The sequence below is a fragment of the Brevibacillus soli genome (assembly GCF_044759095.2).
Taxonomy (GTDB): domain Bacteria; phylum Bacillota; class Bacilli; order Brevibacillales; family Brevibacillaceae; genus JBIYSM02.
Genome location: NZ_JBIYSM020000037.1, coordinates 1 through 47,035, shown reverse-complemented (window position 1 = coordinate 47,035; position 47,035 = coordinate 1). Strand labels below are relative to the sequence as shown.

At 48.4% G+C, this 47,035-nt stretch carries 72 protein-coding genes; 65 read left to right on the top strand and 7 right to left on the bottom strand.

The window, feature by feature from the left end; genetic code table 11:
- Positions 1 to 39: 39 nt before the first annotated feature.
- From ACE99V_RS15355 to ACE99V_RS15335, 5 genes are all read right to left on the bottom strand, one after another.
- Positions 40 to 1,602, bottom strand: coding sequence for a recombinase family protein (locus ACE99V_RS15355; RefSeq protein WP_420998574.1), 1,563 nt, complete (start codon positions 1,600 to 1,602; stop codon positions 40 to 42).
- 76 nt (positions 1,603 to 1,678) lie between these two features.
- Complete coding sequence (locus ACE99V_RS15350) at positions 1,679 to 2,035, bottom strand: hypothetical protein (protein ID WP_400489392.1); 357 nt, start codon at positions 2,033 to 2,035, stop codon at positions 1,679 to 1,681.
- On the bottom strand, positions 2,032 to 2,664 hold the full coding sequence (locus tag ACE99V_RS15345; RefSeq protein WP_400489391.1) for an ImmA/IrrE family metallo-endopeptidase: 633 nt from the start codon (positions 2,662 to 2,664) through the stop codon (positions 2,032 to 2,034). The genes ACE99V_RS15350 and ACE99V_RS15345 overlap by 4 nt, the downstream gene beginning before the upstream one ends.
- A 66-nt stretch (positions 2,665 to 2,730) precedes the next feature.
- On the bottom strand, positions 2,731 to 3,249 hold the full coding sequence (locus tag ACE99V_RS15340; protein WP_400489390.1) for a hypothetical protein: 519 nt from the start codon (positions 3,247 to 3,249) through the stop codon (positions 2,731 to 2,733).
- Positions 3,250 to 3,315: 66 nt separating this feature from the next.
- Positions 3,316 to 3,717 carry a helix-turn-helix domain-containing protein gene (locus ACE99V_RS15335; RefSeq protein ID WP_400489389.1) on the bottom strand — a complete coding sequence of 134 codons (402 nt, stop codon included), beginning with the start codon at positions 3,715 to 3,717 and terminating at the stop codon, positions 3,316 to 3,318.
- 127 nt (positions 3,718 to 3,844) lie between these two features.
- Between ACE99V_RS15335 and ACE99V_RS15330 the strand changes: the two genes are divergently transcribed.
- Positions 3,845 to 4,060 carry a helix-turn-helix transcriptional regulator gene (locus ACE99V_RS15330; RefSeq protein WP_400489388.1) on the top strand — a complete coding sequence of 72 codons (216 nt, stop codon included), beginning with the start codon at positions 3,845 to 3,847 and terminating at the stop codon, positions 4,058 to 4,060.
- A gap of 29 nt (positions 4,061 to 4,089) precedes the next feature.
- Entirely contained in the window at positions 4,090 to 4,299 is a 210-nt protein-coding gene (locus tag ACE99V_RS15325) for a hypothetical protein (RefSeq protein ID WP_400489387.1), read from the top strand.
- A gap of 3 nt (positions 4,300 to 4,302) precedes the next feature.
- Here the strand turns inward: ACE99V_RS15325 and ACE99V_RS15320 are convergent, their stop codons facing one another.
- Entirely contained in the window at positions 4,303 to 4,665 is a 363-nt protein-coding gene (locus tag ACE99V_RS15320; RefSeq protein ID WP_400489386.1) for a hypothetical protein, read from the bottom strand.
- 172 nt (positions 4,666 to 4,837) lie between these two features.
- On the opposite strand from ACE99V_RS15320, the gene ACE99V_RS15315 reads away from it, so the two are divergent.
- The 14 genes from ACE99V_RS15315 to ACE99V_RS15250 all read left to right on the top strand — a co-directional run bounded on the left by ACE99V_RS15315 (position 4,838) and on the right by ACE99V_RS15250 (position 10,826).
- Entirely contained in the window at positions 4,838 to 5,065 is a 228-nt protein-coding gene (locus tag ACE99V_RS15315; protein WP_400489385.1) for a hypothetical protein, read from the top strand.
- A 44-nt stretch (positions 5,066 to 5,109) separates the two neighbouring features.
- On the top strand, positions 5,110 to 5,292 hold the full coding sequence (locus ACE99V_RS15310) for a hypothetical protein (RefSeq protein WP_400489384.1): 183 nt from the start codon (positions 5,110 to 5,112) through the stop codon (positions 5,290 to 5,292).
- Positions 5,293 to 5,296: 4 nt separating this feature from the next.
- Positions 5,297 to 5,986 carry a Rha family transcriptional regulator gene (locus ACE99V_RS15305; protein ID WP_400489383.1) on the top strand — a complete coding sequence of 230 codons (690 nt, stop codon included), beginning with the start codon at positions 5,297 to 5,299 and terminating at the stop codon, positions 5,984 to 5,986.
- 17 nt (positions 5,987 to 6,003) lie between these two features.
- Positions 6,004 to 6,558 (top strand): hypothetical protein, encoded by a 555-nt coding sequence (locus ACE99V_RS15300; RefSeq protein ID WP_400489382.1) that lies wholly within the window; start codon positions 6,004 to 6,006, stop codon positions 6,556 to 6,558.
- 41 nt (positions 6,559 to 6,599) lie between these two features.
- Positions 6,600 to 7,112 (top strand): helix-turn-helix transcriptional regulator, encoded by a 513-nt coding sequence (locus ACE99V_RS15295; RefSeq protein ID WP_400489381.1) that lies wholly within the window; start codon positions 6,600 to 6,602, stop codon positions 7,110 to 7,112.
- 17 nt (positions 7,113 to 7,129) lie between these two features.
- Positions 7,130 to 7,387, top strand: a complete 258-nt coding sequence (locus ACE99V_RS15290; protein ID WP_400489380.1) for a hypothetical protein — start codon at positions 7,130 to 7,132, stop codon at positions 7,385 to 7,387.
- A gap of 90 nt (positions 7,388 to 7,477) precedes the next feature.
- Complete coding sequence (locus tag ACE99V_RS15285) at positions 7,478 to 7,633, top strand: hypothetical protein (RefSeq protein WP_400489379.1); 156 nt, start codon at positions 7,478 to 7,480, stop codon at positions 7,631 to 7,633.
- Between the two features lie 271 nt (positions 7,634 to 7,904).
- Entirely contained in the window at positions 7,905 to 8,117 is a 213-nt protein-coding gene (locus ACE99V_RS15280; protein WP_400489378.1) for a hypothetical protein, read from the top strand.
- Between the two features lie 84 nt (positions 8,118 to 8,201).
- Positions 8,202 to 9,071 carry a DnaD domain-containing protein gene (locus ACE99V_RS15275; RefSeq protein ID WP_400489377.1) on the top strand — a complete coding sequence of 290 codons (870 nt, stop codon included), beginning with the start codon at positions 8,202 to 8,204 and terminating at the stop codon, positions 9,069 to 9,071.
- Positions 8,971 to 9,762 carry an ATP-binding protein gene (locus ACE99V_RS15270; protein ID WP_400489376.1) on the top strand — a complete coding sequence of 264 codons (792 nt, stop codon included), beginning with the start codon at positions 8,971 to 8,973 and terminating at the stop codon, positions 9,760 to 9,762. Before ACE99V_RS15275 ends, ACE99V_RS15270 begins: the two co-directional genes overlap by 101 nt.
- Entirely contained in the window at positions 9,762 to 9,974 is a 213-nt protein-coding gene (locus ACE99V_RS15265; protein ID WP_400489375.1) for a DUF8096 family protein, read from the top strand. Before ACE99V_RS15270 ends, ACE99V_RS15265 begins: the two co-directional genes overlap by 1 nt.
- Positions 9,959 to 10,258 carry a hypothetical protein gene (locus ACE99V_RS15260; RefSeq protein ID WP_400489374.1) on the top strand — a complete coding sequence of 100 codons (300 nt, stop codon included), beginning with the start codon at positions 9,959 to 9,961 and terminating at the stop codon, positions 10,256 to 10,258. Before ACE99V_RS15265 ends, ACE99V_RS15260 begins: the two co-directional genes overlap by 16 nt.
- Before the next feature lie 37 nt (positions 10,259 to 10,295).
- Positions 10,296 to 10,457: a hypothetical protein gene (locus ACE99V_RS15255; protein WP_400489373.1), complete on the top strand. Its 162-nt coding sequence runs from the start codon at positions 10,296 to 10,298 to the stop codon at positions 10,455 to 10,457.
- Between the two features lie 3 nt (positions 10,458 to 10,460).
- On the top strand, positions 10,461 to 10,826 hold the full coding sequence (locus tag ACE99V_RS15250) for a hypothetical protein (RefSeq protein WP_400489372.1): 366 nt from the start codon (positions 10,461 to 10,463) through the stop codon (positions 10,824 to 10,826).
- A gap of 12 nt (positions 10,827 to 10,838) precedes the next feature.
- On the opposite strand, the gene ACE99V_RS15245 is transcribed toward ACE99V_RS15250, so the two are convergent.
- Positions 10,839 to 11,057 (bottom strand): hypothetical protein, encoded by a 219-nt coding sequence (locus ACE99V_RS15245; RefSeq protein WP_400489371.1) that lies wholly within the window; start codon positions 11,055 to 11,057, stop codon positions 10,839 to 10,841.
- Between the two features lie 62 nt (positions 11,058 to 11,119).
- Here ACE99V_RS15245 and ACE99V_RS15240 point away from each other — a divergent pair, with 62 nt between their 5' ends.
- The 49 genes from ACE99V_RS15240 (at position 11,120) to ACE99V_RS15000 (ending at position 46,840) form a co-directional block, all read left to right on the top strand.
- Positions 11,120 to 11,662, top strand: a complete 543-nt coding sequence (locus ACE99V_RS15240) for a site-specific integrase (protein WP_400489370.1) — start codon at positions 11,120 to 11,122, stop codon at positions 11,660 to 11,662.
- Positions 11,663 to 11,854: 192 nt separating this feature from the next.
- A complete protein-coding gene (locus ACE99V_RS15235; RefSeq protein WP_400489369.1) occupies positions 11,855 to 12,328 on the top strand; it encodes a hypothetical protein in 474 nt (157 codons plus the stop codon).
- Between the two features lie 380 nt (positions 12,329 to 12,708).
- The gene (locus ACE99V_RS15230; protein WP_400489368.1) at positions 12,709 to 12,888 is read left to right on the top strand and encodes a hypothetical protein; all 180 of its coding nucleotides are present in this window, start codon (positions 12,709 to 12,711) and stop codon (positions 12,886 to 12,888) included.
- Between the two features lie 396 nt (positions 12,889 to 13,284).
- Complete coding sequence (locus ACE99V_RS15225; RefSeq protein ID WP_400489367.1) at positions 13,285 to 13,551, top strand: hypothetical protein; 267 nt, start codon at positions 13,285 to 13,287, stop codon at positions 13,549 to 13,551.
- A 12-nt stretch (positions 13,552 to 13,563) separates the two neighbouring features.
- Positions 13,564 to 13,947 (top strand): hypothetical protein, encoded by a 384-nt coding sequence (locus ACE99V_RS15220; protein ID WP_400489366.1) that lies wholly within the window; start codon positions 13,564 to 13,566, stop codon positions 13,945 to 13,947.
- Positions 13,948 to 14,006: 59 nt separating this feature from the next.
- Complete coding sequence (locus ACE99V_RS15215; RefSeq protein ID WP_400489365.1) at positions 14,007 to 14,522, top strand: J domain-containing protein; 516 nt, start codon at positions 14,007 to 14,009, stop codon at positions 14,520 to 14,522.
- Between the two features lie 17 nt (positions 14,523 to 14,539).
- Positions 14,540 to 14,749, top strand: coding sequence for a hypothetical protein (locus ACE99V_RS15210; protein ID WP_400489364.1), 210 nt, complete (start codon positions 14,540 to 14,542; stop codon positions 14,747 to 14,749).
- 13 nt (positions 14,750 to 14,762) lie between these two features.
- Positions 14,763 to 15,134: a hypothetical protein gene (locus tag ACE99V_RS15205; RefSeq protein ID WP_400489363.1), complete on the top strand. Its 372-nt coding sequence runs from the start codon at positions 14,763 to 14,765 to the stop codon at positions 15,132 to 15,134.
- Positions 15,131 to 16,813 (top strand): SNF2-related protein, encoded by a 1,683-nt coding sequence (locus ACE99V_RS15200; protein WP_400489362.1) that lies wholly within the window; start codon positions 15,131 to 15,133, stop codon positions 16,811 to 16,813. Before ACE99V_RS15205 ends, ACE99V_RS15200 begins: the two co-directional genes overlap by 4 nt.
- A gap of 37 nt (positions 16,814 to 16,850) precedes the next feature.
- Positions 16,851 to 17,000, top strand: a complete 150-nt coding sequence (locus ACE99V_RS15195; RefSeq protein WP_400489361.1) for a hypothetical protein — start codon at positions 16,851 to 16,853, stop codon at positions 16,998 to 17,000.
- A 40-nt stretch (positions 17,001 to 17,040) separates the two neighbouring features.
- On the top strand, positions 17,041 to 17,499 hold the full coding sequence (locus tag ACE99V_RS15190; RefSeq protein ID WP_400489360.1) for an ASCH domain-containing protein: 459 nt from the start codon (positions 17,041 to 17,043) through the stop codon (positions 17,497 to 17,499).
- A 233-nt stretch (positions 17,500 to 17,732) separates the two neighbouring features.
- On the top strand, positions 17,733 to 18,188 hold the full coding sequence (locus tag ACE99V_RS15185; RefSeq protein WP_400489359.1) for an ArpU family phage packaging/lysis transcriptional regulator: 456 nt from the start codon (positions 17,733 to 17,735) through the stop codon (positions 18,186 to 18,188).
- Positions 18,189 to 18,324: 136 nt separating this feature from the next.
- Positions 18,325 to 18,456, top strand: a complete 132-nt coding sequence (locus tag ACE99V_RS15180) for a hypothetical protein (protein WP_400489358.1) — start codon at positions 18,325 to 18,327, stop codon at positions 18,454 to 18,456.
- Between the two features lie 244 nt (positions 18,457 to 18,700).
- Entirely contained in the window at positions 18,701 to 18,958 is a 258-nt protein-coding gene (locus ACE99V_RS15175; protein ID WP_400489357.1) for a hypothetical protein, read from the top strand.
- Between the two features lie 115 nt (positions 18,959 to 19,073).
- Positions 19,074 to 19,640, top strand: a complete 567-nt coding sequence (locus ACE99V_RS15170; RefSeq protein ID WP_400489356.1) for a tyrosine-type recombinase/integrase — start codon at positions 19,074 to 19,076, stop codon at positions 19,638 to 19,640.
- Between the two features lie 464 nt (positions 19,641 to 20,104).
- On the top strand, positions 20,105 to 20,641 hold the full coding sequence (locus ACE99V_RS15165) for a hypothetical protein (protein ID WP_400489355.1): 537 nt from the start codon (positions 20,105 to 20,107) through the stop codon (positions 20,639 to 20,641).
- Positions 20,622 to 22,463: a phage terminase large subunit family protein gene (locus ACE99V_RS15160; protein WP_400489354.1), complete on the top strand. Its 1,842-nt coding sequence runs from the start codon at positions 20,622 to 20,624 to the stop codon at positions 22,461 to 22,463. Before ACE99V_RS15165 ends, ACE99V_RS15160 begins: the two co-directional genes overlap by 20 nt.
- Before the next feature lie 17 nt (positions 22,464 to 22,480).
- Positions 22,481 to 22,717 carry a DUF6148 family protein gene (locus tag ACE99V_RS15155; protein ID WP_400489353.1) on the top strand — a complete coding sequence of 79 codons (237 nt, stop codon included), beginning with the start codon at positions 22,481 to 22,483 and terminating at the stop codon, positions 22,715 to 22,717.
- An 18-nt stretch (positions 22,718 to 22,735) separates the two neighbouring features.
- Positions 22,736 to 24,367, top strand: coding sequence for a phage portal protein (locus ACE99V_RS15150; RefSeq protein ID WP_400489352.1), 1,632 nt, complete (start codon positions 22,736 to 22,738; stop codon positions 24,365 to 24,367).
- 43 nt (positions 24,368 to 24,410) lie between these two features.
- Entirely contained in the window at positions 24,411 to 25,484 is a 1,074-nt protein-coding gene (locus ACE99V_RS15145; RefSeq protein ID WP_400489351.1) for a head maturation protease, ClpP-related, read from the top strand.
- A complete protein-coding gene (locus ACE99V_RS15140; protein ID WP_400489350.1) occupies positions 25,484 to 25,864 on the top strand; it encodes a head decoration protein in 381 nt (126 codons plus the stop codon). Before ACE99V_RS15145 ends, ACE99V_RS15140 begins: the two co-directional genes overlap by 1 nt.
- Positions 25,865 to 25,881: 17 nt before the next feature.
- Entirely contained in the window at positions 25,882 to 26,925 is a 1,044-nt protein-coding gene (locus tag ACE99V_RS15135; RefSeq protein ID WP_400489349.1) for a major capsid protein, read from the top strand.
- 14 nt (positions 26,926 to 26,939) lie between these two features.
- Entirely contained in the window at positions 26,940 to 27,308 is a 369-nt protein-coding gene (locus ACE99V_RS15130; RefSeq protein ID WP_400489348.1) for a hypothetical protein, read from the top strand.
- Positions 27,305 to 27,634, top strand: a complete 330-nt coding sequence (locus tag ACE99V_RS15125) for a hypothetical protein (RefSeq protein WP_400489347.1) — start codon at positions 27,305 to 27,307, stop codon at positions 27,632 to 27,634. The genes ACE99V_RS15130 and ACE99V_RS15125 overlap by 4 nt, the downstream gene beginning before the upstream one ends.
- The gene (locus tag ACE99V_RS15120) at positions 27,631 to 28,188 is read left to right on the top strand and encodes a phage tail protein (RefSeq protein ID WP_400489346.1); all 558 of its coding nucleotides are present in this window, start codon (positions 27,631 to 27,633) and stop codon (positions 28,186 to 28,188) included. The genes ACE99V_RS15125 and ACE99V_RS15120 overlap by 4 nt, the downstream gene beginning before the upstream one ends.
- Positions 28,185 to 28,664, top strand: coding sequence for a hypothetical protein (locus ACE99V_RS15115; protein ID WP_400489345.1), 480 nt, complete (start codon positions 28,185 to 28,187; stop codon positions 28,662 to 28,664). The genes ACE99V_RS15120 and ACE99V_RS15115 overlap by 4 nt, the downstream gene beginning before the upstream one ends.
- Positions 28,651 to 28,938 (top strand): hypothetical protein, encoded by a 288-nt coding sequence (locus ACE99V_RS15110; protein WP_400489344.1) that lies wholly within the window; start codon positions 28,651 to 28,653, stop codon positions 28,936 to 28,938. The genes ACE99V_RS15115 and ACE99V_RS15110 overlap by 14 nt, the downstream gene beginning before the upstream one ends.
- Complete coding sequence (locus ACE99V_RS15105; RefSeq protein WP_400489343.1) at positions 28,938 to 30,392, top strand: phage tail sheath family protein; 1,455 nt, start codon at positions 28,938 to 28,940, stop codon at positions 30,390 to 30,392. The genes ACE99V_RS15110 and ACE99V_RS15105 overlap by 1 nt, the downstream gene beginning before the upstream one ends.
- A gap of 19 nt (positions 30,393 to 30,411) precedes the next feature.
- Positions 30,412 to 30,933, top strand: coding sequence for a phage major tail tube protein (locus ACE99V_RS15100; RefSeq protein WP_400489342.1), 522 nt, complete (start codon positions 30,412 to 30,414; stop codon positions 30,931 to 30,933).
- Positions 30,934 to 30,943: 10 nt separating this feature from the next.
- Positions 30,944 to 31,267: a phage tail assembly protein gene (locus ACE99V_RS15095; protein WP_400489341.1), complete on the top strand. Its 324-nt coding sequence runs from the start codon at positions 30,944 to 30,946 to the stop codon at positions 31,265 to 31,267.
- A gap of 113 nt (positions 31,268 to 31,380) precedes the next feature.
- Positions 31,381 to 33,546: a phage tail tape measure protein gene (locus tag ACE99V_RS15090; RefSeq protein ID WP_400489340.1), complete on the top strand. Its 2,166-nt coding sequence runs from the start codon at positions 31,381 to 31,383 to the stop codon at positions 33,544 to 33,546.
- Entirely contained in the window at positions 33,539 to 33,754 is a 216-nt protein-coding gene (locus ACE99V_RS15085; RefSeq protein WP_400489339.1) for a tail protein X, read from the top strand. The genes ACE99V_RS15090 and ACE99V_RS15085 overlap by 8 nt, the downstream gene beginning before the upstream one ends.
- Positions 33,751 to 34,767, top strand: a complete 1,017-nt coding sequence (locus ACE99V_RS15080; RefSeq protein WP_400489338.1) for a phage late control D family protein — start codon at positions 33,751 to 33,753, stop codon at positions 34,765 to 34,767. Before ACE99V_RS15085 ends, ACE99V_RS15080 begins: the two co-directional genes overlap by 4 nt.
- Positions 34,749 to 35,021, top strand: a complete 273-nt coding sequence (locus ACE99V_RS15075) for a hypothetical protein (RefSeq protein WP_400489337.1) — start codon at positions 34,749 to 34,751, stop codon at positions 35,019 to 35,021. Before ACE99V_RS15080 ends, ACE99V_RS15075 begins: the two co-directional genes overlap by 19 nt.
- Positions 35,022 to 35,060: 39 nt before the next feature.
- Positions 35,061 to 35,438, top strand: coding sequence for a phage tail protein (locus tag ACE99V_RS15070; protein ID WP_400489336.1), 378 nt, complete (start codon positions 35,061 to 35,063; stop codon positions 35,436 to 35,438).
- Positions 35,435 to 35,758 (top strand): GPW/gp25 family protein, encoded by a 324-nt coding sequence (locus ACE99V_RS15065; protein ID WP_400489335.1) that lies wholly within the window; start codon positions 35,435 to 35,437, stop codon positions 35,756 to 35,758. The genes ACE99V_RS15070 and ACE99V_RS15065 overlap by 4 nt, the downstream gene beginning before the upstream one ends.
- Entirely contained in the window at positions 35,755 to 36,876 is a 1,122-nt protein-coding gene (locus ACE99V_RS15060) for a baseplate assembly protein (protein ID WP_400489334.1), read from the top strand. Before ACE99V_RS15065 ends, ACE99V_RS15060 begins: the two co-directional genes overlap by 4 nt.
- The gene (locus ACE99V_RS15055; RefSeq protein ID WP_400489333.1) at positions 36,869 to 37,432 is read left to right on the top strand and encodes a phage tail protein I; all 564 of its coding nucleotides are present in this window, start codon (positions 36,869 to 36,871) and stop codon (positions 37,430 to 37,432) included. The genes ACE99V_RS15060 and ACE99V_RS15055 overlap by 8 nt, the downstream gene beginning before the upstream one ends.
- 4 nt (positions 37,433 to 37,436) lie before the next feature.
- Entirely contained in the window at positions 37,437 to 38,801 is a 1,365-nt protein-coding gene (locus ACE99V_RS15050) for a phage tail-collar fiber domain-containing protein (RefSeq protein WP_400489332.1), read from the top strand.
- A 17-nt stretch (positions 38,802 to 38,818) separates the two neighbouring features.
- On the top strand, positions 38,819 to 39,856 hold the full coding sequence (locus ACE99V_RS15045) for a hypothetical protein (RefSeq protein WP_400489331.1): 1,038 nt from the start codon (positions 38,819 to 38,821) through the stop codon (positions 39,854 to 39,856).
- A gap of 13 nt (positions 39,857 to 39,869) precedes the next feature.
- A complete protein-coding gene (locus ACE99V_RS15040; RefSeq protein WP_400489330.1) occupies positions 39,870 to 40,226 on the top strand; it encodes a hypothetical protein in 357 nt (118 codons plus the stop codon).
- Positions 40,227 to 40,252: 26 nt separating this feature from the next.
- Positions 40,253 to 40,390 (top strand): hypothetical protein, encoded by a 138-nt coding sequence (locus ACE99V_RS15035; RefSeq protein WP_400489329.1) that lies wholly within the window; start codon positions 40,253 to 40,255, stop codon positions 40,388 to 40,390.
- An 86-nt stretch (positions 40,391 to 40,476) separates the two neighbouring features.
- Positions 40,477 to 40,923 carry a phage holin family protein gene (locus ACE99V_RS15030; RefSeq protein WP_400489328.1) on the top strand — a complete coding sequence of 149 codons (447 nt, stop codon included), beginning with the start codon at positions 40,477 to 40,479 and terminating at the stop codon, positions 40,921 to 40,923.
- 1 nt (position 40,924) lies between these two features.
- Complete coding sequence (locus ACE99V_RS15025) at positions 40,925 to 41,827, top strand: N-acetylmuramoyl-L-alanine amidase (protein WP_400489327.1); 903 nt, start codon at positions 40,925 to 40,927, stop codon at positions 41,825 to 41,827.
- Between the two features lies 1 nt (position 41,828).
- The gene (locus ACE99V_RS15020) at positions 41,829 to 42,137 is read left to right on the top strand and encodes a hypothetical protein (RefSeq protein WP_400489326.1); all 309 of its coding nucleotides are present in this window, start codon (positions 41,829 to 41,831) and stop codon (positions 42,135 to 42,137) included.
- 179 nt (positions 42,138 to 42,316) lie between these two features.
- Complete coding sequence (locus ACE99V_RS15015) at positions 42,317 to 43,429, top strand: AAA family ATPase (protein WP_400489325.1); 1,113 nt, start codon at positions 42,317 to 42,319, stop codon at positions 43,427 to 43,429.
- On the top strand, positions 43,429 to 45,729 hold the full coding sequence (locus ACE99V_RS15010; RefSeq protein ID WP_400489412.1) for a S8 family peptidase: 2,301 nt from the start codon (positions 43,429 to 43,431) through the stop codon (positions 45,727 to 45,729). The genes ACE99V_RS15015 and ACE99V_RS15010 overlap by 1 nt, the downstream gene beginning before the upstream one ends.
- A gap of 322 nt (positions 45,730 to 46,051) precedes the next feature.
- Complete coding sequence (locus ACE99V_RS15005; RefSeq protein WP_400489324.1) at positions 46,052 to 46,282, top strand: LexA family protein; 231 nt, start codon at positions 46,052 to 46,054, stop codon at positions 46,280 to 46,282.
- 216 nt (positions 46,283 to 46,498) lie between these two features.
- On the top strand, positions 46,499 to 46,840 hold the full coding sequence (locus tag ACE99V_RS15000) for a YolD-like family protein (RefSeq protein WP_400489323.1): 342 nt from the start codon (positions 46,499 to 46,501) through the stop codon (positions 46,838 to 46,840).
- The last annotated feature ends 195 nt before the right edge of the window (positions 46,841 to 47,035 follow it).

Genomic DNA, 47,035 nt, shown 5'->3' with positions numbered 1-47,035 from the left:
CAGTACACATCGCGACGATATATACATAAAGGCCCCGGGTTAAATCGGGAACCTCGGAATGACCTCAATTTCAAACTGGTCTTTTTTCGTCCACTCTTTTTTTCGGATGAACAGCGCCTTCTCGATGATCGACTTGAGAAGGCGATTTTTTTGTGTTGGATCCTGCAGGCTGTAGTAATTCTCCAAGACAGCTCGGACTTTTGGGACTATGGTTATTTGATGCATACGTCTATGAAGCTCGGCTTCGAGTTCTTGTTGTAGACGTTGGATAGATGATTCTGCCTCTTTAATCCTGTCTGAAATGCTTTTGTGCCGCTGGAGGAACAATTCTTCACTGTAAACTTTCTTCTCAAGCATCTCAAATGCCGTCTCCCTCATGGAATTAAGCTCAGCGATATCTTTGTTAAGGAGACTGACCTGCTTCTGCTTCGTTTCCACTACATCGTCCTTCTCGTTTTGTAACGATGCAGCCAATTCCTCCTCAGAGAGAGATGACTTCTGAGCCAAGATTTCAAGCGATTGTAGAATTCGCTGTTCAGCGAGAGGTAATAGTACGCCCTTCTGTAAGGATTGACAATGTGGGTTAATACAACGCAACTGAGGATTCGGTCTATCGGCTGTACGAGACAGATACAAGGCCCTCTCACATAGGCCACATTTGATGATTCCTGCCAGGGGATTGCTTAGACCTACCCCTTCTCTTGTGGGGGCTCTCCAGCGATCACGTAGAGCTGTGTTCGCTTCGTCGAAAAGGTCTTGGCTGACGATTGCCTCATGAGCATTTTCATGACGGATCCATAATTCGGGAGGAACTTTCTTTCGCACCCTTCTTCCGTTTCGCTTCAGGTGTTTCTCTTTTCCCCAGATGATATGGCCCAGGTAAACTTCATTCTTGATGATGTGCGAAACCGTTGACTGCTCCCATAAGTCTCCCTCGGGCGGCTTTACACCAAGCGAGTCCAAATGTTTCACGACCGCCTGACGGCCATGTCCACCGGCTACCAATTCAAAAATTTTCTGGACGATAGGTGCTTCTTCCGGATGAGGAATCAGTTTGAGATTCTCGTCACGCGAATAGCCATACGGAGGTTTACGTGTAATTGACTTCCCGTCTTTTGCTGATCGCCGCCGGCCACCCTGCAAGCGTTTATTAATCTGCTTTAGTTCCTCACGGGCAATGATCGATTTCACGCCGAAGAACAGCTCGGCACCTTCTGCATTACAGTCGATAACCTCCGAAGGAGTAATGATCAGGGTTTCAGAAAACTTGAATGCTCGAAAAATGGTACCGGCATCGATCATGTCTCCACGACCAAAGCGATCGAGGTCCATAACAATGACGCCCTCGACCAGACCTTCCTCAACCTGGCGAAGCATTTCCTGGGCTTCTGGCCGTTCAGATAGGTACTCACCAGATACTACTTCCTCAAAGATACCAATCACATTATGGCCTTCACGACGAATCAGCTCCATCAGTTCCCGACGGTGTTTGGCCAAAGTATCAAATGGAGTGTTGTTCTCCAGGGCTTTGCGTTCTTCTTCTACGTCCTTCCTACTTTTCCGTAGGTAGACAAAAACATCTAAGTGAGTAGGGCGGCTCATACAATCACCTCCTTATGATTATACCAACCAGGTAAGGCGAAGGGTGTAGAAAAATGGATTACTCATATTCCCCAGATCATCCATCCCCAAAATCCTGCATTTGCAATACTTCTTCAATATCCGCAACCTGGATGATTAGGTGTTCTGTATCCCAATAATCATAACCAGCCTCAACAGCTGAACGCCGAAGAGGTGGTAGATAGATGCCAAGCTTTCTGGGATTATCAACGTGTTGAGTCAGCTCTGCCATCGTAACCGATAACCCCTGTGCATCCGACAGAAAGTCTTCCATCCCTATTCGTTCAAACGGAGCATCGATGGATATGTAAACCTTCTCTCGGTCCCAGGGGAGTTCTCCTTTGCGGAAGGAGGTGACGTACCAAATGGGAGCAAGCTTGTCCTCAAAATAGTCGTAATACACACGAATCTTCATCGAAACACAACCCCTTGACCTTTCTCCATTTTGCGTTGAATCGCGGTCCTAAACATCTTCTTGGCTTCGTCGCACCAGTTTGCTGAGCTAGCCTTTCTGTACCGATTTCGTTCGCGCTCGATGCATGCCTGTTCCCATCTTCCAGCACTGATACGTCGCTTGATTTGATCCCATCGTTCTTTTGCAAGGTCGATAGGGACTCTAAATTCGGAGGAGAGAAGATAAGGAACGTCTCTCTCGTACTCAGGGAAATCCAGATTTTGAATCATTTGATAAGGCATCAGAGCATACTTGGCAAAATGATCGGCCTGTTCCTCTTGAAGGCCGCTGAACAAATCCGGCAACTCGGTCTGGTCTCCGGCATGGCCCCGCAGCAAGTGTCCTAGCTCATGGAAGAAGTCAAGTCGCTGTTGCATTGCGGTGAGGGACTTGTCCAACACGATGAATCGGACCCGGTCATTTTCGTATGCGAGTGGAAGGATATTGCGTTCGTACATTAGTTTGATGCCAAGGCAGGAGGCAATCAGCACCTCATCAATATCGACTGGTTTTTCAATGCCGATGGATTGATAAAGATTCATCACCTGCTTCTCAAGTTGGGTCGGTTGGTAATAGCTCCATTGCAACATGGTAATCCTCCTATTTTATAGGAATGTATGTTCGTATGTAGAGTTGAAAAGAAAAGCCCAAGTGGGCTAGTTAATGAGTTCTTTTGCTCTGTTTAGATTTTGGTAAATGCTATTCTTAAAAGTCTTCATATCACTATCGTCCTTCTTTCGGCCTGCTAACAGCGCATCGTATTCAGCCCATAACAGAAACAAGTCTGATGGTGTTACGGCCAGGAGAAAATCAGTACCGGTGAAAGTGTTTGAATCCAAACCAAATTCAGTTTGAAGTTTTTTGAGTCTATTGTTCCACTCGTCCGAAAACTTGTCCCATTGGTCTGAATTGTAAGACTTCTGGTGAAGCTGATAACTTTTAGATAATTCATCGTGAAGAGATGCCAGTCTGGTATAAAGTTGTTTTCGCTGTTCCTGTGTCAGTTCTTTTGCAGGTTTATTTTCCGGTTCCTGAATTGGTTGTGTTTCTTCAGTTGTCGGTGCTGCTGTTTGCTCTGTAAACGAATTAACGACTAAACCGACAACAAATATCAATGCAATACCTATTAAACCGTTTACGAAAGTGTTCTGCAACTTTTTTTCTTTCTGCGACAAAACACACACCTCTCATTTAAGCGAAATAAAAAACGCGCCTCATAATCTAAACTGCGCGTCATGATGTCAATTCTTGTTGTTCTCCTCATCAGCCATCTGATTCAGGAATTTCAGAAACTCCAACGTCCTCTTCCTTTTTTCTTCGTCAGCCTTATCCCACTCGCGGAAAAACACGTTTACAAGCTTGTCAGACGCTTCTGTCTTCCCGATAGGAGAGGGATCGTTAGTTTTTCCATGTAGATAGTCAGTGGATACATTAAATAGATCAGCTAGCTTGCTTACTGTTTCCATCGGAGGCTGCTTGGTTCCAGCTTCGTATGCAGTGTAAGTAGGGCGAGCAACACCAATTAGATCAGCTACATACCCCTGCGTCCACTTGGGATCTTTGGCTTTTCTTTTTTCCCTCTCGGCTTTTAGCCGTTTTGCAAACACCACAATACTCACCAGCCCATCTGTTTCTGAATCCATTATAAAGTTACCTAGAGAAACATGGAATAAATGTTACTAACAGTGTTAATTTAGTGTTGACATGTTACTTTAAGGAACATATAATAAAGTCATCAAGTTACTTTTAGGAACTTTTGGGGGTGATTAAGTGCGAAACTGGCTTAAAGAAACACGTGAAAATAAGGGGCTAACCCAAGAACAAGCCGCAGACCTATGTGGTATCTCAAGAAGCTATTACACTCATATCGAAAACAATACAAAGACACCAACAGTTAAGGTAGCAAAAACAATAGCTAAAGCATTGGGTTTTAACTGGACAATTTTTTTTAAAGATGAATGTTCCTCAAAGGAACAACCAGCCTAAAAGGGTGATCCGCAAAGGAGGTGATAACCATGCAACTAACCGATCAACGTATCCGCGAGATTGTGCGAGAAGAAGTAAGGGCTGCTCTGGAAGAGAGAGCCGCCGCGACAACGACGGCTGAAAATCGAGCAATTCAGTTTCATAGAGAACTTGGAAATTTGCTAAAAACATTTCATCCAACTAAAGAAGAATTCGATTCTTCTGTTGAGAGACATAAAAAATGGTTTAGCTTTCGCTAAAAGTTACATGTGAAAATAACTTTTTAATTCTTGGTATATTTCTTCAAGGCCATCGAGTAAATCAAGAGAATGCTGGAAGCTATGCGTTTCATTCAACGCTTCTAAGAATTCTTGGTTCAGGTTATTAAATTGATGGAAAAAGTCTTCAAAGTATTGAATTTCGCCACGGTCGCATATTTGCAAATAAAGAGATTGAGCGATTTTAATACATTGGAAAGCCTGATTCATGAATTGCAAAGCAACGTGAATGTTCTTTGTTTCAGAATAACAGTTTATAGCTTTCCGAGAATTTAGTAAGCATTCATGCGCAAACTGAAGAAAAAATTCTTTTTGTCTTACTATTGCCGAAATGTCCATTTTTTTCACCACCATCCGTCTCCGACATGCGGAAGAACGCCACTCGCCAAAGTTCACGTTCTTCTGACAAACAAATTCGGTGGAGGCAATGGAAAATCCTACAAGAAAGTAGGTGTTGAAAATGCCTAAGGTTGTCCCCCTTCATCACCCGCATACCCATAGAAGAAGGGGTGATGTGGGGATGGAACAAGACCGAGATCCGTTGAAACGCCCAACATACGTCATGCAGGTCGGTAACACCACCATCAAAATTCGTTCAGCTCTCCCGTTTATGACGCCTGAAGAACAAGAGCGTTGGTGGAAAGAAAACGACTCTCTTCCAGAGGTCAGGATGTTCAAACGTGCTTGGATCGAGTCGCTGGTTCACGTCGCTAAGGCCGAGGCGGCAAAGGAGCATGACAGTGCATAGCTGCCCTTATTGGGCAGATGGACAAGCCAAAGGAGATGACAAGCATGGAACAGGTGACATTCGCCACCGGCCAACCGATTACCCCGAAAGAGTTACAGGACATTTTGGGATCCTCTGAGGTAATCGATTTAACCAGTGTTAAAGATCTCGAATCACTTGCACAGCCGCTTAAACCGTGTAACGTTTCCGCGGAATCCGACCTAGATGAACACAATGAAAGGAGATGAAAGTGTGAATCAATTGGTCTTCATTGAAAACGGCCGTCCATTAACAGATAGTCTGATCGTGGCCGAAGTGTTTGGGAAAAATCATGCAGATGTGTTACGTGACATTCGCAATCTCGGATGCAGCGATGAGTTTCGACTCAGCAATTTTGCAGAGTCCTCTTATATCAATTTGCAAGGTAGACAAATGCCGAAAATGGACATCACGCGCGACGGATTTACCTTCCTTGTCATGGGATACACCGGTAAAGAAGCCGCACAATTCAAAGAAGATTACATCAAAGCTTTTAATCAAATGGAACAACATCTAAAACAGTTTGAACAAAACAAAGTTGTTCCGTTAAGCGAACGCCAAGCGTTGATCAAATCCCTTCAGTTGACAGTAGAACTGGCAGAGGAGATGGAGGAGGTAAAGTCGATCGCCCAATCCCACAGCCAGAAGCTAATCGAACTAGAGCAAAAGGTCGACGAGCAGATTACCCTCGACCACGGCGAGCAACGCGCTCTTCAAAAAGCAGTATCCCGCCGAGTATACGAAATTGAAGCTGACTCACAACGGCGCCGGGAGTTGTTCCAGCAGCTGCATCGAGAAATAAAAGACCGCTGGGCCGTTGCAAGTTACCGAGACGTCCGCCGGCAGGAACTTCAACAGGTGCTGCGCTACATAGATGCTTGGATGCCGCGGCGTGTGTCGTAGGAAGGCGGTGAACCCGGATGTTCACAAAAGACGAGTACTTCCACACTTTTGGAAGAATCTCCCGTAAGAGTGGATTCCGTAACGCCGGGCGTATTTTTGGCCTGACGTATCGTAACTTGCGCTTGTCGATGAACTGGGAGCCAGAGCGTAGGGAAAGCTACCGCGAGCGGCGGCATGCACTGCTGGCTGCCTGGAAAGAGTTCGTCGCCCAGCTTCGTAAGGAGGAAAAAACCGTGTCCCAACCAGCATTCCCTCAACTTGAGAAAAAGGTATCCGATTATGTCGCCGAACTGCAAGCCAGGGGAATCAGCTACGAAATCCTGAAGGACGAGGTTTTACCACCTACTTGCGGAATTTGCGTCCGAAAAGTGTTGATCGCGGATTGCAGGTACATGAAGGTCTTCGTGCAACTCTGGACGGATACTCGTGGCCCATTAAAAGACGTATCAGTAACCGAGATCCACGCAGATGATGCGTTAGCCTTCGCTGGGTACCTGGATAAAAAGAGATTCCCTCAGCAAGCCGAGGGAGGAATGATGAGCACACCTTTATCCTACGACATCCCAGAGTGACAGCATAGGCGGGGAAGGTCACAAAAAAGGGGGTGAAGGGGTTGAGTATCGGACAAGCATTGAAGGAAGCGCGTGCGCTGTACGGCGTGACACAAAAAGATTTTGCATCCGAACTGTATGTGTCACGCTCGACGGTCGCAATGGTCGAAACTGGCGAGCGAGAGCTTCCGGACGAAGCGGTGCCCGTAGCCGTCGGGAAACTCGATTGTGGTTTTCTCGCGATGGAGGTAGCGGCAGAATACACCGGCGGAGCATTCGTATCCAAACTTGACGGCGACGGGGTGGACTTACACAGGAGCAGCGTGAAGGCAAAGACAGCAGAAGAACTGACCGAAGCGTTAAGTGCCATCCAGGGAGTTTGCGTGGCCAACCGACCTGAAAAAATTAGCAGCCATGATCGTGAACAATTAGAGCATTCGCTGCTGCAGGTCATTGATGCGATTGTGGCACTTGCTCATTACGTTGCAGTGATCTGCCGGGAATACCGGTTCAGTTGGACAACATTATGGCGGCAACATCGGAAGAAGCTGAAAGCCAATGGATACCTGAAGTAGGGAAGGAGGAGTGGTCAATGACGCAAGACAACGTGAAGGAAATGCTGGATGGCGTAGATGAGGAGCAACTCTCAATGATCGTCTCAGCTCTGGAGGAAACGGCCAGACGTTACAACCAACAAGGCATGATCATAGTTGCACAAAAAATGCGCTTAACTGCAGACAAGGTTCTGAACATTAAGAGAGCTCGAGAAATGGAACAGGCGACGAGAATATTGGGAAGGTTCAACAACCTGGGAAATGAGAAAACCGCCCGCGGCGAACGGACGGCATAATTGATCAGTTAAATAAAGCATATCACAGACCTTTTGGTTGGGACAAGCAGTAATCGCTCGGTATTCGCACCTACGTGGGGAGGATGGGCAATGATAGAAGTTTCGATCACAGTTGGATGGGGATGGGAAGAAACGTTCCTGCTCCCACTGTCAACGGAAAAGCCGAGTCAGTACTCTCAGCTGAACAGTCGGAGGAACCGGCTTTTGACTCCGGGGCAACGAGTGCGCGGCGATGTAATCGTATAAAGCGGGCTTCGGCCCTGCGTGAGGGCATTGACTGGCCACCACCCCGGCTGGTTGGTGCTCTCACGGAGGGTCGAACCTCCCAGGGTGGTGAGGGACAGGGGGAGCTGCTCGTTCGATCCGGGCGCCCAAGAGCGCAGTGTCTGCACTGCTGCGCCATTCCACCCTATACAAAATGCGAGGTCAAAGCGTGGTGCGCCCGAGGAGGTGCAACGGCGGCCGTAGAGTGTGGGACGGCGGCGGCCTCGTGATCATCGAGAAAGGAGGTAAGCGTATGAAATCAACATTTGGACTTTTTGAAATCTATTACAGAAAGGAGAGCTCGTTTAACAAACTTGCCCGCATTCTTTCCAAAAATGCGGAAACAGCGATCTACGAGGCAAAGAACATATTCAAGGAAAGGCTTTCTGATTTGAGTGAGGATGATCTTTTCTGCAAGCCTGTACCCTTGGACATCGTTACTTTAAAAATAAAAAACCCCGCGTAGGGGCGTGGAGATATGAAAAAAACAATTCTTATGTTAAGGGTAACGCATTGAGAAGTAGGAATCAAGAGGGGGAGGGGGAGCCGCATGGGCACATTACTTTTCGATGAGCAGCCGCTTGTGATCCAGCCGTCATTGGCGAAGCTGATCGGACTGAACGAAGCCATATTCCTGCAGCAGGTTCATTACTGGCTCCAGAAAAGCACGCACAATCATGACGGGCGCAGATGGGTCTACAACACATATCAGGGCTGGCAGGAGCAGTTTCCCTTCTGGTCGGCTAACACAATTCGTCGAATCATCGAAAAACTGGAACAGGCAGGGGTGCTGCTCTGCGGTAACTACAACCAGAGCAAGATCGACAAAACTAAATGGTACTCTATCGACTATGCCAAATTGGAGGAACTGACGACTGTCCAATCTGGGCAAATAGACTGTAAAAAATCACAGTCGACTGCTCAAAATGGGCAGATGGACAGCCCAGAATGGGCAGATGGACAGCCCAGAATGGGCAGACCAATACCAGAGATTACTACAGAGACTACTACAGAGATAAAAGAGGAGGAGGAAGAAGCGCGCGTGGACAAGCCCAACCCATTTGTTAGCTACGAGGAGAACATCGGTGTGATTTCACCGGTGATCGCTCAAGACATTACCCACTGGCTGGACGGCAACTTTTTCGACGAGCCGGAACTAATCGTTATCGAAGCCATTAAGATCGCAGTTCGCAATGGCGCCCGAAAGTGGAACTATGCGAACAAGACCCTGATCGATTGGGCAGACCGCAAACTTCGGACATTGCGGCAAGTCCAAGCGTATACCCTGGAGTACGAGCAACAGAAAGGAGAAGGCCGGAATGCGAAAAGCCGTAAACTCGGCGGACGAACTGATCCAGATGTTTCAAGACCTTCAATCACGGGCGGTAAAGTCGGGTGGATCGGAAAAGAAGACGTATAGCTGCTTGAAGTGCCAGGACAAGGAAGGGTACATCACCCACGATGATAACGGGTACGAACGATGGACTTTCTGCGAGTGTCACCAGCAAAAGCGTGTGGATCGGTTATTCAAGTCGAGTCAGATCACGGGTAACTTCCAGAAGCTCGGCTTCCGAACCTTCAAACGCGAAGAGCGACCGGCCATCATCCAGTCAGCGTACAACTGCGCTTATACATACTACAAAGATTTCGACATCATCAAGGAAAAGCGGCAGAACAGTATTGCTTTGTTGGGAGAGCCGGGAGCGGGCAAAACCCATTTGCTTATGGCGATCGCCAATAACTTGCTGAAGCGGGGTGTGGGGGTAAGCTACTTCCCATGGGTCGAAGGTTTCAACGAGATGAAAGACAACCTCGACCACCTGGAGACACGTATTAATCGGCTGCAGCGAGTACCGGTCCTGTTCATCGACGACTTATACAAGGGGCGAAAAGAGCCGACCGACTTCCAGATTGAGCAACTATTCGCAATCGTCAATTACCGTTACCTTCACAACCTTCCGCTGATGATCTCCTCCGAATACGACATCGATCAGCTGTGTGGGTTTGACAAAGCAATTGGTTCCCGGATCTTTGAGATGGCTCGAGACTATACCGTGATTCTACGCGGGGACGGTTTAAACTACCGCATCAGCGGGGGAGCGGCCTCCTGATGGCAAGAAAAAAGCATCCGGAAGAAAAGCGGGAAACCCCGTTAAATGAGCTGCCTGGTCGCTGTAAAAACTGCGCAAATGGGACGTTCACTCTGCATCTGCACGAAAAGATTTTGTATCGGGAATGCATCTGCTGCGGTGAAGTCTTTGACGTCGATCATATGATTTTGAAGCGCAAAGGAGATGAGCAATTAGCATGGAAGCCAGCCTAATAAAGCCTCTGTCTCAGGAAGAAGTCGAGGCGATACAAGCATTGTTGGCACCGGACGTACATCCTCTTAAAAAAGCGTTTTTCCTGGCAAACAATTATGTTCCGCGCATGCTCATGGAGAGGGAATATCTGATCCAGGCACTGCTAAGCACGCAATGCGGCCAAAGGGCGATGAGTGAGTTTCTCTTGCACATGGAAGTTAACGAGTCGCTTCGGGAAGATAACCGGCAACTACGTGAGCAGCTGGCAGTATACAACCAACACCGAATCAGTGATGCGGTATGAATGACAGGATCAACTCATGCGAGGAGGGCATCAAGCTATGGAATTGATCAGACAAGTGCTGATGCAAAAACTTATTTCTCAAGGGATTCTGGAAGTCGGCGGGAAGCCGGTGGAAGATGTATCCGTAATGGAGCTGCAGGACGGATGGCACCGATTTGAACTGATGAAACAGGATGAACGCGTTGATCGGGGAGGGTAAAGCATGAGTAAGATGACGGCAAATGAGTACACCATCGGAGTAACAGGTATTACAAATCGGCACAACTTGAAAAGTAGCCCTCCCGGTGAGGTCATCACCTACTATCTCAGCGAAGAAGAGAGGCTGCAGTTAATAGAAAAGTACGGCCCGATCTTGCGGAAAAAAGCGCAGCGCACAATGCTGAAGAAAACGGTCGAGCCACAGATCACGAGAGAGCAATATCTTGCGTATAAGCGCCAGGGAATACGCGACGACGAGCTACTCAAGCTACGAATCCCCGGCTTGACATGTCAAAAGCTTGTAAGGTTGAAAACGCGCTGGGGGTTGCACGAGAAGAATGCTGTTCGTAAAGAATTAGCTGGTAAGTAACGTGGTCTGAAATCAATCAGGGTACTTGAGACCATGCCCGCCGAACAGCTCACGGACATGATTGTATACCCGAACATGCATGTCAGGGAATACGAAAGCAACTTCGCCGGGGGTCAACTGCAACCGATCGGAAGACTGCTCAATGACGAACGGTATCTCCATAGAGGCAAGGGCATCTTTCAGGTACCCGGCCTCCGACCATGGAACTGCGTAATAAAATGACTTTTCCATACGATCACGCTCCTTTGTGACCAGTATCCCACATGGTGTTAGGACAAAAAAAGGTGATCAGGATGAACTATGTTGAGCCCATACGTTACGAGCGAAAGCTTAATCAGATGAAAGCGTTGCTGATGAAACAGTCGCACAGTGACCACTTCCTCCTTGTGCTTGGCATCAACACCGGTCTACGTATTTCAGACCTATTACGCTTGAGAGTCGGAGACGTACGGGGGAAAAGTCACATCATGATCACAGAGAAGAAGACGGGTAAGCGTAAAAGGTTCAAGATCAACGACAAGCTTAGGAAGCAGATCGACAAATATACCGCAGGCATGAGGGAAGATGATTACCTATTTGCCTCAAAGAAGCGGCCGCAGCCAATCACCCGGGTCCGAGCTTACCAAATTATCAATGGAGCGGCGCGGAAGGTAGGACTGAGTGAGATAGGTACGCACACGCTTAGGAAGACGTTCGGATATCACTTTTACCAGCGGACAAAGGACGTTGCCACGCTGCAGATGATCTTTAACCACTCCCATCCAAGTATTACGCTACGGTACATCGGGATCAACCAAGATTTGATGGACGAAGCGGTGGACAACTTTAGCTTGTAGCGGGAGCGGGACTACACAATCACTCAATGGGGGAACTGATCAATGGGGATTCCGGTACCGAAGAGAAGTACAGAAATGGCTTCAATGGGATCTGGCCCACTTCACGTTACTACTCTCGATAGGCTGGATCCTCAGACACGGGAAGAACTGATTCGAAAATACAACCTGAAACCGAGAGAGGAGAATAAATACATGGAGCCAGCAGAAGTATTGCGAGAGAAAAACGTTACGTTGGAGTTGACCAGAGAACGGTACCTGGAACACAAACAAGCCGGCATGGCGGATTCGGAAATTCGCAAGAAATACGGATTCAAGTTTCCAAATGATCTGACGAACTGGAAGAAGAAAAACGGGTTGGAAGGCTATCGTGTTAATGTTCTCCCAGAGCAACGAATCCACATTCATGAACCGCAGCATACAAATGTCCAAAAAAACGATCAGCAGCAGGAATCTCTGCAGGAGCATCCTGCCCCCGAGGAGCAACCAGCGGAAACTCATCTGTCGCCATTACGAAAATCAATAATTGAGCTGCTGCAGGCCGGAAAAACGGTAGTGGAAGCGAAGGAAGAAGCGTTTCGGCTGGTTAATGTCCTTGAAGCGATGGAGTTCGGATGGCAGATCGGCGGGAAGGCCGGGAAGTATTGGGTTTCTCTGATCGAGGTGTAAGGGGCTTATAACATAATGTGCAATGTGGTAAGAGGGGGATAATCGCATGAACGATCCAGAAGTTTTTGCAGAACCATGTGCGATATGCCGGACAAAGAAAGCGACTCGACTATGTGACTACATTACGGAATATCATCGCAGTCCTGTATTCTTTCGAGACTATCAGATGTTCACCGAAAGTCAGCATCGCGGCAATGACCAGACCTGTGATTTGCCTTTGTGCGTGGAGTGTCGGCACGAAATTAACGGTGCCGATCTTTGCCCCTATCATTTCAAATTGCAACAACAAGCGGAATTACCCGAACACCTACGAAAGGCACAAATGAGAAGCAAAGCAAGGTTATATCGATTAAGTTCAACGGATGGAAGGGGATGACGGCATGCTGCAGGAGCACCAACGAAAAATTGATCGGTTTCTTGCGATGAATCGGGAAGTCATCCGGCAAAAGCATGTAGAAGCCCTGCTTGAGGGTTTGAAGAACGGACAGCTATCCGAGAAGGACATTATCCAGTACACAAGCATAACGCCGGAGCAGCTTGTGGAGTTGATGCAATCATGAGGCAGATGTCCATTGATGATTTTTTATCCAACTCATTCCCAGATCAAAAAGTGGTTAACCGAATGAACGCTCTCTTTAGCGGATGGGAAGTAGTCGGATACGTTCAAACCTATAGCTGGGGAGACAAAGAGGATTATTCGGTGATGATATGGAACGGCGAACGGTATCACCTTGTAACCGTAAAGCTCTGTAACGACGGTAAGGACTATATAAGTTACGTCGAGCGTGATGATTTCGAGCCGTCCTGGTTCGATCCCCGAAGAGGTCGGGAATGGATTTGGGGCTCTGCCGAACACATAAACGGGGTCATGGAGTCGGCGGTAAAGAACATCGGGAGATTTGAGCGGCTATTTTATCTCTTTCATTCCGGTGGCAATAAACGGAGGTTGGGTTAATATGCGAGATCGCCATAAAATCGGTTTACCGTCCGAACAGCAGGAAGAATATATCTTGCTCAAGACTGAGCCTTACAAGAGCTACTACGGCTGGAAGGAAGGAGACAGACTGAAACGAATCTCCATTTGGCTTTCAGGTAACGGCTGCGGGGTGCGACAAGCTTATTTTGAGTCAACTGATCAACCAGGGAGAGACGGAATTGCTTGGGAAGATCATGTAAAGCCGGTGCTCGGGCAGATGGAAATCGAACTTCAACAAACTGTGTAGGGAGGTAAGGGGATGAAAAAAGTAAAGGTAACCGATCCGAGAAGCCCATACTTTGGGCAAGAACTTGAAGGGTACTGCTGGTATTACGACTATTTGCACACAGGAGATAGTCCCGATTTGTACATCGTGAAAACCCCAGAAGGGAAAAAGCAATTGCTGTCTACCCAAATTGACGAGAAGCATTACGAAGCCCAGGAGCTTGCAGAAGAAATTGAACGGCTGGGCGCAAACGTGGGAGATACAGTCATGATTTTGCGGACCGGATCTGGCAGCTCAGTAGCAGGATTCAGCACCAAGGTGCCGCATGTGATCTCACACATTTCTTCCTCAGGTACGGTTACTTTTGACAATGGAGCCGCAACGATGTTCCGGCCGGATGTAGAGCGCGTGATTTAACACTGTAATTAGGAAGGAAAGACATGCCGATTTAGTTATTCAGATGAGGAGGGGGAGCAGTGGCGGGGAAAAAGCAGTACGGATCCGCGGAAACATACGAGGGTAAACTCGCCCGTGTCATGGAACGGTTTGGTGTAAAAGATTACAACTTCAACTGGGACCGATTCGGCTGCTGGATCGAGTTTCGATATAAAGGGCAACTGTATCGTTTTGAGCACAGCGTTGAGAAGGCCAAGTCAAAAGGGATTGAACTACGTTACGGCTCAGACGCTTTCGCGCAGCTCGTTTTAGCTCTGGAGGATCTGGCTCGGATGGTTGAACGCGGTATTTACGACCTCGGAACTTGGGTTGAGGGAATGAAGTTTTTACCACCGGTAGTAGAAGTGCCGTCATTCTTCAAGTTCTTAGGGTTTGAACGAATACCAAGCGATCTGGCTGAAGTGATGGACCGTTATCGAACGCTTGCGAAACAGCTGCACCCAGACACAGGTGGGAGCCAGGAGGATTTCATCCAGTTGCAAAAAGCGGTCGAACAGGCGAAGAAGTACTTGGCGGATCGGAATTTTACAAAATAGTTAGGGAGGGAATAACCGTGAGAACTGAAGCACTGAACGGCTTGAAAAAGGGTGACCGGGTTGCACACGTCAAACGCAATCGTAGTGCTTGGAAGCATTTGAACAACGGTCTCGTCACGGACGTATTTTTGAGCGGGAAATCCGTTTATGTGAAGTGGTTTGATGATAACGGAAAGTCATCTCACTGGGTACCGTACAACTGCGACGCAGTGGAGAAGATCGAATAGGGAGGAAAACCGCATGGAAGTCATGAAGTCGATGTACAACCTTGCGACCATGCTTCAACTGCAAAGATTCAGCACCGCGCAAGAAAAACTCACACAAATGGAGGTCGAGCGTTTCCTAACATCCGAAGGGATTCGCTTCGAACGAGAAAAGCACCTCTCCGATCGAGACATCCCGGATTTTCTGATTCAAACTCAATTTGGTAACGTTGTTCTGGAAGTTAAGACGCGATGCGCTCGCAAGGCGATATACCGCCAACTTGAAAGGTACGCTGGGCATCAAGTGGTCAACGGTTTGATTCTCCTGACAGGAACAAGCATGGGATTGCCGCCTGAGATCAACGGAAAGCCATCCATCGTGGCTTCGCTAGGAGCGGGGTGGCTATGACCAAAACATACGGAAAACTAGCATTGGTAAATAACAAGTGGGAAATGCGCGACATTCCGCCGCACATTGCCATAAGGCTCAAACAGTTATTCCCGCGTATACCGAAATGGCAAACGGGTACGTACACCTTCCCAAATGATAAGAGTCATTGCGCTGATCTGTCGTGGTTCACCATCCGATATCCGATGCAAATGTCTGATGAAGATCGAAAGGTAATGGAGGGCGGTCGAATCCAGTTTGAGCGTGACCAGGAGCAAATGGAAGCCATCATGCGGCCGAATTTTGTTCCTCCGTCCCGGGCAGGATTGCGACCGGGCCAGCAGATCAGACAGTATCAAGCACAGGCCATTGAACTATGCCTCACTCGACACTCTCTACTACTTGGGGATGATGTTGGGCTTGGCAAAACCTACACAGCAGCGGGCATGCTGCTGGAAGGCACGGCCCTCCCAGCGGCCGTGGTTATGCAAACTCACCTGCAGGGTCAATGGCAAGAAAAAATCGAGGGATTTACTACTTTGAAGGTCCACAAAATCAAGGGAACCAGGCCGTATGACTTGCCTGCAGCAGACATCTACCTGTTCAAGTACAGTCAGCTTCTAGGTTGGATCGACACGTTTGGGGATGGGTTTTTTAAAACCGTTGTTTTTGACGAGATACAGGAACTGAGAACCGGAACAGATAGCGGAAAAGGCCAGGCGGCACGTCGATTATCTGAAGCGGCAACATATCGCCTCGGGCTGTCAGCGACCCCCATCTATAACTATGGGGTCGAGATATGGAATATCATGCAATTCATCGAGCCCGACGTCCTCGGAACATTCGAAGAGTTTCTACGGGAATGGTGCGTTGGAGGTCGAACTGTTCGGGATCCTGATGCCCTGGGGACTTTCCTTCGGGAGCAAAACGTCATGCTTCGCCGGACAAAACGAGAAGTAGGGCAGCAAATGCCACCTCTCAACGTGATTGTTGAACATGTAGAACCAGACAACCAGACGCTCAAATCCGTAGAAGACTTGGCACGGCAACTCGCCGTCAAGGCCACATTCGGCTCATTTACAGAACGCGGCCAGGCTGGTAGGGAACTGGATCTACTCATGAGGCATGCAACAGGCGTCAGCAAAGCGAGAGGAGTTTCCAGGTACGCCAAGTTGCTTTTGGAGGCAGAGATACCGGTAATACTGATGGGCTGGCACCGGGATGTCTACGAGATATGGCTTGAGGAACTAGCGGAGTATCAGCCTGCCATGTATACGGGAAGCGAAAGCGAGCGGCAAAAAGCTGAATCAGTCCGGAGGTTCGTGGAAGGAGAAACCAATCTGTTCATTATGTCACTTCGGAGTGGTGCAGGGCTTGACGGACTGCAATATCGTTGCTCAACTGTCGTCTTTGGTGAGCTGGATTGGTCTCCGAAGGTCCACGAGCAAATCATTGGCCGTCTTAATCGGGAAGGACAGCAGGAACAGATCACAGCTATCTATTTGAACACTGACGAGGGTAGCGATCCTCCGATGGTCGAGATACTCGGAATCAAAGCGTCACAGTCCAAGGGAATTATTGATCCGGGGCAACAGCTTGAAGCCAAGCATTCGGATAAGAGTCGCATTCAAGCACTGGCCGCGCGCTACTTGACAAAGGTGGAGCAATCGCGAATAGCCGTGGAAGCAGCGGCAATTTGACAAAACGGTAATTATGTTAAGCGGGAGGGCGGTAGCGGTGAAGGTAGGGACATGGACAATTTGGTCCGATGTTGATTTGCGGCGATGGATGATCGGCGGTTATTTCAACCGCAGATGCGGATGGTTCCATGTTTACGTCGGTCCGATCACAATTCACGTATATGCTGACGATGCCATACCGTTTTGAAATTAACACAACATTACTTATGATAAGGAGGGGAAACAGGTTGAAAGCCATCACAATACACCAGCCGTGGGCGACTCTAATCGCCCTCGGTGAAAAGCAATTTGAAACGCGCAGCTGGGCAACGAAGTACAGAGGACAGTTGGCAATTCATGCTGCCAAGAAAATTGACCGGGAAGCCTGTGAATCGGAGCCTTTTCGATCAGTGTTAGAAAAACACGGATACACTGCCGACAATCTACCGACAGGAGCGGTCATAGGAATAGGCAAGCTGGCTGATTGCCTTGGAGTCGGAATGAGTGATGGCGAGCATAGATCTATGGCGGGAGATACAGGCATTCACTGGATACCAGTAAAAAGCAATGAATATCACTTCGGATGGTATGGTGTGGGGCGCTATGCCTGGGAATTAACGGACGTTAAGCAGATCGAACCATTTCCAGCAAAAGGGCAACAAGGATTATGGAATTGGAGGGGAGACGAATTTCTCAGCGTTGTTTAACATGACAAATTGGAGGGATGGGGCGGCGTGCTTGAACAATATATCGGTTACGAATGGTCCATGTACTGCGTTTTCTATCTTCTCGGACTGGCAACGGCAGCACTAGGATGTGTTATTGGAACGGCTATATCTGCGAATAAAAAAACGTTAAAAAGAAAGCCCCCAAAAGGGAGCCAATGGTAATACTTCGCCAAGAAAATTATACCACGGGCTTGCCTGAAGGGGGAGCGAAGATGAGCACACAATTATCGTTTCTGCCGAAGATCGACCGAAAAGAGACACAGAGAAGGGTTGAGGAAGCCCTGGAGACAGCAAGAATTTACAAACAGATCGGCTTCGTTCGCCGGGAGAACAGTAACACACCTTCCTATGAGCCGCGGTTCCATGGAGCAACCAATAAGACCAGCGCACCAACAGAGAGCTGCGCAACTTGGAACGCGGGTAAAGAAGAACATCTGCGGAATCTTACCGAGCGGGTGGAGCGGGCTGTCGGCCGCCTGGACAAGAAAGAGCGCGAACTTATTCAGAAGAGGTATCTCACTGAAGCGGACGCCCTTGATTACATCGTATGTGGAGAGATTGGAATGAGCAAACGGACGTATGAACGTGTGAAGGGACGAGCCTTTTACAAGCTGGCATTTATGTTGAGGTTAGAATCGGTTGTTGAGGATAAAACATCCGCTTCATAAGTGGCGGGAGAATGGCGGATTATTGGCGGAATGTTGGCGCGCCATTTGCATTTGTATAGTTTAAGATGATAGTAACGTGCAATGGAGTTAGCCACTCGGGAATTGAACCGGGCGGCTCTTTTTTATGGAGGCATGCATGAAACTGGTAAAAATCACATTTCCAACAAAGGAATGGGAAGACTGCGTGCTCGCATTCCGCGAGAAGCAGAAGCGTCAGTATCAACGCAAACTGGAGGCGCAGCGAACGGGGAATACCATGCGAGGTTAAGGCTCCGGCCACTCGCTCCCCGTTCCGTGCATCTCATATTCGATACGCCAATCCTGGTTGATGCATGATTACTACCGCATGCAGCAGCTAATACCCGTCACCTCCTCGGGCAACCGCGACCGCAGCGGCGAAAGGGTTGGATCGCGGCGGAGGCCCCTGCCGAAGGAAGTGGGGAGATTAGTCAAAATTTAACAGGGATTCCCTCCATTTTACCGAATTGTGTAGGTATAAGGGAGGTGAGACCATGACATCGGATCAAAGGAATGAGTATAGGCTTAGTTTGCTTAAAGACCTATATGACGAACATTTTAAGCATGGAGGGAGCGCTATAACTGTCAAAGTCGAAAAAGATGGAAAAATTGACCAAGAACTTGTTACAGCCTTGCAGTACCTTGATGACAAACGATTATTAGATTCCAAGATATTGCATCGAGGGGCTTATCAAGCTCGAATTACAGCCTATGGAATTGACCTAATTGAAACTGGTGGAAATCTTCGATAAAGCACCCACGTGGTGCTTTTTCTATTTCAAGGAGGTGATCCCCATGTTGCGTCACCAGCATGGGCAGTGAAGAGTCGCCGATAAGTCGGAATAGGAGGGAGGACGGTGATTATGATTGAATGCAGTCGAGCCGATTCGTGATGTTCTGGTCATCGAGTCAATCCTGAAAGACCTCAAGGAAACCAACCCGAAGTACCATGCTTTGTTTCTTGTTGGCATCCATACCGGCCTAAGGATATCGGATATACTCCGGCTACGAGTAAAGGATATACGTGCCGGTGAAATCAGAATCAGACAACAGAAAAATAAGAAGTGGGTTACGTTGCCGGTTCTACCCGACCTGCGAAGAGGGATAGCCGAATACATTTCCGACAAAGACGACAACGATTGGCTATTCGGAAGCCGCCAAAGAAAGCTGAAGTTGAAAGTGAAAAGAGAGCTGGATCGTAGCACCGTTTACAAGATGCTGAACAAAGTCTGTCGCAAATATGGACTCACATCAGTCGGCTGCCATACTACCAGGAAAACGTTCGGCTATCACTTATACATGGCCAGCGAAAAGAACATCGGGCTTCTCATGGAGATATTTGGCCACAGCGATCCATCGATCACCTTACGATACATCGGTATCACGCAAGACACCATCAACAAAGCTGTGCTCAAACTCAGGTACACCAGTTAACCATAAATAGACGGTGTGGAACTCGTTTTCAGAAAACAGAGAGAACCCATGACACTACTGGAAAATTTCAATTTGCCTGAGTGCAACAAAATATAAGATATGGAGAACTCATGTTTGGGAAATTAAACTCAGTACAGTGAAACGAACAGAAAAGCAGCGCAAACCCTTGTGGCTGTAGGGGTTAAAGGGCATGACGACGCGTATAGCCAAACGTGAGTAAGTAAGGTGAATTGTGTTTGAATAAGACACAATTCTGACAATCACGGGTCCTTCTGGCGGCTATTTTTCATGCGGGTCTGGCGAGCCCCGAAATTTCGCTAGGCACAATTTTTTTTTCGTAACTTCGTTTCAAAATTCATTGCTTTGTATAAAAATTCAAAAGGGCCAAAACGAGCTTAAGGCCTTGATATTATTGGGGTTTTTCGTGTTTTCAAAATGCAAAAAATGGGGGTGAATTTCAGCTTATGCAAAGCGGAAACGGACACGAAAGCGAAATCGTTTTTTCAGCGAAACAGCTGTCTGAAATTCTAAATCTCACCCCTAGAAGAATTCAGCAACTGGCAGAAGAAGGCATTATGGTTAAGGCATCTCGGGGCAAATACAAAGCAATTGATAGTATCCAACGATATATCCAGTTGCTTCAGGAGAAAAAGGGGGATTCAGACGAGGTCGACTATTTCACTGAACGAGCGCTGCACGAAAAAGCAAAAAGGGAAAAGGCTGAATTGGCACTTGCCGTCATGAAAGGCGATCTCCACCGGTCAAAAGACGTAGAGATGGTCATGAACGATATGATTGCTGCCTTTCGTGCGCGAATCCTGGCTATACCGACCAAATTGGCACCTCAAATGCAGGGGTTGAAAGAGCTGGCGGCGATCCGCGATCTATTGACTCGTGAAATGATCGAGGCGCTAACTGAGTTATCAGAGTACGACCCGCAGGTCTTCTATGCAAAGAGTGAGGACTATGTGGAGTTGAACGATGATGAAGATCGAGACTAAAACCTTAAAACTCTTTCGCGGGATCGCCAAACTGGCTGCTCCGCCTCCACAACTGAAAGTATCTGAATGGGCAGACCTTTACCGCCGACTATCATCCGAATCATCCGCAGAGCCAGGACAATGGAGAACAGATCGAGCTCCTTATCAGCGAGAAATACTAAATGCCGTAAATGAGTCAAACGTGGAGGTAGTCGTCGTCAAATCTTCCGCCCAAGTGGGAAAAACAGAGCTTTTGCTCAATACCATCGGCTATTACATGGACTACGATCCGGCCCCGATTATGTTGGTACAGCCCACATTGGAGATGGCACAGGCGTTTTCGAAAGACCGTTTGGCTCCCATGCTCCGCGATACGCCAGCACTAAGAGGGAAAGTAAGTGATGTCAAAAGCAAGGATAGCGGTAACACCATGCTTCACAAAACTTTTCCTGGCGGGCATATCACAATGGTAGGGGCAAACTCACCATCCGGCTTGGCAAGTAGGCCGATCCGTATACTTTTGGCTGATGAGGTTGACCGTTATCCCGCAACAGCCGGTACCGAGGGTGACCCTTTGACACTAGCAGAAAAGCGGACAACGACTTTCTGGAATCGAAAAAAAATCTATGTTTCAACTCCGACTGTAAAAGGTGTAAGTCGTATCGAGATGGCCTACGAGAATTCCACCCAGGAGCAGTGGTGTTTACCTTGCCCGAATTGCGACGAGTACCAGCCTTTGGAGTGGGGGAGGATTCACTTTGAGGATGCCACCATGGAATGTAAATACTGTGGATTACGGTTCGATGAATTTACCTGGAAAGCTAGACAGCTGGAAGGGAAGTGGATTGCACGGGCAGAGCATCCAAAGGTGCGCGGTTTTCATCTGAATGAGTTGGCTTCACCGTGGAAGCGTTGGACGACTATCATCGAGGAGTTCCAGGAGGCCAACAAACAAGCTAAAGCTGGAAACACGGAACTACTTAAAGCATGGGTCAATACGACTCTCGGCGAAACATGGGAAGAAAAAGGTGAGGGAGTCGAAAGCGACACGCTGCTGAAACGAAGGGAACATTACGGCTGCGAAGTTCCGGATGGTGTCCTGGTTTTAACCTGCGGTGTTGACGTTCAGGATAACCGTTTGGAATATGAAATCGTCGGATGGGGAGTCGAACAGGAGTCGTGGGGTATTCAATACGGTGTAATCATGGGTGATCCCGGGCAAAACCATGTTTGGCAGATGCTTGATGCCGTCCTGGAGAAAAGGTACGAGCGGAAAGATGGTCAGATGCTTCAAATTATGACTACTTGCATTGACTCTGGCGGTCACTTCACCAAAGAAGTCTATAAATTTTGCAAGCAGCGTGAATTTAAAAGGGTTTGGGCGATAAAAGGCCAGGGCGGAAGTGGTGTTTCTTATATCCAACGCCCTAAACGGCGAAACGATGCCGGTGTTTGGTTATTTCATATCGCTGTTGACGTCGGGAAAGATACCCTGGCTTCAAGGTTGCAAGTAGCCTTTGAAGGACCAGGGTACTGTCATTTTCCTACCGATCCAGACAAGGGATATGATGCTGCTTATTTTGAAGGGCTCACTTCCGAGCAACGAAAGATACGGTATACCAAGGGAAGAGCGACGATTCATTGGGAAAAACGGTATTCTGGGGCCAGAAACGAACCCTTTGACCTGCGGAACTATGCAACAGCTGCTTATGAAATTCTTAATCCACCAATTGACGCTCTTAAGAAGCAACTTGAAAACGGACGACCTGAATCTACGAAACCAATCGAAACGAGTCTATCGAAAAAGCGCACCGGAGTTGCGCACAAAGGCATACAAATTTGAGAAAGGACGGGAACTAAATGTCTGCTCGTCTTGATACACTTCGTACCCGCCTCCAGCAATATATCGACTGTGAAGCGGCAATTTTATCGGGCGCTCAGGAGTATACGATCGGTTCCCGACGTTTGACTCGCGCCAACCTCAAAGAAATAACTGACATGATCCGTTACTTGGAGAAAGAAGTCAACAACGAGGAGGCAAAAGCAAATGGTTGGGCACGTAACCGGGTGATCGGCGTAATTCCGCGTGACCTGTAAGGGGGTGATGAATAAATCATGAATTTATTAGATCGGACAATTGCTTATTTTTCGCCGGCTGCGGCTGCTCGCAGGGTGGCTGCAAGAAAAATGCTCGACATCGTAAATTCCGGTTATGACGAAGGCGGCGCATCTCATAGCAAAAAAAGTATGCGCGGATGGACGGCGATCGCCGGTAGCCCGAAAGACGATATTGACTTGAATCTTCCAACGTTGCGGGCGCGCTCACGGGACTTGTTCATGAATGCACCACTCGGAACCGCGGCGTTGCGGACATCGAAAACGAATGTCATCGGCCCCGGACTCAAACTGAAACCTCGTATCGATGCGAAGTTTTTAGGGATTAGCGAGGAGCAAGCGGACGAATGGGAGCAGAAAGTCGAGCGAGAATTTCTGTTGTGGGCCGAAAGTAAACACTGCGATGCGCTGCGGATGAATGATTTTTACGACCTGCAGGCCATTGCCTTTTTAGGGTGTCTCTTGAACGGAGATGCCTTTGCTATTTTCAAGCGGGCAAAGCGGGAAACATGGATGCCCTATTCGCTTCGACTTCACCTGATAGAGGCCGACCGCATTTCAACGCCCTGGGCGAGCATGACGATTGGCGCTGGGGTGGAAGGGAAAAACCCGGACAACGGTAATGCAATTGTGTCGGGAGTCGAAATTGATAATGTCGGAACTACAGTTGGCTATTGGGTGGCGAATGTATACCCGATCACTACTGGATTGGATTCCGCAAAGCCAAGAGAATGGGTGCGAATCGAGGCATTCGGTAGCAAAACTGGACGTCCCAATATCTTGCACCTTATCGATGCTGAACGTGCCGAACAACGACGTGGAGTTCCGTATTTGGCACCAGTGATCGAGTCACTTAAACAAATCACCCGGTACACCGAAGCGGAACTGATGGCTTCGGTGGTGGCTGGCATGTTCACGATTTTTGTAAAATCGCAGGGACCATCAAGTGAAAATCCGTTTGGCAGCATGATTCCGGAAGAACAGAAGGTCGCTCACTCAGAACCAACTGTTTACGAAATGGGGCCGGGCGCGATTAACGTCTTGGAACCAGGCGAAGAGATCGAGGTCGCAAACCCTGGCCGGCCAAACAGCCAATTTGACGCCTTTGTGAGTGCGCTTTGCCGGTATATCGGGGCAGCTCTGGAGATCCCACAGGAGCTGCTTCAAAAATCGTTCCAATCCAGCTATAGCGCGTCACGAGCAGCGTTACTCGAGGCTTGGAAGATGTTTCGTGTTCGTCGCGCCTGGATGGCCAAAGAGTTTTGCCAACCGGTGTATGAGGAGTGGTTAGCCGAGGCCGTCGCTATCGGGCGGGTAAAGGCGCCAGGATTTTTTGTAGATCCAACGATTCGTCGCGCATGGTCGAAAGCGGAGTGGAACGGTCCGGCTCCAGGTCAAGTGGATCCACTGAAAGAGGTTTCAGCTGCAGAGAAACGGATCTCCCTTGGACTGTCTACCCGAGAGCGCGAGACGATCGAATTGACCGGAGGCGACTTTGACCAAAATATCAAGCAATTATCAAGGGAGGTTCAGCTGATGAAAGAGTCCGGGTTGACCATTCAGCAAACCGAAGAGGGAAAGGGGGTGAATACAGGAAATGAAGACGAGGATGAAACAAACACCCACCGTTGATAAGTTTTGGCAAATCAAAAACATCAGCGAAGAGGAAGGGGAATTGATTCTTTACGGTCCCATCGCCTCGACAAAACCATGGTGGAGTGACGGAGCCGAGGGGATTTATCCGAAACAGTTTGCAGAAGATCTGAAGGCGCTCGGGACCATCAAGAAGTTAACGGTTCGCCTGAACTCAAGCGGTGGCGACGTGTTTGCAGCGAACGCGATTTACACCCAGCTGAAGAGCCACGCAGCAAACGTCACGGTCATCATCGACGGCGTGGCCGCGAGTGCAGCGACGATCATTGCCATGGCGGGTGACACCATCAAAGCTCCATCCAATGCCCTGCTGATGATTCACGACCCGATGTTCGTCTTGTACGGCTATTACAACACGAAGGACATGGAGAAGATGTCGAGCGTACTGGATACAGTTAAGGAAAGCATCCTGAACGCTTACGTCAACAAAACTGGCCGGGATCGGGCAGAGCTGTCCGAAATGATGAGCAATGAAACGTGGATGACGGCCGAGGAGGCTAAGGAAGAAGGGTTTGTCGATGAAATTATGTTTGACGAAGATGTAGAGGCGACCGCAACCAATGATGGTCGCTTTCTTGTTGTCAATTCCATTGCACATGACCTGAGCTTTTTCCAATCGCGTCCGATGCCAACCAAACGTGCACCATTGAGTACCTCATCCCACATACCGGCAGTGCCAAAAATTGAAAACGCCAAACCAAAGGAGGAACTACAGTTGGAAATCAAAAATCTGGATGACTTGAAAAAACGCTTTCCAGACCTTTGCAACCAATTGGAAGAGGAGGCTCAAACGAAAGAGCGTGAGCGTATAAAAGCAATCGATGAAATCTCAGCGACAATCGATAGCTCTCTGGTGGCAAAGGCCAAATACGAAACCCCCATGACTGCACAAAACTTGGCGTTCGAAGCCCTGAAAGCCGATGCGGCAAAAGGGCGGCAATACAACGAAAGCCGCGAAGAAGAACTGAAGAACGCTTGCGTTGATGACGTTGGTACGAAACCTTTGGAAAACACCCCGAAGGAAGTAGAAAACGCAATATTGGATGTCATCGCTGCTGCGGCTAACCAAAAACGAAACAAGGAGGCTGGACGCTAATGGACAACCTGTACACCCAACAAGCTGATTCGGTTTCTTATGACAACCTTTTCAGTATGCCGAGTGTAGACATTCAAATCAAATCCGTCACTTTGAAATCCGGACAGGGCGTTCTGAAACGTGGTACCGTGCTTGGTATTATTACTGCTTCAGGGTTGGCCGTAAAGGTGGATAGCGGTCAAACGGACGGTAGCCAAACGTCAAATTGCATCTTGACGGACGATGTCGATACTACGTCTGGAAACGTAGTTGCGACAGCTTACAGCGCTGGAACATTCAACCGTTCTGCCCTGATCTTTGGCGGCACAGATACGGCGGCCATACATGAGACGAGACTTCGTGAGCTTGGCATCTTCCTGAAAGACAATATTCCTTACTAAGCAAAGGGGGATTTATCGTGAACCTGAACATTTACCGTACACAAACGCTTCTGGCGGCTATTCAAAAAATGCTGCCATTGAACACCTTTTTCCGCAAAACATTCTTCCCTGGCTTCCAAACCTTTGTGACGGAAGAAGTTCTGCTGGATTTCAAAAAGGGCAAACGAAAAATGGCTCCGTTCGTAGCGCCCCGCGTTGGAGGTATTACCATGGATCGTCAAGGGTACCGTACAGACAAATACGCTGCGCCAAAGATTGCTCCGCAGCGACAAATTACCGTTGACGATTTGGTCATTCGCGGGATGGGAGAGAATATTTTTAGTCAACGAACACCAGAAGCTCGACAAGCAGAACTTCTTGGTCGCGATATGAACGAACTTGATGAGATGATCACCCGCCGGGAAGAGTGGATGATCCGCGAGTTGCTGATCAATGGCAAAATCACCATGAAGGGATATATCGACAGGAACAACACCAACTACGTTGAGCAAACCTTGGATTACGGTTTCACCAACAAAGAAATCCTTTCTGGTGCCGCACTCTGGGATGCAGGAACATCCACGAAACTTGCTGATCTCAAACGGTGGAGACTGGAAGTTATTCAAAAATCCGGACGAGCTCCAACGATGGTCATCTTTGGGCAGGATGCTGCTGATGAATTCTTGAAGGATGCAGACGTGCAAGAGAAACTGAAACAGTTTAACTCGAACTTAATCACGCTGAATCCGGTGGTTAAGGACGACGCCCTGACGTTTATAGGCCGTCTGAATGAACTGGGTCTGGACTTATATACGTATAACGATTGGTACTTGGATGACGACGGCACCGAGTACCCGATGATTCCTAATGATCACGTAATCTTGGCGCGTCCGAATATGGGTGAATTCCTGTATGGGGCTGTTACCCAACTTGATGGAGGCCAATTTGTTACCTACGAAGGAACACGGATCCCGAAATCGTGGGCCGACGATGAAAACGAACAACGCCTGCTGCGGATTAGTAGTCGACCGGTTCCAAAACCGGAAGATGTAGACGACTGGTTCGTCGCCAAAGTTCTGTAACGGGGTGAACGAATATGGCGGTAGTCGTTAAGAAATTTAGAGTAAACACCGGGCATGGCATTTACTTGCCCGGTGAACTCATTTCGGACCTTGATGAGAAAACCGAGAAGCAGCTGGTCGATGCCGGTCATTGTGAGTTTGTGCAAGGGCATGCGGTAGCACCAGGAAATACCCAACCGGCTCCTGTCAAAGCCGATCTCCTCACTATTGAGCAATTTACGGCACTAAAAGCATCCGAACAGAAAACAATCCTCCAAAGATTCGGGATAGAGTCTGGTTCCAACGAAGAACAACGCGTCCAACAGTACACGCAGTGGTATGAGCAACAAGCAAGCGGCGGTGAAGCGGACGAAAATGGTCCGAATACCGGCATGTCGGTATGAGTTTCAAGGATGAGATCCAAAAAGACCTCGGCGTATTCATCAACATGGATGAGTTTGCCGAGGTCCATAACGTCAACGGCCAAGACATTCCGGTGTTGATTGACGCGGACCTGTTGAAAGGTAGGCAGCGCATGCCTGCAGATTTGTACCACGCGGCTGCTGGGGTGTTCATTGAACAAATAACGGTGTATGCTCGCTTGTCTGATCTGGGCGAGCGCCCCGTTATAGGGCAACGCCTATACCTGGACGATGAATTGTACCTTGTCGCCAACTGCAATGAGCAGATGGGGATTCTGGAAATCACCCTGGAGGCGAATCGGTCATGATTGAACTAAACGTCGAGCAGATTGACCAGGCAGAACGCATGCTGGGGCATATTCCTGGAGCAGCGCCGAAGGCCATGGCGAATGCCATTAACCGTGCGGCAGATTCGGCGAGAACCGAAGCAGCAAGAAAAGTCAGGGAGACTTACTACATCACCCACAAGGATGTCATCAACACCATCAAAATCTATCGGGCGACGTCTTCCGATCCCTCTGCGATGGTATTGTCTCGCGGGTCGGTAATGGCTCTACCGAAATTCCGTGTCACACCGAAACGACCGCAACCGAAACGAAAGGCTGCGGTCGTTGTTCGTGTGAAACGTGGTGAGGGTGGCCCGATCAAAAAGGCGTTTGTGGCGAGGATGAAAAGCGGACACATCGGCGTGTTCAAACGCGCAGGCAAGTCCCGTTTCCCAATTGACCAGATGTACGGTCCTTCCGTTCCTCAGATGCTGGGGGCCCCGAGGGTGTCCGCGTGGGTGGAAGAAAAAGCTGCCGATCGGTTAGATCAACGTCTCGATCATGAAATAAAACGGATTCTGGAGGCCAAAGAATGACGCCAAATCTTTTGGTGGACGAACTGATCAAGTTCATCGAACCGGTTGTCGCCAATTTTGACCTTGAGTCGAATGTGAAGGGGATCAGAAAGTCTCCACAGGTGATTGGTGGCTATCTGGAAGAGAAGAAGCCACAGCAAAGGCAGGAGACGCCGGATTTCCCTTATGTGATCGTTCGATACCTGGAAGATGATGACACCGACGAAAGCAACATTGCCAGCGTGCGGATCATCGCCGGCACATACAGCGAGGATGAGCAAAACGGCTGGCGTGATTGCATGAACGTTGTCACTCGTATCAAACAAGCCTTGCTGGAACAACCGATCATCGGGGAAAGATTTCGTGTCCAAAAGCCGATGAAAACACAGCTTCCAGAGGAGCAGCCCTTCCCTGAATGGATGGCGCTTTTGACTGTGCAGGTTGTGATTCCGCAAACGGAAGAAGAAGGAGGCTACCTGAAAGATGTCTTCGGTTAAAAAAACGAGTAAGAAACCAACAGCAGAACAAGCCGGGTCGCTCATTTACTGCGGACCAAACCTGCCGAATGGCCTGCTGAATCAGTTCACGGTGTACCGTGGTGGCTTGCCAAAACACCTTGAGCAGAAATTTGAAGACTGCCCTGCTGCAAAGCAGTTGTTTGTGCCGGTTGAATCCCTTTCGGAAACCTTGCAGGCCATCAACACTGCGGGATCAGCGGAAAGTGTTTGGTACAACGAAGTGAAAAAGCACTTTTATGGAGGTGTTAAGTAGTGACCTATCAACATGGTGCATCCGTTAATGAGGTTCCTACCTCAGTCCTTCCTCCTGTCAAAACGAGCGCCGGACTCCCCGTTGTCTTTGGTACAGCGCCAATCAACCTAGCGGAGACACAGGACAATGTGAACAAACCAGTCCTGGTCTACACATACCAAGAGGCGGTGAAAGCACTCGGCTACTCTGATGATTGGGAGAGCTTCACACTTTGCGAGTTTATGAAGTCGCACTTCCGACTGTTCAAAATAGCTCCGGTGGTGTTCGTGAACGTGCTGGACCCGGAGACAGATAAAAATACCGTTACCGACAGCGTCATTCCTTTGACCAACAAGGTCGCAAAGATCACTCAGCAGGGTGTTCTTCTGAATACGCTGGTGGTGAAACTCGATTCTGCCGGACAGCCATTGACTAAGGGTACCGACTATACCGCGTCTTTTGATGATTCGGGCAACGTGATCATTACAGCGCTAACTGGCGGCGCGATCCCAGGCGGTCAGGCCAACTTGACTGTCACCTATGATCATCTTGACCCGTCTGACGTCACCAGCGCAGATATTATCGGCGGTGTGGACGGAACGACCGGGAAAGCTACAGGATTGGAACTCATCAATCAGGTGTTCCCACTATTCCGTCTTGTGCCCGGTCAAATCTTAGCGCCAGGGTGGAGCCATAACCCTGCAGTCGCAGCCGTGATGAAAGCCAAAGCAGGTAACATCAACGGTCTGTTCAAAGCGATCGCCGTCACCGATGCAGATTCTTCTGCAGCGGATCTTTACACAGATGTTCCTTCGTGGAAAAACACAAACAACTACACCGATTCTCTGCAAGTCGTCTGCTGGCCAAAGGTTCCTCTTGGTGAGGAAATTTATCACCTGTCTACGCAGTTTGCAGGTGTAACGTGCAAAACGGACGCAGAAAACGATGACATTCCATTTGTAAGCCCGTCCAATAAAAGCCTGCAAGCGACCGGGGCAGTAAACGGAGCAGAGGAAGAGGTTTCTCTGGGGCCAGATCAGGCCAATTATCTGAATGGCGAAGGCATCGTAACAGCGCTGAATCATATTGGCGGTTGGAAGCTTTGGGGGAACCGGACAGCAGCATATCCGGGCAATACGGACGTGAAGGACTCCTTCATCCCTGTGCGTCGGATGTTCAACTGGATCGGTAACACCATCATCCTTACCTATTGGCAATACGTCGACAATCCAACGAACAAGCGACTGATCGATACAGTCGTCGACAGTTTGAACATCTGGCTGAATGGGTTGACAGCAAGGGGAGCTCTCCTGGGCGGTCGCGTCGAATTCCGCCAAGAGGAAAACCCTGTAAGCGAACTCTTGAATGGTAAGGTTCGTTTCCATGTTTATCTGACACCGCCGGTACCAGCTGAAGACATGGAATTCACTCTTGAGTTCGACGTCAACTACCTCAGCACACTGTTTGCTGCCTAATAACGGAGGTGAATGAAGGATGAACAAAATTCCCGAAAGACTGAATGACTTCAGGGCTTATCGTGATGGAACAAATGACCTGTTGGGCGTGGTAGAGGTTACGCTACCTGCCCTCCAGGCTTTGACCGAAACGGTCAGCGGAGCAGGCATTGCCGGTGAGTTCGAATCTCCAACTCTCGGCCAGTTCCAAAGCATGAAGGTCGGGCTGAACTGGCGGACAGTCACAAGCGATCAAGTGAAACTGTCTCGACAACAGGCGCAGCGACTTGATCTGCGTGGGGCCAACCAAATCTACGACGCTGCGACCGGAAAGTATTCCATCAAACCGATTCGCGTTGTGGTACAAGGCCCTCCGACAAACAACGAGCTCGGAAAGCTGGCGAAGAACTCGACCTCGGACGGCTCAACGGAAATTGAGGTTCTGTACCTGAAGATCCAAATTGAAGACAAAACGGTGGTTGAGATCGATAAGCTCAACTACATCTGCATCATTGACGGCGTCGATTATCTGAAAGAAACACGAAAAGCCCTGGGGCTGTAGGAGGATTGTCATGGAGATTACTCTTCACAAACCGATTGAGAAAGACGGACAAACCATCGGGAAAGTCACGCTGAATCTTGAAACGTTAAAAGGCCGCCACCTGGTAGAAGCCGAACAAGAAGCACGTCTCCGAGGCAATGTGAGTGTGAATCCCCTTTACACGGAAGAAGGAAAGGCACTGGTTGCAGCAAAAGCCTCTGGCCTGATTGTCGATGACATTCTGGATCTCGCTGCTCCGGATTTCATGCGCATTACTACAGAGGTAAACATTTTTTTGCACGGAATGGGCTTACCCATGACGACGCCATCCGAGAGTTCCGAAAAGCAGTCCTAAAAATGGCAAGTAGCACTACCACCTCAGTCGAGTTTTGGTTAAACCAACCACTGTTCGAACTGAAAGAGTGGGTGTTGGCGGCATCTGAACTTTGGCCGAAAGGAGACGAGTAAATGGCCCGAAAGGTTTATGAAATCGCTTTTAATATTGCTGGCCGATTGGCAAGGACCTTCACCGGGTCATTTGCTTCGGCCTCCTCTCAACTCCGCACGCTCGGCAATGATGCAAAGAGCCTCAAAGGTGGCCTGCGTACTCTGGAAGAAGAGTACAAAAAAGGCGTGATCTCTGCGCAGGCGTATCAGGCTGCCCACCAACGTATGACAGAGCAACTGGAGAAGACCCTGCAAGTCCAGCAGCGTCTGGCTCAAGTGACCCAAAGGCAAAATGAGCTTCAACAACATGCCTCGCAGATACGGGGGCAGGTTCTGGATACAGCAGTAATGGCAACCCCATTCATCGCTTCTGCCAGGGCTGCCATGCAGTTTGAGACGGCCATGCTCGGCGTAGCCAAGCAGGCTGAGGGTGCGAGGGACGAGGCTGGTAATCTCACATCAGTTTATTATCAAATGCGAAAAGAAATCCAAATGCTGGGCCGAGAGTTGCCAATTGCAAATTACGAATTGGCAAAAATGGTCGAATCCGGTCTGCGTATGAATGTTCCGCGCGACAGAGTCATTCAGTTCACTAGAGAAACAGCAAAAATGGCAACGGCTTTTGAAATGCCAGCAGATGAGATTGGCGATCAGATGGGTAAGATCGCGAACGTGATGCAAATTCCCATCGAGAAGATTGGCGATCTGGGAGACACCATTAACTATCTGGACGACAACTCGGTTTCGAAAGGGAAGGATATTATTGGCGTTCTTCTTCGAACCGGTGGCGTATTAAAACAGGTAAACATGGACGCTGGTCAGGGATCTGCGCTTGCGAGTACCTTCCTCTCCCTGGGTAAGTCTGAGGAAGTGGCTGCCACTGCGACAAATGCGCTAATCAGGGAACTTGCCATTGCGGAGCAGCAACCACAACGATTCCAAGACGCTCTGAAAAAGCTGGGATTGTCCGCAAAGCAAATCAACAAGGGCATGGTCAAAGATGCGCAGGGTACCATCCTGAAGGTGCTTGATGCCATCAACAAACTGCCGAAAGAGCGACAGGCCGAAGTAACAACCGGACTTTTCGGGAAGGAATATGGGGATGACATAGCAGCTTTGTCAGGTGCTGTGAACGAATACCGTCGACAGATCGCTTTGTTGAACGACGCCAAACGCAAAGGCTCCATGAATCGTGAGTTTAATGCCCGGATGCGAACTTCCGAGGCGCAGCTTCAACTAATGAAAAATAGCGCATCAGAGGCAGCCTTCGCTTTAGGCAATATTCTTCTGCCTGGTCTGAATGAAGTATTCGGCGGGGCATCAAAGGTAGCGCAAGCCGCGGCAGCATTTGCCGAGAAGTACCCGACAGCAACGAAGGCCATTGTGATTGGCACAACCGCACTGATCGGTGCCAGAATCGCTTGGCTTGGACTGAAGTTCGCTTGGACTCAGGCGGCGCTAATGGGAAATGAAGTTACCAGACTTTTTGTACGACAAGCAGCTGCGCAGACAACAGCAACCACTGCGACGACGTTGGCTGCGGCGGCTACGCAGCGAATGACGATTGCACAAAGACTCCTGAATCTCACCATGCTGGCTAACCCGATCGGTCTTGTCATTGCCGGGGTGGTTGCACTGGGTGCAGCAGCTTACGTGCTGTACAAGAACTGGGACTCTGCAAGCCAATGGTTTGGCGACTCGATGGTGAAGATCAGTAACATCTTCAAATCCGGCGCGAACAATATCATCCAAGCCACCAACAGGATTATCGAGGGCATCAACAAGCTCACAGGAACATCCTTGCCTATGTTGCAAGAGTTCCAGCTGGACTACTCGGTGCAGGTTCGTCAGATGAACGAAAGAAAGCTAGCGCGTAACTATGGAGTGGATGGCTCCCATGCTAACGGCCTTTCGTATGTACCGTTCAATGGATACGTGGCAGAGCTCCACAAAGGCGAGAGGGTTCTCACCGCACAAGAAAACAGGGAATACAGCGAGGGCTTTTGGAAGACGGCAGGGCAGTCGATGGGTAGCAGTGGTGGAACAGTCATTCAGCTTCACTACAACCCGGTGATTCACGGCGTCAGCAAAGAAGAGATTGAGCCGGTCCTGCAGAGTAACAACGCTTCTCTGATGGATCAGCTGAAGGCGATACAACATCAAGGAAGGCGGGTAGCATATGCCTAAGGAATACATCACCATCCAGGGCGACATGTGGGACGTTATTGCCAAGAAAACCCTTGGCAGTGAGTATTTCATGACAGCACTCATAGAAGCTAATCCACAGCACCGTGAGACCGTCATATTCCCCGCAAATGTTCGCCTCACAATTCCGGAGATCAAGACACAGATCAGCGAATCACTCCCGCCATGGAAAAGTGGTGAGGTAGAATGAACGGAAGAAAAGCATGGCTGCAGGTTAAGTATGAGAACAAAGACATCTCGACGTACCTGCAGCCTTACTTATTGAGCTGGAGTTATACGGATAATCTGAGCGGCCAAGCCGATGACCTGCAGTTGACTCTGGAGGACACCAATCAACTTTGGAGCGGTGCCTGGATGCCCGAAAAAGGGAATGTGATTCAAGGTGTGATCATGCGACAAGATTGGGAGAAGCACGGCATCACCAACACGCTCCCTATCGGTCAGTTTGAAATTGACGAAATCGAGGTCGGCGGGCCTCCATCAGTTGCCACAATCAAGGCCATCTCGGTTCCCGAGTCTTCTTCCCTCCGAGGGGAAAGGAAGAATCGGGCATGGGAAAAAACCTTCCTGTCTGTCATCGCCCGGGACATCGCCAGCAAAGCCAAACTGAAATTGATGTTTCAAACCAGCGAAGACCCCGAGTACGACCGCATTGAGCAAACGGACGAATACGACCTTGCTTTCCTAATGCGCCTCTGCAATGATGCCGGTCTTTGTCTGAAGGTGACGGGAAAACAACTCGTTATCTTTGACGAGGAAGACCTCGAAAAGAAGGCCCCTGTTGCAACGCTGCGCAAAGGTGATCCGATCATCAAGAGTTACCAAGGAAGAACGTCGCTGAATGGGTTGTACAAGGCATGCCGTGTTGAATACTACAATGCACGGAAAAAACAAACGATCAAGTACACCTATACGCCTCCAAAGCCTCCGAAAACAGGCCGCGTCCTTGTCATCAACCAGCGGGTTTCCTCTCAAAAGGAAGCTATCAGATTAGCAAAAAAGAGGCTTCGGCAGGAGAACAAGAATGCCACGGTCTTTTCTATAACCCTGTTGGGTGACACAAGGTTCGTGGCCGGTCTAACCGTGAACCTGAGTGGATTCGGTAAATTTGACGGAAAGTATATCATCACCCAGGCAGCACACGGCCAACAAAGCGGATATGAAACCAAACTTGAGCTACGCAGATGTCTGGAGGGGTATTGATGGACGGAATCATGAGGAATCTGATTCGAGTCGGCTTCGTCTCTTCGGTCAATAGCGCAATCGGCGCAGCAAGGGTTGCCTTTACCGATCGGTCTGACGTCGTTTCCTACGAGTTGCCAGTAATGAAGAAAGCGTGGCCGGTGTCTCCGGGTGAGCAGGTCGTCTGTCTCTTCTCAGCAGTGGGCAATGCGGACGGGTATGTTCTCGGTGCATTTCATACAGAAGATGACCCACCAGCAGCAGGAGGTGGTTGATGTGGGGTAGTCGGAAGTTTTGGAGACGTAATATTTGAGGTGTCGATCAACAAGGTTCGTACATTTAAGGATTTTAACCGGAGTGGTTCAGCACGTTGGGCGAATCACGATGTCCACTTGCAAAAACCGAAGCCCGAATTCTTGGGGCCGGGCCAGGAAGAGATCAGCTTTTCAATTCGACTTGATGCTCAATATGGCGTGAATCCGGAGGCAGAACTGAAACGACTACGGGCAATGCGCGACACCGGGAAGCTCGCGATGCTGATTATCGGCGGCGAGCCGGTCACACAGAACCTATGGTTTATTGAATCATTGGACGAGGGGCACAAAGCCCATACTGGGAACGGGAAGTTGATTACCGCCGAAGTGAAGCTCACACTGAAGGAATATCCAAAACAAGGCGGTGGTAAGAAGTGAACGAGTTCGACGTGACAGGTGATGTAACAGAAATCGATTTTGCTGCCACCGGAACTGCAGAAATTCTTCAAAACGTGCGGACGTTACTAGCTACACCTGAGTTTGCTTGTCCGATGGCACGGGATTTTGCTTGGAACCCCGATGTGGATGCACCTATCCATGTGGCACAGGCGACACTTACTGCCCGATTAGTTGCGGCCCTAAGAGAATACGAACCCCGTGCAGAGGTAGTCCGTGTGACATTTCAGGGGGATGCGCAAAATGGAAAATTAAAGCCGATTGTGAGGATCAGAATTGTGGAAGGAGGGGAAGCATCTTGAGCGATCTTAATTCTTTGCCGGATATCAATTTTGTCGATACGGATCCGAATGCGATTGTCAACGAGATCATCGCTGGTTATGAGGCACTCACAGGAAAAAAGCTGTTTCCGGCTGACCCGGTACGGCTTTTTTTATTGGCGATCGGAAATCTTATCGTGCAACAGCGCGTGCTGATCAACTTATCGGCCAAACAAAACCTGCTGCGGTATGCAACCGATGGATTTCTTGACCACCTTGGCGCGCGGGTGGAAACGCCACGAATTGAAGCAAAGAAATCTCAGGTAACGGTTCGGTTCACGCTATCAACAGTTCGACCGGACGCAGTGACTGTGCCACTTGGAACAAGAGTCAGCCCAGATGGTCAGATTTTCTTTGCGACAATCGAGCCCACGGCAATCCCCTCCGGCGCTCTTTATGCTGACGTGCTGTGTGAATGCACCCAGGCGGGAGAAATCGGCAATGGATTTTTGCCTGGACAAATCAATATCATCGTCGATCCGTTTCAATGGCTGGCCAGTGTGTCGAACACCACAGAGAGTACAGGCGGCGCAGAAATGGAGTCCGACGAACAGTACCGTCAACGCATTTATCTCGCTCCCGAATCTTTTTCTGTAGCGGGTCCGGATGGGGCATATGAATTCTGGGCGAAAACAGCCGATACGAACATTATTGACGTGGCCGTGTCTTCGCCAAGTGCCGGTACGGTGGAAATTCGCCCGTTGATGAAAGACGGAGCATTGCCGACGCAAACGGTTCTTGATGCCGTTCTTGAGAAGTGTAGTGACAAAAAAGTGCGACCTCTTACCGATCAGGTCACCGTGTTAGCCCCTGCCCAGGTGACATACAACATCGATTTCACTTACTGGATCGGGAAAGAAAACGAAAGCAATGCGGCATCGATCCAAGCAGCTGTGAATACTTCTGTGGCTGATTACCAGGTATGGCAGCGTTCAAAATTAGGTCGTGACATCAATCCATCGGAACTAACCCGGCGGCTGCTGAATGCTGGCGCAAAGCGAGTGCAGATTACGTCACCGGCGTTTACTGCTCTCACCAGGACGCAGGTGGCGAAGGAAGGCACGGTGACCGTCGCTTACGGAGGCGTAGAGGATGCGTGATATACACAACATCTCCCTAGTGGAGTTGCTTCCCCCTAGTTTGCTTGCAGATGAAAAAGTGAAAGCTGCAGCTCAAGCCATCGACAGCGAATTGAAAAAGGTAACAGAAGCAATAGCCAAATTGACACTTCTCTACTCAGTGGACGATCTGGAGGATGCCTGGCTGGACGAACTGGCCTGGTCTCTGCATGTTGACTTCTACGATGTCACACTTCCCATCGAGCAGAAAAGAGAGCTGGTCAAAAACTCGGATGCCTGGCACCGGCGAAAAGGGACGCCTTCTGCGGTAGAAGAGTTGGTGTCCACGATCTTTGGAGATGGTGAGGTAGAGGAATGGTATGACTATGGTGGTCAACCGTATCATTTCCGAGTGGTCACAAACAACTTCGCTGCGACAAATGAGCAAGCAGAAGAGTTCACAAAAGCAGTCAATTCTGTCAAGAATGCACGATCGTGGCTCGAAACAATCATCCTGCGGGCGGGCGATGAACTGAACCTTTACTACGGAAACGTTCTGCATATGGGTGAATTCATGACAGTGGAACAGGTGGTGTAATAGAGTGGGAGCTTTCGGTGGACTTCAAATAACCAATAAAGGACGTGCCTTACAGGCGAAAGCTCAGACAGGTGCGCAGTTAAATTTCAATCGAATTGCTGTCGGGGACGGCAACTTGAGCGGCCAAATCATCGCCGACCTGAATGGATTGATCAGCGAGAAAAAATCACTCGCTATCACCAAGCTGAAAACCCAACCAGGCGGCAAGGCGGTTGTTGGGGCGATTCTTTCCAATGAGGACGTGACAATCGGTTTTTATTTCCGTGAGATCGGTGTATTTGCCGAGGATCCAGACATCGGAGAGATTTTATACTGCTATGGGAACGCCGGGGCAAGCGCCGAGTACATCCCAGCTGGTGGTGGGCCGGACATCATCGAGAAGCATATCGATGTGGTCACGATTGTAGGAACTGCGTCGAATATCACTGCCACAATTGAACAGTCTCTTGTATTTGTAACGACGCAAGAATTGGATGACCACAAAACAGCTGCCGTCCTGGATCATCCTGATGGTAGTGTCACCAATGCCAAGCTGGCTCCTGATTCTGTCACTGCTGACAAGATCGCCGCAGGGGCAGTAGGCACAACTGAATTGGCAAACAATGCGGCAACGGATACCATTATCGGCAACCGCACTATTGACCAAGCAACACCAACTGCCTACTCGAACACAGGGACGCTGACACAAATTCTTTCTTGGTTCGCCAAGGTAATCAAGGGCATCACCGGAAAAGCAAACTGGTATGATGCGCCCACAAAGACGTTGGAGCAGTTGAATACTGAAAAGGCCAATCTTTCGAGCGCAAACTTTACTGTGTTACAAGTCGGGGGAAACAGTGTGTTACACACTGGAAATCACAACAGCACAGGCGACCCGCATACGCAGTACCTCCAAAAAACCGGGGGCACTCTTTCTGGTGGCCTGGTAATGGGCGATAATATCATTTCAGGCATCAAAGACATCCGACTCACAAACGGAACGAGACTTTCTGAAACAGCAGGGCAACGGACGGCATTGAACGCGGAGAGTGACCGTTTTGACGTAATTTCAGAAAGTGGGACGTATTATGTTTTGTCTGCAAAAATGGGTACAGCTTCCTTAGAGTTTATGCGCTTCGACTTGTTGGGAGCGAATAAGGTTGTACGTAGTGGCAAGGATGCTAACGGGAAATTTACGCAAGTGGACTACTATCGTGCAGATGGAACAACACGTTTTCAGCGCACTGTTTTGAGCGGAACACCGGATACCAACGGGAATTATCCCACGCTTACCATTACCAGATACGCAGATGATGGGGTTACGGTAGCAAATACACTTGTGTATACCATAACCTATGATGCTGATGGAGACTATACACAGATTACGTAAGAAGGGAGGTGGTAACTATGGATATGGATTCGCTTTTAAGAGCACATGGGGTGGGAGTCGGGAAAAAGATTCAGCCTTCGATCATCCCGATTTTTTCCGGCTTTAACGGTAGTACTGACTCGAACTTGCGGGAAATTGTATCAAAGAGTGACCGTACTGTTTTTGGTATGGCGACTATTAGTTCTGCTCAAAAACTATGCGGATTCGCCCCTATCTCTCAAAAGCTATTCGAAAACACTGTGGGCGCCAATCAGCATTCTTTAATGCTATCACCTGACGAAACAAAGTTATTCATATATTACCGGGACGGAAGTAATAATACGTTTTTGGGACAGGTGAACATGACAACCGGCGCACTTACCCGAACCGATTCTATCGGGGCGATCGACCAACATTTTATTGTGCTGGTCGATGAAAGTTACGACGTTTATCTGTTTAACCATGCTAATAGACAATTAATTAAGCGTACGAGGGATGGTAACGGGTTCTACACAGCAAACGCATGGGTGGTTACATTGGCTGGTTCTAATGCTAGTTTGATGTGGCATCACCTGGTTCGTTTTTCTGATGGGACATTCGCACTCCCCATTTTTGATTCTGGTACGAGCAGAGTGACTATGAATTATATTAGTGCGGCAGGCGCGTTAACAGGCCAGCCTAGCCCGTCATTTGCTACAACGGGAGCTGTCGGACATTGTATTCCAGACCCTTCTGACAAGAGTTTTTATTGTATCGACAACAGTACGCGGGAACTGGTCAAGGTGAATTCCAGTGGCGGTACTGTCTGGCGTTGTAACTTCGGGGGGGCATCGCAGACCGGATACGCCTTTATCGGCGTAAGAAAAGGACATGTCTACCTGTGGGTAAACAACACCAACGGTCACAACAAAATCATAAAGGTAAATACTAGCAGTGGCGGTATAGTGCATACAATGGCCGCTATTACCACCGTAGGGGGAACCGCAGACGTTAACGCGGCAAAAAACCATAATCCGTTAATTACGAAAATCATGCCATTATACAGTCAGCCGTTTTTAGGCTGGATACAAGACTAAAGGGGGGTTAATAGTGTCAAACATTTTTGTAACTATCGGCAAGGTAATCGCGCCCGGTAAAGCAGAGTTAGAGCGAATACACTATAGTCCCGACCGACTGAGCGAAGAAGAAAAGGCGGAGGGGTTCCTTATCGAAGGTATCCCCGACCCCGAGCGAATCGAAGGGAAAACGGCTATGCGGTACATCCATCCAGATACACTGGAAATTTTTTATGAATACGTAGACACGCCACCGACAGAAGAAGAAATACTCAAGCGAGATATTGAGCAACTAAAGCAACAATTGAGTGCTGAACAAGCTTCTAAAGCGGACCTGCAAAACCAAATCATAACCATGCAGGAAACCATTAACTTCCTGCTCGGCATATAAAGTGGTCTTGAAAGGGGGAATGCTTTATGGCAAGCAGGCTGTTCAACTATTTTCTGATGTGCCGGATTAACGGTACAGTCACAGAGCAGCAACTGGATACCGCAGTTGCAAAAGGGTATATCACACAAGAGGAAAAAGAAAACATCGTGGCAACACCGCGATAGGACGGTCTTTTCTCAAAACGAGAGAGGGCGTTTTTTCATGGGGAGCTGCGTCTCCCCTTCATTTTTGCCCCAAGGAGGGAAGATGAGTGAGTATCAAAAGCACGTTAGTTACAGCAGCGATCGGATCAAGTGAAAAAGAAACTGCAGTTGGTGGAGCTGTCGCTATTGTCGGCGCTACAATAAGCACATTTCTCGGCGGGTGGGATGCCCCCCTGAAGCTTCTCATTTTCTGCATGATCGTCGACTACGCAACCGGCTTTCTTGGTGCTGTCAAAAGAAATAAGGTCAACAGCGACGTGATGTTTTGGGGTGGAATCCGCAAGATCGTTGTTCTGGTCGTCATCGGTTTGGCTGTACTTTGCGATCAGATGGTAGGGAATGAGACGCCGGTATTTAGAACCTTGGCATTATATTTTTACATTGGCCGTGAAGGATTGAGCATCGTTGAAAACTTAGGCGTTCTGGGCGTGCCGATGCCGGCGTTTTTCAAACAGATGATGGAGCAGTTACAAGAGAAAGGGGCAGCAAAGTAACATGGCAAAACGGATCGTATTGATCGACCCCGGCCACGGCGCCGAGACACCGGGCAAACGCTCCCCGGACGGATTGCTCCGGGAGTATGAATTTAACCGGGACGTTGCCCGACGACTGCAAAAGAAGCTACAGGCATCCGGGATCGACGCCCGCCTGACGGTAACCGACGACACGGACATGCCGCTGATCAAACGTACCAACCTAGCACGGGAGTTAAAGCGGCGGGGATATGACGTCCTGCTCGTCTCCATCCACGCCAATGCAGCAGGGAGCGGATGGGGGCCTGCACACGGCATCGAGACTTTTACCAATGACCAGGCGCAGCAGCTTGCAGATATCCTTCAGCAGAAGCTCGTTGAGTTGACGGGGCTTTCTAATCGTGGCGTGAAGCGGGCAGACCTCCACATTACCCGGGAGAGTGGCCGACACGGTATCCCAGGAATTCTTACAGAGTTGGGATTCATGACTAACCGAGACGAGTGCTCACTACTTAAAACGTCGGACTACCGAGAAAAGTGCGCAACCGCTCTGGCTGTCACCATCTGCGAGTACTGGGGCGTAATTTTTCACGAATCCACAGACAATTCACAAAAAGAGCAGGTGAATGTGGATAACTCTTGTGCTATCGAAGTAAACGGAAAAATCTTGGCCGTCCGTGGAATCCTTAGCGACGGGAAGTCGTTTCTGCCGGTCCGTGCGGTGGCGGAGGCTGTAGGGAAGGGAGCGGTCGTCGGCTGGCATGACGCCAGCAAGACCGTGACACTCAATGGAAAGGCGTTGGCCAGCCTGAAGATTATTGGTGGGACCGGTTACGCCTGGTCACAGGAGATCGCCGCAGCACTAGGCCTGATGGTGGAGTGGGACGGGGAAACGAAAACCGTGAAGCTGAAAGGATGTGTGTAGTATGTTGTTGGATCAAATAACGGTGTTTATGCAGGAGTGGGGCCTGGTAATCGCCCTGCTTGTTTGCGTTGCCCTCGCTATGGCTGCAGACTTGTTCCCAAAGCTGGGGCGATTCATGCGGGAGGTCGAACAACGATATCCGCACGCTGTTGACTTTCTGTTCAACCGAGAGCGGTACGTCATAGACTGTTACGACCGGCTACCAGTACGGATAAAAGCGGGATTCGCGCTGATCGGCGGTAAAGTCGCGTGGGCATGGCTGGTGACTTGGATGTATCGTTATCTGCGAAGTAGACTGAAAAAGGTGTGACAATAAACGACGCCCTCCTTCGGTGACCCGGAGGAGGGTTTTTTCGTTTTAATCAGTCGAGTTGACTGTATTACAAATTAGTCGCATTGATTTTATTCGTACATAATCATTGAATAACAGTTGATAATATAATATTATGTAGGTGTACGAAAAATAGCGTTTGTAAGGGGAATCATGCGATGAGCATAGAATCATACATTCCAAAGCTTGTGCGAGCGAGTCTCGATAACGATCATCGGACAGTTAGATCCATTTGCACCCGTCTGATAAGACGATTAAAGGACAGTCACCCTGACGTTGCAAAGGAAATTGCTGATGCACTGGCTTATCACGGAATCGGAGCGAACACTTTAAGGTCAGTTGGGATTGACGGAGGACCGCTTGATGCTGAATCAAGGAAATCATTAGCAGTTGTTGAGGAGCCGGTAGATGTAAATAAGCCAGTATTATCTGTTAAAGTCGAAAGGTTGATTGATGACTTTATCGCTGAAAGGGAGCAAGCGCCTAAGCTTATCGCAGCTGGTTTAAATCCGCCTTCTTCCATACTTCTTTATGGTCCCCCAGGGGTCGGTAAGACATACTTAGCAAATTACCTGTCTGGAGTGTTTAAACTCAAATTTGTCACCCTAGACCTAGCGACATCTATTTCGAGTTATCTCGGTAAGACAGGTCAAAACATAAAAAGCGTAATCGACTATGCCAGACAAGAACCGTCATTACTATTCCTCGATGAATTTGATGCTGTGGCAAAGAAAAGAGATGACATGTCAGATCTTGGAGAATTAAAAAGGATTGTTAATGTACTTCTTAAAGAACTTGAAGACTGGCCTTCTCATTCAATTCTGATGGCGGCAACAAATCACCCAGAGTTGCTTGACCGTGCAATTTGGAGAAGATTTGATAGGACAATCGAGTTAGAATTACCAGGTGAAAATGAACGATTGCAATTGTTACAAGAACAATTTCAGGATGTAAATGATGATCGCACAAAAAATCTGTTATTAATATTAGCTAATTTAACCGAAGGATTGTCTTGTGCTGACGTTTGTAAGCTTTCGGAACGTGCTAGACGGAAGGCTATCATCTCAAACGAAGATCTTACTCGGATTATTTTTCAAGAATTGGCGTCATTCACAGATAAAAGGGAAACAATTTTTTATAAGAAATTCTCGAAGGTAGCGAGGGACTGTTTTCAACTTTCTGTACGTGAATTAGCTGATTGGTTAGGGAAACCACCGTCGACTGTTCAATATTATCTAAAAGACAAGGACGAAAAGGAGCGGAATAAGTGATGGACGGATTTTTGCCAATTCTCGGTAATGGTGAACATTATGTAACACCCGACAAACCTAGACAGGGTCCACCTATTGAACAAAAAAACCTGCCTACATTTGAAGAGTCGAGGAACAAATTTCTCAACGGTATCAAAGAAATCAAGCAGGTTATCAGCTCGGTTGATGTTCCATACCGAGTAAACGAAGTTGTATTAAACCTGAAAATGCTACCGGGATATACCGCAAAGTCCTTCCATCCTAACACTTTGATTCGCCACGCAGGAGCTACCGATGTAGGGTCAAAAAAATGGGTCTCTACAGTTCTCGATAAAAACAATCAACCAAAAGAAGTAATTGGAAAGCAAGTTTTTCTTAGGATGTCGGATGACTCCCTCAAATATTTTGAAAGACAGCTTAATCAAAAGGAGGGACTACTGCCTAAAGGATTTGTAGATGAAGCAAGACTTATTGAGGACTTTTTCTTCGGTGATAATACAGAGTTACTTAATAGTTTTGGTGACGATTGGGAGTCCGGGAGAGTTGAACTCGTCTTGCATCCTTTCGGCGATTTAGAAGATGAGGTAATTGAAAAGTTCACTTCGTTGTATGAAAGGTTTGGGGGAAACCCAGAAAAGTTTAAATGGAGAAGTTATAATCCTGGACCTCTATTTATGAGCATGTATGTGGATCGGCAACTACTTCAAAATATCCTTGTTTTTAACCCGATCAGGACTGCTCATCCACTTCGATTTAGAGGAATACCGAAAGTTAGCCGGAGTCTTACTAACATTCCAATGCCGAATACACCGGTCGATGGCCTTAAATCATCAATCATCGTGGGTATGTTCGATGGTGGAGTAGATGACAGAAATTCATACTTTCAATCCTTTGTAAAGAACCAAGACGCTGTCGCCAGCGATGAAGATACTGAATTTATGAAGCATGGGAACGCAGTTGCGGGAAGCCTTTTATATGGCAATTTACAAAAATATAAGTCGAGTCAAGCATTACCTACACCAGCAGTTTCTGTCGAAAGTTTTCGGGTTTTTCCATTATCTGATCCTACTGACCCTGATCTTTACGAAGTAATTGATGCAATTGAGGAACATGTTCCAAAAAGAGAAGATATCAAGGTGTTTAATTTATCAATTGGACCAGAAGGTGCCATTGAGGATGATTACATCTCAAGGTTCACTTATGTAATTGACAGGCTAACTGGTAAAGGTGAAAGACTCTTTGTGGTGGCAGTTGGAAATGATGGCGATCATCCTGACGAGGAAGAACGGAGAATTCAGGCTCCTTCCGATACCATCAATAACTTAGCGGTAGGTGCCTATACTTTTGATTCTCCTAGCGAAATCGTTAGAGCTCCCTATAGTTCAATAGGAGAAGGAAGAGAAGGGTGTAAAGTAAAACCAGATGTGGTTGCGTTCGGAGGATGCGAACAAAATCCATTTCATCTAGTAGGTTATGATGGGGTTAATAGAATGTTCGATGCTGGGACAAGCTTTGCCGCACCCTTAGTAGCTTCTAAAGCGGCGGAAATTATTGGGAGATGTGGTGTTGCCAGCCCGCTTGTTGCTAGAGCATTACTCATTCACAGCGCAAACCACCCGAATAAGAAATACGATAAATACTTGGGGTATGGTGTTGTACCAGAAACTGTTGAAGAGATATTGGGTTGTGCTCCAAACAAAGTGACGGTTTTGTATAAGCAACAAATGCTTCCTAAGCAGTATTCAAAGCTCCAGGTTCCGGTGGTAAAAGGGCTTGATTATAAAGGTCGTGTCGATATAAGGTGGACAATTGCAATTGCAACTACACCGAATGGTATTCACACTGAGGATTATACGACAAACTGCATCGAAGACACATTCTATCCGAATGTAAATACCTATGTTTTCAAAGCGCCGAAAGGTGTTACAACTGGGAAAAAATCAGCTAAGCTCAATATTGTAACGCAAGAGAAAGAAGTTCAAGCACTGTTAGATCAAGGATGGGTACGTAATAATTATCCATGGACAAAATCGGGTAATCAGTATCAAAAAGAGCAGCAAAGAAGAGCAAATTTCAAGTGGGATGCGGTTGTGAAACGGGATGTCTCATCATTTAAATATAGTGAACTTGATTCTCCTTATCTTGTACTACATGCGATGGATCGAAATGTTCAGAATAACGGTGATTTTTTCCATTATGCGATTGTTGTAACTGTTCATTATAAGGATTATCAGGGCAATGCTTACGATGAAACTTTACGCGAATACAACAAATTACAGATGGTCCAAGTAAAGGCCAGAAACGAAATCCTTATTCAGTAGTTCGGAAGCCCCTCGTCAAAAGAGGGGTTTTTTGTTTGCATGTTCGCATGTTGTTCGCATATAATAAGGGAACGGACGTTCTTATTTTTGAAAGGGTGAGCGACATGCTGCACGATTTACAGAGGTATTTAGCTGCCGGACAGCTCGTTGATGTCATCTATCTGGATCGTTTCGGACAGACGAGTAAGCGAACGCTCCGCTTGCGAGCAATCGAGGGGAATCGGATAAAAGCATTTTGCTTGGAAAGGCGTGCTCCCCGTATTTTCGCTATCGATAACATTCTTGCTATATATCCTGCAGATCAAAAGAAGGGGGCATAAGCATGCAACGAGTAACTGAAAGACAGCAATCCATTTTGGCAGCAATCATGGAGTATACCGAAAAAAATAAATACGCACCAAGTATTCGTGAGCTGTGCGAGATGGTCGGCCTGCGATCATCAAGTTCGATGCACCGGCACCTCGAAAACCTAAAGCTGCTTGGCTTGATCACCTGGGAGCCGTCTTTTCCGCGAACCATCAAGGTTGTAGAGGATGAGGACGTTGCTGTCTGATATTGAAAGAAAGGTTCTACGTATAATCGCGAATTTTTCAGCTGGCCGCCGGCGGTTGCCGACTGTCGATGAACTATGTGTGAAAACGGGGCGATCCCGCGGGGGCGTTATGGAAGTCTTAGACTTACTCGCCCGAGAAGAATATATTGAATGGGATCGCATGAGACCGGATGAGATAACACTCCTGGAGGCATGGGAAAGGAAGGATACATTCAGATGGCAAGCAAAATAGAAAACATATTTGCCGCAAGTCGATTCGTTTTGCCTGAGCAAAGGGAGTTGTACTTGCAGCTCAAGGAGGATCAGAAACTTTCGCCGCAACCAACGCTTGAAGAAGATGAGCTGGCGAACTTCCACTATCTCATAAGGGACTCGGCGCGGGAGGATTACGCAGTAACCGTGACATGGTGGAAACCGGTAAAGGAGAATCTGGGTACCTTCTGTAGCATGTGGGGCGTGATCAAGTGGATTGACCAGAATTCACGCAAAATCAAGCTTGCCAATGATGAGAGTATCCAATGGATTGACCTGGACAAAATTACTGGGGTTAGAGCATAGATATGAAAAAAAGCGCCGGACGTTAATTGTCCGACCTCTTTTGAAAATCAAATGTGGGTATAATAAAATGTGAAATCGGGAATCATAAGTAATTTGGGTAGATCATCAAGAGTTATACCAGTACACATCGCGACGATATATACATAAAGGCCCCGGGTTAAATCGGGAACCTCGGAATGACCTCAATTTCAAACT

What these genes read in the sequence shown, in the direction of transcription:
- ACE99V_RS15185 (WP_400489359.1), top strand. Translation starts at nt 17,733, where the DNA reads ATGAGCACACAATTATCGTTTCTGCCGAAGATCGACCGAAAAGAGACA.
- ACE99V_RS15225 (WP_400489367.1), top strand. Translation starts at nt 13,285, where the DNA reads ATGCGAGATCGCCATAAAATCGGTTTACCGTCCGAACAGCAGGAAGAA.
- ACE99V_RS15045 (WP_400489331.1), top strand. Translation starts at nt 38,819, where the DNA reads ATGGATATGGATTCGCTTTTAAGAGCACATGGGGTGGGAGTCGGGAAA.
- ACE99V_RS15205 (WP_400489363.1), top strand. Translation starts at nt 14,763, where the DNA reads ATGGAAGTCATGAAGTCGATGTACAACCTTGCGACCATGCTTCAACTG.
- ACE99V_RS15010 (WP_400489412.1), top strand. Translation starts at nt 43,429, where the DNA reads ATGGACGGATTTTTGCCAATTCTCGGTAATGGTGAACATTATGTAACA.
- ACE99V_RS15260 (WP_400489374.1), top strand. Translation starts at nt 9,959, where the DNA reads ATGGAAGCCAGCCTAATAAAGCCTCTGTCTCAGGAAGAAGTCGAGGCG.
- ACE99V_RS15080 (WP_400489338.1), top strand. Translation starts at nt 33,751, where the DNA reads ATGAACGGAAGAAAAGCATGGCTGCAGGTTAAGTATGAGAACAAAGAC.
- ACE99V_RS15235 (WP_400489369.1), top strand. Translation starts at nt 11,855, where the DNA reads ATGGAGCCAGCAGAAGTATTGCGAGAGAAAAACGTTACGTTGGAGTTG.
- ACE99V_RS15155 (WP_400489353.1), top strand. Translation starts at nt 22,481, where the DNA reads ATGTCTGCTCGTCTTGATACACTTCGTACCCGCCTCCAGCAATATATC.
- ACE99V_RS15175 (WP_400489357.1), top strand. Translation starts at nt 18,701, where the DNA reads ATGACATCGGATCAAAGGAATGAGTATAGGCTTAGTTTGCTTAAAGAC.
- ACE99V_RS15345 (WP_400489391.1), bottom strand. Translation starts at nt 2,664, where the DNA reads ATGTTGCAATGGAGCTATTACCAACCGACCCAACTTGAGAAGCAGGTG.
- ACE99V_RS15310 (WP_400489384.1), top strand. Translation starts at nt 5,110, where the DNA reads ATGGAACAGGTGACATTCGCCACCGGCCAACCGATTACCCCGAAAGAG.
- ACE99V_RS15025 (WP_400489327.1), top strand. Translation starts at nt 40,925, where the DNA reads ATGGCAAAACGGATCGTATTGATCGACCCCGGCCACGGCGCCGAGACA.
- ACE99V_RS15130 (WP_400489348.1), top strand. Translation starts at nt 26,940, where the DNA reads ATGGCGGTAGTCGTTAAGAAATTTAGAGTAAACACCGGGCATGGCATT.
- ACE99V_RS15035 (WP_400489329.1), top strand. Translation starts at nt 40,253, where the DNA reads ATGGCAAGCAGGCTGTTCAACTATTTTCTGATGTGCCGGATTAACGGT.
- ACE99V_RS15085 (WP_400489339.1), top strand. Translation starts at nt 33,539, where the DNA reads ATGCCTAAGGAATACATCACCATCCAGGGCGACATGTGGGACGTTATT.
- ACE99V_RS15125 (WP_400489347.1), top strand. Translation starts at nt 27,305, where the DNA reads ATGAGTTTCAAGGATGAGATCCAAAAAGACCTCGGCGTATTCATCAAC.
- ACE99V_RS15015 (WP_400489325.1), top strand. Translation starts at nt 42,317, where the DNA reads ATGAGCATAGAATCATACATTCCAAAGCTTGTGCGAGCGAGTCTCGAT.
- ACE99V_RS15075 (WP_400489337.1), top strand. Translation starts at nt 34,749, where the DNA reads ATGTCTGGAGGGGTATTGATGGACGGAATCATGAGGAATCTGATTCGA.
- ACE99V_RS15250 (WP_400489372.1), top strand. Translation starts at nt 10,461, where the DNA reads ATGAGTAAGATGACGGCAAATGAGTACACCATCGGAGTAACAGGTATT.
- ACE99V_RS15325 (WP_400489387.1), top strand. Translation starts at nt 4,090, where the DNA reads ATGCAACTAACCGATCAACGTATCCGCGAGATTGTGCGAGAAGAAGTA.
- ACE99V_RS15270 (WP_400489376.1), top strand. Translation starts at nt 8,971, where the DNA reads ATGCGAAAAGCCGTAAACTCGGCGGACGAACTGATCCAGATGTTTCAA.
- ACE99V_RS15200 (WP_400489362.1), top strand. Translation starts at nt 15,131, where the DNA reads ATGACCAAAACATACGGAAAACTAGCATTGGTAAATAACAAGTGGGAA.
- ACE99V_RS15230 (WP_400489368.1), top strand. Translation starts at nt 12,709, where the DNA reads ATGCTGCAGGAGCACCAACGAAAAATTGATCGGTTTCTTGCGATGAAT.
- ACE99V_RS15120 (WP_400489346.1), top strand. Translation starts at nt 27,631, where the DNA reads ATGATTGAACTAAACGTCGAGCAGATTGACCAGGCAGAACGCATGCTG.
- ACE99V_RS15100 (WP_400489342.1), top strand. Translation starts at nt 30,412, where the DNA reads ATGAACAAAATTCCCGAAAGACTGAATGACTTCAGGGCTTATCGTGAT.
- ACE99V_RS15000 (WP_400489323.1), top strand. Translation starts at nt 46,499, where the DNA reads ATGGCAAGCAAAATAGAAAACATATTTGCCGCAAGTCGATTCGTTTTG.
- ACE99V_RS15315 (WP_400489385.1), top strand. Translation starts at nt 4,838, where the DNA reads ATGGAACAAGACCGAGATCCGTTGAAACGCCCAACATACGTCATGCAG.
- ACE99V_RS15095 (WP_400489341.1), top strand. Translation starts at nt 30,944, where the DNA reads ATGGAGATTACTCTTCACAAACCGATTGAGAAAGACGGACAAACCATC.
- ACE99V_RS15110 (WP_400489344.1), top strand. Translation starts at nt 28,651, where the DNA reads ATGTCTTCGGTTAAAAAAACGAGTAAGAAACCAACAGCAGAACAAGCC.
- ACE99V_RS15285 (WP_400489379.1), top strand. Translation starts at nt 7,478, where the DNA reads ATGATAGAAGTTTCGATCACAGTTGGATGGGGATGGGAAGAAACGTTC.
- ACE99V_RS15140 (WP_400489350.1), top strand. Translation starts at nt 25,484, where the DNA reads ATGGACAACCTGTACACCCAACAAGCTGATTCGGTTTCTTATGACAAC.
- ACE99V_RS15300 (WP_400489382.1), top strand. Translation starts at nt 6,004, where the DNA reads ATGTTCACAAAAGACGAGTACTTCCACACTTTTGGAAGAATCTCCCGT.
- ACE99V_RS15275 (WP_400489377.1), top strand. Translation starts at nt 8,202, where the DNA reads ATGGGCACATTACTTTTCGATGAGCAGCCGCTTGTGATCCAGCCGTCA.
- ACE99V_RS15055 (WP_400489333.1), top strand. Translation starts at nt 36,869, where the DNA reads ATGCGTGATATACACAACATCTCCCTAGTGGAGTTGCTTCCCCCTAGT.
- ACE99V_RS15220 (WP_400489366.1), top strand. Translation starts at nt 13,564, where the DNA reads ATGAAAAAAGTAAAGGTAACCGATCCGAGAAGCCCATACTTTGGGCAA.
- ACE99V_RS15020 (WP_400489326.1), top strand. Translation starts at nt 41,829, where the DNA reads ATGTTGTTGGATCAAATAACGGTGTTTATGCAGGAGTGGGGCCTGGTA.
- ACE99V_RS15255 (WP_400489373.1), top strand. Translation starts at nt 10,296, where the DNA reads ATGGAATTGATCAGACAAGTGCTGATGCAAAAACTTATTTCTCAAGGG.
- ACE99V_RS15180 (WP_400489358.1), top strand. Translation starts at nt 18,325, where the DNA reads ATGAAACTGGTAAAAATCACATTTCCAACAAAGGAATGGGAAGACTGC.
- ACE99V_RS15240 (WP_400489370.1), top strand. Translation starts at nt 11,120, where the DNA reads ATGAACTATGTTGAGCCCATACGTTACGAGCGAAAGCTTAATCAGATG.
- ACE99V_RS15290 (WP_400489380.1), top strand. Translation starts at nt 7,130, where the DNA reads ATGACGCAAGACAACGTGAAGGAAATGCTGGATGGCGTAGATGAGGAG.
- ACE99V_RS15355 (WP_420998574.1), bottom strand. Translation starts at nt 1,602, where the DNA reads ATGAGCCGCCCTACTCACTTAGATGTTTTTGTCTACCTACGGAAAAGT.
- ACE99V_RS15265 (WP_400489375.1), top strand. Translation starts at nt 9,762, where the DNA reads ATGGCAAGAAAAAAGCATCCGGAAGAAAAGCGGGAAACCCCGTTAAAT.
- ACE99V_RS15165 (WP_400489355.1), top strand. Translation starts at nt 20,105, where the DNA reads ATGCAAAGCGGAAACGGACACGAAAGCGAAATCGTTTTTTCAGCGAAA.
- ACE99V_RS15150 (WP_400489352.1), top strand. Translation starts at nt 22,736, where the DNA reads ATGAATTTATTAGATCGGACAATTGCTTATTTTTCGCCGGCTGCGGCT.
- ACE99V_RS15350 (WP_400489392.1), bottom strand. Translation starts at nt 2,035, where the DNA reads ATGAAGATTCGTGTGTATTACGACTATTTTGAGGACAAGCTTGCTCCC.
- ACE99V_RS15005 (WP_400489324.1), top strand. Translation starts at nt 46,052, where the DNA reads ATGCAACGAGTAACTGAAAGACAGCAATCCATTTTGGCAGCAATCATG.
- ACE99V_RS15115 (WP_400489345.1), top strand. Translation starts at nt 28,185, where the DNA reads ATGACGCCAAATCTTTTGGTGGACGAACTGATCAAGTTCATCGAACCG.
- ACE99V_RS15160 (WP_400489354.1), top strand. Translation starts at nt 20,622, where the DNA reads ATGATGAAGATCGAGACTAAAACCTTAAAACTCTTTCGCGGGATCGCC.
- ACE99V_RS15335 (WP_400489389.1), bottom strand. Translation starts at nt 3,717, where the DNA reads ATGGATTCAGAAACAGATGGGCTGGTGAGTATTGTGGTGTTTGCAAAA.
- ACE99V_RS15280 (WP_400489378.1), top strand. Translation starts at nt 7,905, where the DNA reads ATGAAATCAACATTTGGACTTTTTGAAATCTATTACAGAAAGGAGAGC.
- ACE99V_RS15090 (WP_400489340.1), top strand. Translation starts at nt 31,381, where the DNA reads ATGGCCCGAAAGGTTTATGAAATCGCTTTTAATATTGCTGGCCGATTG.
- ACE99V_RS15245 (WP_400489371.1), bottom strand. Translation starts at nt 11,057, where the DNA reads ATGGAAAAGTCATTTTATTACGCAGTTCCATGGTCGGAGGCCGGGTAC.